Raw genomic sequence first — 43245 nt, 5'->3', positions numbered from 1 at the left:
GATGACAAGGCTGGAGCAAATGCTTCCTTGGAATTGGACGTCGCCGACCGTCGACGCTCAAGCAGCCTGACCTGCGGCCCTCACCGTATGCTTACACTGAAGCAGGGATTTTCCGTTTGTAATGCCCACTGGGAAAAAGTGAATTCGATAAGGGCCTCGAAGTCTTCAGAGGCGTAGGTCGCATTTACCTTTGAACGGGTACTCATACGGTGAGTGCGGTGGGGAAAAGCAGCCTATCATCATGATAGGCCGGAATAGTCCAGCTTCCAGTTTTCCGGCGCTCAACCGCAAAAACTCAGGGAAATTCCAGCTTCCTCAAGCTCAGCCCCGCGGTCCTCAGCGCCGCAGGGCAGGCGTGCTTATGGATGAATAAGCGATCAGTTTTCTATTCAGTCTCTATCTTAAAACTATGGAGCCCAAGTCCGAGCGCCCGCGTGTCCTTGTTGGATGCATCCAAAACATTTGGAGGTGTAAATGACTCAGGCCTGAATTCCAGAAAAAGCGCCGATGGAGAATCAGCATTTCGGTATCCTTGAAGGGTATGGAGAGGAATAATTAATTCCCGTTTCCCGCGCTGATGTTCAGCGGTAAAAGCCCACTCGGCAATCTCCTCCCCTTCCAACAAAACCGTGACTTTCTGCTCTACTTGTTTGCCAAGCAAGACGGCATCGACATCAAAAATTAATCTGATGTCCGTTTGAGGCCGAAAGGGAATTATAACAGATATCGTGTGGCTCTCCCCAACCCCCCATACACCCCAGTCCTCAACATCACCCCAGCCATCTCTTAAATAAGTTTTTAAAAGCTGCGTAGGAACCCAGGAGTCGACTGATGAATCGCGGAGCCTCTTAATTCGCCAATTTTCGAATTTATCGGATGTCCGCGCCTTTCGTACAATTACGCTACCGCAACTATCCGCTAACGGTATCAAGCACTCTGGTTTATCGGAAAAAAATTCGTCAGCTGCATTCTCGGCTCCATCCCAATGTAAGCTCGAATAATCATGCAAGACTATAAATCCACCCTCAGCCATTCTTGGGTAGAAATAGCTCAACGCGCTCATTATTGGACTGTAAAGGTCGCAATCAAGATGAACTAGGCTAAATTCTAGGTTATCTGGAATTTGCGCCGCCGAATCGGGGAAATATCCTTTTACATAAACCGTATTGTTGTCACCGACGAAGTCGCGAACCGTTTCGAGACTAGTATCGGAAAACTGCATCGGAATAGATGAGTCAATGCCTTTGATATCTCTCGAATCAAATCCCTCGAACGTATCAAACAGATAAGCCGTTCGTCCAAGGTCCTTCGCAAAATTGGCCAATATGTAAGACGTGTTTCCTTTGTACACCCCGAGTTCGGCAATATCTCCAGTAATACCCTCTTTTTTTATTTGATCACGCGCAAGGCAAAACGTAAAAAATCGGTTCATATCGCCTTTATTTACTTGTTCGTTATGAATAAAGCCGCTCACCAGATTTTTTAATGGGAGTGCATCTCCCCTATTCTTATACCTTTGATAATTCATGGAGTATCGCTGCGGTACGGCTGAACGAAGATCGCGGGGCCAAGCATCACCAAACTCCGACTTACGAGAGTAACCAGCAAACTTCTTCAACCAATTCGAAACAAACTTCATTCTTACTCCACCAAGCGCTTATATTGGTTATGCAGTCTTTGGCTCGCAATCTCGGCTAACCTACACTACAACCTATATTTCCCGTAAAAGCTGTCGACCAAGGAGTACGTATCACGCATTGCGTCTTTGTGTAACCTATGCGCATCCGCATAGCCTTACAACCACACTGCCGTAGAAAATCACCAGCGAATGCAGCACCCGCCACCAATTTGCGCGCCACTGTCTCCAACCCTCGTAGGGTTTATCAACGGCTAGTTGGTTTAAGTTATCCAGACGACGAGCCCGGTCAAATCGGGGAGCACATCAAAACGCCAATGGAGCAAACTCAAAACCGAGTATAACGCGAGGCAAAGTCAAAATGTTCTACAATCCCAAGGGCAAACCCGTTGTGAACGCGAAGCCGCCACGCGTCGAGTTCAAGGAGTAGCAGATATCCAACACGGGCGTATTATGAAACTCTGGACTATTCACACTCGACTTTAATTTAGTCGCCGTGTTTGGGCGAAATGTCCAATGTTCGCGCGCGTTTGATTATTCCTGTCGTGGACTTGCCAGGTAGGAGCTCAAAACGCAACACTTCCCCCCCTCTCGCAAGCACAGCTTCCGCTCCGACAATTTCATCAATTTTGTAGTCGGCGCCTTTGACAAGCAATGACGGCTCGAGAAAGTCGATAAGCTCTTTCGGCGTATCGTGATCAAAGATCACAACCGCGTCAACCACGGCCAAGGCAGACAGCAGGTTCGCACGGTCATCTTGGGAGTTTATTGGCCGCTCAGGCCCCTTCAACCTGCTTATCGATGCGTCCGCGTTTACGCCAACAATCAGCCGGTCGCAGTGGGATCTTGCGAAATCCAAGATTGAAGTGTGACCCACATGAAGAATGTCGAAACACCCATTTGTGAAGCCGACCTTAAGCCCATCATTTTGCCAGGAGCGCGACACGACTTGTGCTTCCTCCCAGGAAAGCACTTTTACAGACGAAGGCGTGTGCCCCGTATCGCTTTCCTTGGCCAACTCCTCCATAAGTTCCGATCGCGTAGTTGTTGCGGTTCCGCGCTTACCAACAACAATTCCCGCAGCCGTATTAGCGACATGGGCTGCCAACTCGACACTTCCTCCGCAGGCCATGACCAGCGACAAAGTGGCGATAACAGTGTCTCCTGCACCAACGACATCAGACACTTCACGTGCGGCGGCAGAAATATGCACCACTGGGTCCGTTTGGCCCACCAATGTCATACCCTTTTCCGCACGCGTTATTAGGACATGTTGAAGATCGAGCGACTTCAATATCTCCTGGCCGGCAATAGTCGCTGATTCATTATCGAGCGGATCAATACCGGTCGCGACCCGCGTCTCTGTAGAGTTCGGCGTCAATAGGGTCGATCCACTGTAGCGAGAAAAATCTTTGGACTTGGGGTCTACAATAACCGGTACGCTCCTGGCCCGCGCCAAAGAGATTATACGCGTGAGCACGCCTTTGGTCAGCACTCCTTTCGCGTAGTCGGAGAGAATGAGCACGTCGTGATCACTCATGGATTCATCAATGACGTTGAAAATCTCGTTTTCCGTGCCTTCATCTATGTCGGAAGAGACCTCGCTATCAACACGCAACAAATGCTGACCGTTGGTTACAAAGCGGGTCTTTTCACTGGTTGGCCTTTCTTTAGCAACCACCAGCTTGGGCAAAATTCGGTCGTCGGTTTCCAAAAGCTCCCGAATAGTGTCGGCTGCTTTATCGCTACCGACAACTCCTACGATGGTACAACGCCCTCCCAAGGAAGAGATGTTGCGAGCAACATTGGCGGCTCCGCCCGCAAAAACGTCTATCTTCTCTTCGGATAAAATCGGGATCGGACTTTCAGGAGATATACGCTTGACAACACCGGACACGAACCGGTCTAGCATGATGTCTCCTAGGCAGAGAATCTTGGCGGAATCAAACTTTTCTATTACAGACATAGAACCTTCACCTATCAACCGCCGATACGATCTTTGAGATTGGTGCATTGTTATTCCGCTCGAATCTTCGCCTCGAATAACTTTCACGGCCGAGCGTTTATCGCGGAACAATGGAAGTTTCAAGAAAGAACGTCACTAGCTTTCACGAAGCTTGATCTGATGATCAACTCACTGTTCGAGGTGTTGGCTCAATAACCCCGGTAGCATGGACACGAGGAAAAAGTAGCACTGATTGGTTCCTCGACACCTCGGCGACACGCGCTCCCCCGGCAGTGGCATATAGCTGTCACAAACGCCGCATCCTTCTGACTCCTTCCTGTCATACTCGTTGCCTTATATGAGAAACATCAGGAGACTGTCACTTATGGGAACGGCTAGGCCATAATATTCTGTTAATATTTTGGGTTTGCTTTTTTTCACCATACTCATCTATCGTCTCACGCAAAATAAGGCATCGTCCGTCGTTTAAGCAGCACTATCGCGCATAGTGATATGTGAATTTGGATGTGCGAGAGAAAAGAGACTAGGTATTCGAAATTCCACGTCGGGCTTTAGAAGCAGTTTCGCAAACCGAAGACGCTCAGGCCCTCACAGATCGGGAGACCTTGACAATAGAAGGCGACTACCCCGGCGCTGACGGAAATACCGTATTCAGGGAAACTGGAAAACGCGTCTAAGCAAAAAATGAAAAAGAATCGACATCGACAAATGGTTGCAGGGCAAAAAGCAACCATCTCCCGATGGATGCTGCATCTATATCAAGTATGGCCACAGAAAATGGCTCATGGCTCGGGCGCCTGACAATAGAACACTGGAGAGGTGCGCTTACCGCTCAATCGACTGTGTTTCGGCGTGGAATATTGACCCCTCTGACGGGGTGATCGGCGTCCAATTTTGGGTCTGACGCAATCTCGATGACATCAAGGTGCTCCCAAAATACGTGCTTCGAGCAGATCCAGCTTTCCGCGGCCGTACATCTGCCGCTTGATGAGTTTGAGCTTGGTGATCTGGCCCTCAGTCTGGCCGTTCGACCACACCGAAGTTATTGCATTCTGAATCGCTGCTCTGTCGCGGATAACGCCGTTGGCGAATGACGCGACCAAGCTTCTTGCCGCGCGGTCGAGCCAAGCTTCCAGATTATCTTTAGACTTGCTGCGCAGCATTTTGTGGAAGCTTTCGACGACGTCCCTGGCCTCGACAAGATCCGGTAGCCTCTCTTCGATGGCGGCGACTGTCATCGTTTGAGCCTTGGTCAGGTTGTTGCGTTCAAGCGTCATCAGGCGGACGATAGTGCGTGCGGCCGGCGCATGGCCGAGTCCGTTCTCGGCCTTTTCGGCACGCCTTCGCCGCGTTGCCCATTCGGTGACAACACGGAGACCACCGCCGAACCCAACCAATCGAAGCTGTCGCCAAAGTTCAGCGCCGTTCCGCAATCCGGCATCCCATTGCGCTTCAAGCCAAGGGAGATGCGGTTCCAGGCAAGTTTGCCGGACCCGAAAGATGTCGGTCCGCTGACCACGGACGACACTGCGCACCAGCTTTCGGCTGTGCCCGGTTCTGCGCACGATCTCCTTGATGGATACGCCTTCGTCGAAGAGTCCACGAATGACAGAGTTTGCCTCTTCACGCCGCAAATATCCCTCATATTGCAGTCGCTCGGCGGCTGTCAGAAGCTTTGGATTTACAGTTGCTGTGCCGATTGCAATGCGGACCTGGCGCATCGACTTGCGAACGGCATCAAGAAAGGCGTGGCTGGCGTTTTCCATCAGATGCCAGCGGTCAGCGACCTGTTCGGCGTGTGGCAGGGCTTGTGCAGCGGCCCGCGCATATCCGCCGCCGCGATCTCTTGCCACGATTTCGATTTGCGGCTGCTCGACCAGCCAAGCCCTGGCGGTCGAGGGTTCTCGGTCGGGCAACAACGCGATAGTCTTTCGCCGTTCCAGATCGCAGATGATTGTGCCGTATCGATGATTGCGACGCCACGCCCAGTCATCAATGCCGATAACGCTTGGTGGCGGTGGCGGTGGGCGATCATGTCGGCGAACGGTTCGCAGCAGCGTGTCATTGCTCACCGGCAATCCAAGACGATCAGCAAAACGCGCCGCCGGGCGACCACCTAATGCAAGAGCGAGATGCCGGACCAAGCAGTCCAGACGGGCCGTCCGGCGAGCCATGGGGCGGATCACACCATCACCGAAGCGCTCGGCGAAAATCTTTCGTCGGCAATGGGCGACACTACAGACGAAGCGTCGGACGGTCAGGTGCAATTCGATCCTTCGGCCTGCACACGGCAGATCGGCAATCATCCGAGGATAGCGACTGTGAACACGACGGGAGACGGTTCCACAGTGGGGGCATTTGCAATCTTGGGATCGACCGGAGGCGGCGACGATAATCGCGTTACCGGCATCACGCACCTTTTCAACGTCGAGTTCGCTAGGGATAAGATCAGAGAGACGGAACTGGGCTCGCATGGCGCTGATTCTCCTCGGGAAATAACGCCAATTGAATCCCGAACATCAGCGAGATTGAGTCAGACCCAATATTGGACGCCGATAAGGGGTCAACATTCCGCGCCGATTGACAAATCGACTTGCAATATGCGCAATTGCGGTTGATCGGCACCGCCAACCTTGCTTTGGATGACCCGCTACGATAACGAGAGTCACGCTCTATAAAATCAAGCCTTGCGGAAACGATGCGACTGCTCATTCAAAAACTTTGCCGATGGTTTGAAATTTTTGCTCATCAACGCCCTGTAACATGGGCTATTGCTTGCGCTCTAATTGGGATATGGGGAACGCTGGCTGCGGCGGGTTTTTGGAGAGTAGCTTTCGACAGCCCTCCTGACGTTCAGGGCGACGCCCTGTTTTTGCTGCTTTTTTCCAAGTCTGCGATCCTCGGCGAAGGATTCGTCAATATACCGTTTCTGGCATTTCCAGACGGTCTGAATTTTTCTTATTTTCCAACATTCGATTTCACGCAATTGTTCCTCATCAAGGCACTTGCACAATTTTACCATTCGCCGTTCGAAATCTGGACTGCCTTTCATATAGCCGCCGCAACTCTAGGTTTTTGTACCAGTTATCTGCTTTTTCTTTCCCTGACGGGAAGCCCGTTGCAATCCGCCCTACTGGCCTTCTGCACCGCGTTCTTCGCTTACATACAACGGTTGACCGGGCATAATTTTCTTTATGCAGATTACGCCGTCGCTCTCGCCGTTTTGCTTATCTTCACCCTGCTGGCGAAAGACTCAATAGTACGTTCGAAAAATACATTCATATACGTCATCCAATTCTATGTATTTCCGCCATTCTGCCTTTTCATCGTGTTGTTTTCAGGAGTTTATTATACCTTTTTCTTTCTCGCGATATTTTCATTCTTGCTTTTCTATAAAATACTCACAGGAACGATTGAACTGCCATATCGCGCGGTGGCGGTTATTATCGTTTCAATTATAATTTTCTCTGTCGGCATGTTTATCGCCTATCCTCAGATATTACTGGACCCGGCCGTTTTTTCACCCACTAGGACAGCTTTCGACCAACCAGCGGCGGCGTTACGCATCGCAGATGCCGCGCTTGAGTATTCAAACAACCGCTACAATCCATTAATGCCCTTTCAATCCGGTACTATTTCCGCCTATGCCGAGTGGAGGCAAGTTATCGAGGGCTTTGACGCGTTCTCAGGGCCGTTCGTCACTCTATTCGCGCTTGCTGCGCCTTTTCTCGTACCGCTCTCGTCTGGCGGATTCGTAAAACGCTGGTTTGAAAACGACAGAAAAGCTAGGGCGGTTTTGGATCTGAGCGCCGTCGCTATACTCTTTATTATACTGTTCGCCGTCCCGTTTGGTTACGGGTTCCTGTTCAGTGAGTTCATTACACCAGCTCTTCGATCTCAGAACAGAATCAGTCCATTCATGAACCTGTTTGCGATGATTTTGCTTTATGGCTTCATCAAATATGCTTTCAAGAGCACATCTGCGGTCGTTGTTGCATTGATCGTGATCGTCGGCTTCAACGGGATTGGCAGATACGACTACTGGGCCCAATATTATCGATCCATAACGACTGAATCTGCACTCAACCTCCAATCGGCGCAAACCCTGGTAAGCAAGATGGCCGCCACGCCGGAGACCGTTGTACTGCAGTTGCCATATGCAAATTTTCCTGAAGTTCCTGATATCAAGAACTTCGCACCATACCAGCATCTTCTGCTACCAATTGTCTTTCCGACAACCAATGCCGACGAGATGCCGCGCTGGAGTTATGGGTCCGTGACTGCGCAAGTGGCATCAAAGCTCGGTAGTATAAATATCGGAGAGCCGCTAAAGACGGGATGGGATCGGAATGCGGCATGCATGGGCTTCACCGACATCGTTGTCGAAAAGCGCGCCTATGACCAACTTCCAGTACCAGACGTATCGCTTTGGGTACTACGTCATGAAGATACCCTTAGGCAACTATGGAAGCGCACCAGTGCGTCGCGTCCATTCGATTGTGCAAACACTTTGGCACTAGATTTCAGAAAAACCGATGATCGTATGATGCTTTACGGCGAGGACAGAGTCTGGCATGTGGACGAAGTGGGTGGGTATTTGAAAAGAAGCGAAGGCAAGATTGCACTGCCACTATTCGATTTGCGCCAGAGCGAGATTTGCGTGAGCGTGGAAGCGCAATTGATTAATAGGACAGATCGCCCGAACCGAAATACGAAACTCTTTCTTAAAGTAGGCTCCACGCAAACTGTATGGCCAATTGAGAGCGATACGGCGAGCGCTAGCTTTATCGCGCGTATAGGCAAAGACGATTGGCAAGGCAACGTGATGTATATGACGGTCAGCCAGACTACAGCGGATATGCCTTGGTTCGAGCGAGTGAAGGCAAGCTACCGCGCGCGCAAGACGATGATAGGCATTCAATCTTTGCAGATCAAACCGTCACCCTGCGGGTAGGGTTATGGTCAAGGAACGATTTGAACAAGAAAATTGTTCCTAGATGATAGGGCTTGGAGTGTGTTCTCAGGCGCAGATCGAGTTTTTCGCCTTTAGAAGGTCATGTGGAGATAAAATGTCTGGTTTTTCAAATGCAAAAACAGAATATGACGATCTAAAGACTTGGTTGTTCGAACACGCCCTTCCTCTATGGGGAAGCGAAGGCTGCGATCGTCAACGTGGCGGTTTTCACGAGAAGATTGATCTTACCGGAAAAGCAATCGACGCTGGCCGACGCACTCGTGTCACCGGCCGGCAAATCTACAGCTTTTCCGCGGCCGTGCGAATGGGTTGGCCTAGCGACGGCCGTTGGTTCGTCGATCACGGTTGGACATTCATGACCCAGAAATGCTTCAAGCTTGATGGAAGCATGAAGTCAGTCATAGATTTGGCGGGACAGCAAAATATTGAGGAGTTCGATCTCTACGATCACGCATTCGCGTTGTTCGGGCTTTGGGCGGCCTGCGATACGAATTCGGATAATCGCGCGACTATCGAGCGTCAGGCGCTGACCTGTCTTCAGGCTATGATTGCGGGCTGGAAACATCCCACCGCTGGCTTCGAAGAAGCCATACCGCCTAAATTGCCATTACGCTCAAACCCCCACATGCACCTCCTTGAGGCTTGTCTGGCGTGGCTCGACTATATGCCGTCGAGCGGCAGCGAATTGTGGGGACAAGTTGCGGACGAAATTGCCGAACTGGCTCTAACCCGCTTTATAGGTCCGAATGGTGCATTAAGAGAGTTCTTCGATGCAGAATGGAACCCGATGCCTGGATTGGACGGAAGACTCGTTGAGCCCGGACATCAGTTTGAATGGGCTTGGCTTTTGATGCGATGGGCACGCCTGAGGGGGAGAAAAGACGCGATCACTGCCGCCAAAAGACTAGTGGAAATTGGTGAAGCACGCGGGATCAATGAAAATGGGTTCCCATTCAACTCTATACTTGACGACTTAACACCTCACGATCGAGGGTCTAGACTTTGGCAGCAGACGGAGCGAATTAAGGCGTGGCTGGCAATGACTGACATCGCGGCGGATCCTGAGAGCAGAGATCATGCTTTCCAGAAAGTCGCGGACGCAGCCAGCGGCCTGAAAAGCTTCCTCGATGTTCCCGTTAAAGGGCTTTGGAAAGACAGGATTAATGAGGATGGAACGTTTATAGACGAGGCTGCTCCGGCCTCCAGCCTATATCATATCGTTTGTAGCATCGAGGAGATGCATCACTATTTCAGACGGTCGAATGGTGCAAAGCCTGCGATCTTCTTGGACCGTGATGGAGTTGTAAATTATGACACGGGCTATGTGAAATCCTCAGACGAGATACAGCTCATTCCTGGTGCTGCCGAAGCAATAAAATATCTAAATGAAAAACAGTATCTTGTGTTCATTGTTACAAATCAATCGGGTATCGGCCGCGGCTTTTACGATGTCGATGACTATATCCTGGTTCATGCCCACATTGAGAATTTACTGAAAGCACGAGGAGCAAGAATCGACGACGTCCGGTTCTGCCCTTTTCATCCCGACGCAAAACACGAAGCTTTCAGGGGTGAGCATTCGTGGCGAAAGCCGTCGCCGGGTATGCTACTCAGTATCATGGACGAATGGCCTATCCTGCAGCAGGACAGCATTCTAATCGGAGACAAGGATACTGATATTATGGCAGCGGAAAAAGCCGGTGTAAAAGGCCATCTCTTCTCTGGTGACAATCTCTTAGATTTCGTCAAATCACTACGACTATGAGCAGAATAGCTCTTTCTTTTGTGGCAGTGAATTCGACATCTAAAGCGTGAGGGCGGATACAAGGCATGTACTCTCAAGAGACCATCGGCGGCCTGAAATATCATAGGACCTGGACACCGTTGCGGAAGCAAACCACGGCCCGGATTCTGATCATGAATCTAGGCCATATAGGCGATTTCTGGATGTCACTACCGGCACTTAGACAAGCGCGGTTGTTGTTCGGATCAGCACACATTACCCTTGCAGTCAGTTCGTGGAATCTTTCTGTAGCGGAGGCTGTTAATGTCGCCGATGAGATCGTGTCACTGGATTATTTTCCGGAACAGGCGAAAGTGGATGCGGCTGCGCGTATTTTTGCGCAAAACGTGGTTCGAGATGCAATTAGCCTAGGCGAATTTGATCTAGCGATCGACATTCGAGTCCCAGACGATACGCGCTTTATAATTGAGGGCCTTAAGGCAAAGCAGAAATTTGCCTTTTATAAGGATAGGAAAGGCGAGTTTAGATACTCTCTTCCCCAAACACCTTTAAGCGTCCGAATAAAAAGAAAATATCGAATACTGTCAAAACTTGGCTTTAAAAAGAAAGAGCGAAAAACCCGAGAGAGTTTCACTGAAAAAATGGAGCATTGCGCAATTAATGCTTCACGCATAATCAATTATGCATATGCTAATTCTGAGCTTAGCAAAAACACGACGTCAATCGAAGACGTGTCTGAAAATATTTTTCCTCTGAAAAAGGAGGGAAGATCAGTTGTCGCCGTTGTTCCGTTTTCCAATTCGGCTCTACGAGATTGGCCATTTGAACGTTATCGGGAATTGATTTTTGCACTACTGGACAAAACAAACGCAGATATCCATTTGATTTGTAACGGTAAAAATCTACGGGTACACGAAATCGTTGCTGTGAGTGGTCTTCAGCAGGATCTGGTGTCAAATGAGCGATTTGTTCTGAAAGATGCATTGAGCCGCGACGAATTCTATTCGGCCCTCGCCGCAGCGAACTTAGTCATATCTAACAACTCAGGTGCAGGGCATGTAGCGGCTCAATTGAGCGTTCCAACGATCGGAATTTATACTGCATCTCACCTTCCAGACATTTGGGGTTTCGTCGGACCAAAAGTAAGTATGATTTCTGCCAACGTCGAGTGTGCAGGTTGCGGTCTGGATTTCGATGAATCCCGTTGTCCGAACGGGTTGAAATGCCGTTCTATGATCGGAGTCAACTCGGTCTTGGAAGAATCGCGTTTCCTCTTGACACAATTCGCCTGAGACAGAATTGAAAATCTGGTACTCGGAGCAACACGATCCCGCAAAGCCTCCTTTTTAACCCGCCGCGCGGAAAAGGCTATTTCTTGTTACTCGCAGTATTTTTCTTTTTCTTTCCTGGACTAAATAATGCGCAGTGCTGACCTACAACGCGGACCATTACGGCAACTCTGGAAATTTGCACGTCGATGGTTGCGGGCAAAGACAAGGCGTATGTCAATTGTTCTACGCGGAAGAGGCGGTCTGTTCGGTCCTCGTACTCTCAATGCCGGGCCTTCTGTTCCACGACAGCCTCGGAAGATTCTTGTTATTAAGCCAGACAAAATCGGGGATTTTGTTTTAGCGCTTTCAGCCATGACCCATTTGCGCGAGACTTTTCACGACGCTGAACTCCATCTATTGGCTGGGCCTTGGAACCAAACATTTGCCGAACAGACACGGCTCTTTGACGTAATCCACTTTATACCGGCCAACATCGGATCGAGCCAACCCGGCAGCAGAGAATTCGAATCGGTCGCGGAACTGTTACCTCATTTCGACCTAGCAGTTGACCTAAGAGTCGAGGACGACCAGCGAGGCTACATTTTCGCGATAGATGCCCATACAAAAGCGGCCTATGCTGGAAAAAAAGGACATACCACCTTCGACATCGAGCCACCCTTCCCGAGAAAGCAATCTTGGGCAAACCAAATGCAAGACATTCATGCGTCGACTTTGATGAACAGGCTAGCTAGGGAAGTGTCGGGGTACTATAAAGATAGCATTTTGGCCCAATCCACCCTCCTAAATCTAACTCAATCAATAGACCCAGACACCCAAACCTTGTTGAACGAGTTTGGTCGCGGCAGCAAAGATTATCTTGTCGGCATTAATTGCGGTAGCGGAGCTGAGACGAGAGATTGGCCGGAAGAGTATTTCCTGACTTTGATCAATCAACTGATTGTCGAAAATGACGCACTTTGCCTTCTGGTCGGAGGCCCTGACGAGATCGAGAAGCACAGCGCGATTGAAAGTGCATTGCCCCGAGATCGAGTTCTAAACCTCACAGCCAAGATCGACCTGGCGGACCTGCCGAGCGTGCTCTTAAAGCTGTCCCTCTATGTCGGCAACGATACAGGTACGACACATATGGCAGCGTGTCTTGGGGTCCCCACTGTCTGCATTTATGCCGGAGTGACTTCGATTGGTAGGTTTGCAGCAAAAGGCGAGAAAACGATCACAGTCACCAATATCGTGCCGTGCTCACCGTGTGGGGTTTCACTATTAAAAGAATGTGTTGGTGGCCACGCCTGTATGCGAGGTATTTCTGTCGACCGCGTAATAGATGCGGCATTACGCATAACAAATACTCAAAATGATCCGAAATCGAATCAATCTTAAAAGTTACTGTCGTCTCCCTCGTCTTTTAATAAACAGAGGCAGACAAGCGGTTGAACCTAGCGCTTCAAAATTTATCAGCGAAAAAAACTTTCAGCTAGTAGTAAGACGTTTACAACCCTAGAAGCGCCTTAAACTTCCTTACATTCCGTCTGAATATTTCTTTCGGTAGATTTCTTCTAACATTCACGAGTTCATCCTGCAATGTTGCCAGTGCTGAACGGGTCTCCTCAATATTGTTCTCCAAGGCATGCATGCGGTCGATAAGACGGTCGAGCGGAAGATATGTATAAGGAGAATTATCGTTAAACTCTCTCTCCACAACATCTGACAACCTCGCAATTGAAGAGTCATCGCATTCTTTTTGCGCCACTACCGAGTAATCCGGAAAAAGTTCGGTCAACTCCAAGAGTGCTCCGGCAATGCCAGACTTAAAGCGAAGCGAGGGTTGATTTATCCCTATTGCGTGGACATCAGAAAATCCAGAAAACTCTGCAATGAACTTCAAGTAGTTTGGTGGCAGCGGGTTTATATGTGTCGGATCCATGTAAAAACGATTGGATCCCACTAAGAGGTTTTCCGGGTTGGGTGTCTCCAATATTATCATCCCTCCTGGCGCAAGAACACGAAAGCTCTCTGCTACGAGTTCGTGTAGAACCTCCGTCGGAAGATGTTCGACGATATGAAACCCAGTCACTAGAGAAAGGGATGCGTCGGGTACAGACTTAATATGAGCAACTGCATCGCTGACAACGATTTTAAGACCGTCTAACTCTGCCGGTCGAAGCATTTCAATATTTGAATCCACGCCTGTGGCATTCCATCCTCGACTCGAGAGAATCTCCAACCACTCTCCACGGCCACAACCATAATCGACACTTACCTTGGAAAGGCCCGAAGCTTCCAATGCATCCAGTAGAGCAGAGTATCCAAGCAACCGCTTACCAACTTCTGCGCGCGTGCCGCGATACTTTTGCTCGAATTCAAAATAGAATCTCTGATCAATCATTATGTAACCGTTTTCTCGCTTTAGTTGGCGGAAAAGAACTCCGCCACATTTCTTAAGCTATGAACTCAATTTCCCAAACTTCACAACAAGCCTCGACAATCATAGGTACGAGCACATACTTGCATCACCTATCGAATTATCGAACCAAGTTGTTGCCTCGCTGCTCTGTGTTTCCAGCAGCACGATACACTTTCAAATCTCACCTGACGGCATACCCTGCGTCTGAGTTGGCGCACCTACACCATGAACAGCCTTCATCACGTCGGCAGCGACGTCACGCCAAGTTCGCATGCGTGGATGAGCGTCTGCAATCTTCAGTTTGAGTTGAGCATAGTATTCCGACGTCGATAATAGGTGTCCAAGAATTATCGCCAATTGCTCGGGATGCTCTGGATCAAAGTAAAGCGCCAAATCACCACCAGCTTCCCGCAAAGCAGGGACATCAGCCGCTACAGAAGGCGTGCCGCACCACAAAGCTTCACTTATCGGTAGGCCCCAACCTTCCATTCGACTGGGCAGGACCAGCGCAAAAGCTTTCTCATAGAGTAAGCGAAGCTCGGCTTGGTTAGGATTGAGAACAAACCGAAACTTATTTGCAATGGCTCGGTATCGATCTTTCTTCAAAAATTTCTCTACTCGCTTTCGTCTCGCGCCAGCGAGAACGAGGAGCGGAACTTCGACACCATTTTCGCTAAGATTTAGCATCGCCTCCACGACACATTCGAGATTTTTTCGGCCATTATAGATTCCCACGCAGAGCAAATATGGCTCTCCGGGAGCGACTTTATCAACTCGTTCGTTTGTTGGTCGCAGTTCGTGGCATAATGGAACGGCGACAACATCCGGAACCGCTGGCAGTATCCCAGCTTGGGAAAAATGTCGCACCTCGCTTGCAGTGAACTCTGAGTTCGTCAAGATTAATGAGGCAGCTTTTATCGTTACCTGATTGTCGTAGAGGAAATTTCGCGGGAAAGCGAATTGGTTGCGGTGAGTAAAGTCATGCAACGGAATCATATCGTGAAGAAGAGGTACAAAAACAGGCCTTTCCCCACGCTTACCCAATGCCATAATGTAGTCCGAGATGATTTTTGGACGTCCAAGTGACACCAAAATTTGTCCGTCGAGATTCACCTCTTTAATCGCACCGTCTGGCACAGACTTCCAGCGTATTCTATTCCGACGGTCAACGACCTTGCGAGCTATATTGTAGAATACTTTTTTAAATATGTTTGTATCGTAGACATTCTGCCTAAGACGCAATGGGGTCGCGGTCGTTGGAATATTGGGGTCAAGGACACCTGTCGGGGACTCATCACCAATCCGTGGAAAGACTTCAAAGAAGCGACCGTGCAACGGCGAATAGATGACGTATCTAACCGACTTATCTAATGATGAAAGTTCATATGCGACCTCCATAACGGTTCTGGAGATCCCATAATATTTGAACTTCACACCGGAATTCAAAAACAACTCCGACAAATCGAAGAATATCTCAGGCATTTACTGTCCCGTCTGCTACCACGAACCGACAAGCATCGGACGCATTTTTTAAGATACAAGGCGCAACACATGCGCGTCGCCCCATCGCCGGCACACCTTTTACAATGGCGTAAAGCCTCCGAAAAGTGCTATTTCTGACTTGATACTGGCTGCAAGAGTATCCTCATCCATAAACAGATTCAGTCTTGACGCAAGTTGTTGCGGCATCTAGGAGGAGCCCCCTGTATGCACGCCTCGCCTCGAGAGCGATTGACACAACGTCGCAGCCTCTTTATTTGCACTTCAAACTACGAAAACATCGACGGCACCTCGGCATTAAGAAGAGGTGTAAAGTTCTTTGTATGAATGCATGGGACTTGCAAAGCCCGTTTCAAGCGGAAAGCGAACCGAGGCCAAAGGCCGGATTTGCAGTTCTTTTCTTGCGTGGTACAAACGACCTAAATCAAACAGGAACAAAATTGTGATCGGATCATTTTTGTCGCCAAACGACAAGAAGTTGCTGACGCGGCTTTTCAAAGAAAACTTCAAAAAACATGTTGGTTGGTACTCTGCCGCAATCGCGGCGATGGTTGTGGTCGCGGCCACAACGTCGCTCAGCGCTTGGATCATGCGTGATATTGTCAACAGCGTTTATCTTAAGCAGGGTTTCGACGTCGTTCTCGAGATCGCTTTCGCAGTTGCCATAATCTTTATCGTAAAGGGCCTCGCGACCTTTGTGCAGAGCTATTATCTGAGTAAAGCTGGAAACAGCATCGTCGCAGAGCAACAGCGTAAAATCTATGACCGGCTTTTGAAACAGGGGGTTTCCTTTTTTCAAAATCTACCGTCTTCGGAGCTTCTGGTTCGTGTGACCTATAACGCGCAAGCCGCTCGCAGCGTCATAGACACGATAGTAACATCGTTCGTTAGAGACCTCTTTTCGCTTGTCGGCCTTATTATCGTAATGTTTGCACAGAATTTCCTTCTGAGCGCGATTTCCATGATCATTGGGCCTCTCGCGATTTTCAGTGTCCGTCTTGTTCTCCGTCGGGTTCGCAAAATTATGGAGGCGGAGCTCGCTTCTCTCGGCGAAATCGTCAACGTCGTACAAGAAACAAGTATCGGTGTTCGCGTCATCAAGGCTTTCTCTTTGGAGAAATTGATGCGTCAGCGCATGAACAAGGCAGTGTCCGATGTGGAGGAACGCGCCAATGGCATCGCCAAGCTTGAGGCCGCGACCAGTCCGATCATGGAAACACTATCCGGACTTGCGATTGCGGTCGTCATTGCCGTCTCCGGTTACACGGTTCTCGAAAAAGGTGGTTCACCCGGCGACTTGATGGCATTTATCACCGCCTTGCTCCTTGCTTACGAACCGGCCAAGCGTCTCGCGCGCATGCGAGTTCAGATCGAAGGCGGTATGATCGGTGTCCGCATGATGTTTGAGGTCCTGGATGCTCCCTTGACCCTCACTGAGAAGAAGGACGCCTTGCCTCTCCCCAAGAAAAGCGGTGATGTTGCTCTCAAGAACGTCAGCTTCGAGTATGTTGCGGGTCAGCCGGTACTCAGGGACGTCAGCGTCCTCTTCGAAGGTGGGAAGATGACCGCTCTGGTCGGGCCGTCTGGCAGTGGTAAATCGACAATCATCAATCTGATGATGCGTCTCTACGATCCACAAAGCGGATCCGTTGAGATCAACGGCATGGATCTGCGCGACGCATCGTTCGCAAGCCTTCGAGAGCAGGTTTCCTATGTCGGTCAGGAAACGTTCCTGTTCTCCGGAACCGTCAGACACAACATTTCTGTCGGCCGCGACAATGCGACCGAAGAGGAAATCATCGAAGCAGCGAAGGCGGCCAACGCGCATGACTTCATCATGAAGATGCCGCAGGGCTATGACACCAGGCTCGGTGAAAACGGTTCGGGTCTTTCGGGTGGTCAGCGTCAGCGTGTCGCCATTGCCCGCGCCATGCTCCGCAATGCAGACATTCTTATCCTTGATGAAGCGACGAGCGCGCTGGACTCCGAATCTGAAGCTCTCGTTCGTGATGCTCTCGAGCGCCTGACACTGAACAAGACCTCGATCGTGATTGCTCACCGTCTTTCGACGATCAATCGCGCTGACAAGATCGTCGTAATGGACAACGGTCAAGTTGTTGAAGAAGGCAGCCGCCGCGAGTTGCTTGCTACCGATGGTCTCTACAAGCGCCTACACAGCATCCAGTTCGACGCAGACGTCGCTTGACTCTCTATTTCGGGCGGCATGTCTGCCGCCCGGTTTCCTCGTCTCTCCTTATGGAGACTTTGATCGAGTGCATCTGTATTAAAGAGCGTCTCTCGATTAGCTTTCAATTTCCATCGTCGAGGCTTCGACCGGGCCCTTTCAGGGCCTTGGCAAACATAGGCAAATCGTGACAGCTTCCGCTCCGCAATCAGGAGAGAGGATGATGACGGGAATGGCAATGATTGATGAGCTTGCTCGGAATTTTGCAGCAGCAGATATCGAAGGCAAGAAAATCCCCCTCGCGACGCTCGAGACCAAAGGGCTTATCCCCGACAGTTTCGAGCAGTCCATGGACGCTCAGCGCGCCTTCGTGGCCGCTATCGGTAAAAGCGTGGACGGCTGGAAACTGGCGATCCGTCCCGATGGCACTGCGATTGCGGCACCGATGGTCGATTGCTACAGCGTGACTGACGACAAACTCGCAACATTTCCTGCTAAAGGGATCGAAGGGCTTGAGGTGGAGATCTGTGTCACGCTCGCATCCGATATTCCCGCATCAGGCGACACCCCACTGACCAGAGACGACATTCTTGGCTTCATCGACAAGGTCTACCTTGGTGCGGAACTCCTGGGCTATCGTTTGGTCGAGAAAAACCAGGTCCCCTTCCCGCTTTTTCTCGCGGATCGTCTCGCCAACCAAGGATTTGTAATCGGGCCTCAAATCGACGCGACTGTGATCGACAATTTTGCGCGGGAGAGCGCGCCTTTCTCACAGCTCACAATCACCGAAGGCACAACCACTCTGTTTGACGCAAAGGTAAAGCATCCCAATATCGATCCGCTGGCGCCGCTCGTCGCCTTTGCCAATGCGCCCCTGAACAAAGGTGGCATGCTCAATCGCGGACAGGTGATCACTACCGGCAGTCTTTGTGGAGCTATCCCGACCGCTCTCACCGCTTTGACGGCAATCGACCTCGCATCGGTCGGCAGCTTCGTCCTTAAGACGAAACACTGAAACTTACCCGCAAAGGTTTGATGCAATCGCGCAACATTCATCACTGAAACGTGAGCTCCGTTTGCTGACCGTGTTTTCCGCGGTTGGCATGCAATGCTCACACGCTGTAAATATGACTAGAGTTGTCATATTTCGCATATGAAGGGGTGTCGGCCAAGTCGGTACTCGCCATGTGAAACGCGACCGCACCGATCAGGGTGATTGATGAGCAAAACGCTGTTGCAGGTTTTTGATGCCAAGGAGGAAAACCGTCTTATGCGGTTTTTCCGCCGGCGTCTGGGCAACCGGGATGATGCCGCCGATGCGTTGCAGGAAACCCTGGTGCGGGCGCTCGAAGTATCGCACGCGACGCTGATCGAAAATCCTCAGGCATACCTCTTCCAGATCGCCAAATCCGTCGCCCACGTAACGGTTAAACGCCAGTCACGTGAACGGCCGTTATTTGCGCCTCCAGAGGCAGGTCTTGCCGTTCCATGCGACCAGCCCGATCCGGAGCGGATTGTCGCCGGTCGTCAACATCTAATCCTGATGGCCCGCTCAATCGAGGCTTTGCCCAAGCGCTGCCAGCAAGTCTTTGTGCTCAGTCGCCTGCACGGCCACTCCAATGGCGAGATAGCTGCTAGGCTCGATATTTCCCGTAATATGGTCGAAAAGCACATCATCAAGGCATTACTTCACTGCCGACAGGTCCGTGCACAAATAAAAATGTAAACGGACATCAGGTGCTGGCATCCTTTTCCACTCTAGAAGTAGAAAAGGATGTAATGCGGCATCAATAACTCCATCAGGAACGGCAGTGCAGGATATGAACGAGCGCCCGGAGGGTCTCATTGATGACCGTTTGGCTGAAGAGGCAGCTCTCTGGCTCGCACGCATGCAATCCAGCGATGCGACAGAGGACGATCGTCAGCGCTTCCAGAACTGGCTGAAAGCGGATCCTGCCCATGTGACCGCTTTTGTGGAGATGCGCGCGCTCTGGAGCGACCTTGGTAACATAGAGCTTCTGCCAGCCACGGACAAAAAACGCGGCGGCTCGGGTCGAGCGATCCTGGCAGGTCTGGCGTGCATCGGCGTTATCGGGCTTGCGGCACTCTATGCGCATCAAAGCGGCTTCATCGACCAGTGGCAAGCCGACTACTATACCGAAGTCGGCGAAACGAGACTGTTGAAACTGGAAGACGGCACGAACATCAGCATGAACACCGACACAGCTATCACCGTTCACTACTCGGACAGGGAACGCCGGATAACCCTGCTGCGCGGTGAGGCCTATTTCGATGTGGCCAAAAACCCTTCCCGGCCGTTCGTCGTTGACGATGGATCGCTCACTGCCAAAGCGCTCGGCACCCATTATTCGGTCCGCACCGCCGGTGGAGCTTTACCGCAGGAAGTTCAGGTCGAGGAAGGCCGGGTTGAAGTCGCAACCGGCGGCGATGTCACTGTTCTCACACCCGGCGAGGCAGCAACCCTCGGCAAAGACGGGAAACTGCTCCGCAGTCGCAAAGATGTGGCAAACAGCATGGCATGGCGTGAGGGCAAGCTGGTTTTTTCCGGTCAGCCCCTGCGCGAGGTTCTCGAGGTGCTTGCACAATATCGTCGCGGCCGAATTCTCGTTCTTGATGACAGGGCAGCAGAGCAACGCGTTTCAGGTATCTTCGATCTCAAGAATACGGATCAGGCTTTAAACATTCTGGAAGACAGCCTGCCAGTAACGGTATCACGGCTTTCCGGCATGCTGATTATCGTCAGGTCGCGATAATTTTTTCAAGAAGCACGTCAGGAGGCGCGCTCCCTATTCACTCTATCCCATCAGAAACCGCTGCGGCCTTGCTCGGCGGCCTGACATCATGAGTGAGAGGGAATGATATGAGATTTGGCAAGCACGGTCGGGGCCGGTTCTGGCTGACGACGACGGCGGTCGCAGGTGGCATGGTCGCATTCGGTCTTGGTGGTGCAGGGATGACAACTGCATGGGCGCAAACGGCAGCACCTCAGCCGGCGGCCGCATCGAAGACGGTCACGGTCTCCGTTCCCGCTGGCCCCCTCGAAAATGCCATCCTTTCATTTGGCCGACAGGCGAACCTGCGCATGGTCTATCCCTCGGCCATTACCCGGGGGCGCAATACCTCCGGCGTCAATGGCACATTGAGCATCGCTTCCGCGGTGAACAGCCTCCTGGCAGGGACCGGCTTGAATTACACTCTTGCAGACGGCAATACGGTTCGTATTTTTGATCCTGCCAATCAATCCCTTCAGATGGGGTCTGCTGCCCCCGGTTCGATCGTTCTCTCGCCGATCACCGTTCAGGGAACGGGGGTTGAAGGCGCCAAGGAGGTACTTGAAACCAATGGCTACGTCGGAAAATCCGGCCGTACCGCGACCAAAACCGATACACCGATCGCGGAGACGGCCCAGTCGATCTCCACTGTCAGCCGTAAACAGCTTGACGATATCAAACCGCAAAACCTCTCCGAAGCGCTGAACTACACCCCGGGCGCGCGCATCGGCCAATATGGCGCCGAGCCACGTTTCGATGCCTTCAAGGTGCGCGGCACCGATCTCAGCACAACAGGCATTTTTCGTGATGGCCTGCGCCAGGTCAGCAGCCAGAACGGCAGTGCACGCCTCGAGCCCTATGGCGTAGAAGCCGTCTCAATCCTGCGCGGTCCGGCCGCTTCCGTTTACGGCGCAAGCAGTTCCGGAGGCATCGTCGACATCGTTTCGAAGCGTCCGACCGAGGAGACCTTACGCGAGGTTGAATTCCAATATGGCTCCTTCGGCCGTGTACAGGGAGCGTTCGATTTTTCAGGCGCCGTCAACGATGAAAAGACTATGCTTTATCGTCTGACCGGTGTCGCACGCGACGGCAGGAACGAAATCAGTGCCATCAAGGATGACCGGCTCTTCATTGCGCCAGCGTTCACCTTCCAGCCGGATGCGGGAACGAAGCTTACACTCCTCGGCGAATACATGGATGGTACGTCTGGCGGCACATGGGGTTTCATCAACAACTATGGCGCCAGCGGCACATCGATCGGTGCGACACCGGTTTATGGCGGTGACGCGCGGTTTAATGATTTCGAGCAAAAACAATGGCGTATCGGCTATGAGTTCGAGCATCAACTGAACGACAATGTGACTTTCTACAGCAAGGCGAGGTACTCAGGGCTCTCGGCAGACCAGCAATGGGTCTTTGCAGATTATCCGGGCATCACAATCGAGGACAATGAAGGCGTTTCTGCCGACAATTACCTGAAGACCGAATTCGACACGGGCCCTGCCAAACACACGCTCTTAACGGGTGTCGACTTCAGCCACATGACCTACTCCTCAAAACAGGGCAGTGGCGCAGTACCATTCACCGATACCTTTACCTATGTTCCCGATGTCTCGCTGGTTCTGAACCAGCGCATGAACACGTTCGGTATCTACGCCCAGGACCAGATCGAAATCGACCGTTGGCGGTTGACGGCGGGTATTCGGCATGACTGGCTGGATACCGCCTATCAGGCCCAAACCGTGGGTGCGGCCGCCACCCCAACCTATGATGGCGACGACACAAGAACCACCGGACGCGCAAGCCTCGGTTATGTGTTCGACAATGGCCTGATGCCCTATGTGAGCTACGGCACATCCTTCGTCGCCAATCCGGGTGTCATCATCACCACGGGAACCGTCACGGGTCAGGCGCAGCCGACCGTGGGCAAGCAGTATGAAGTCGGCGTCAAATATGCCCTTCCGGAATACAATGCTCTTCTCAGCGCGGCCTTCTTCAATCTCGACCAGGACAACGCCACGGTCTATGAGACCTCTTCCGGTATCAATCTCTTGCGCCAGCTCGACCTCAGATCGCGCGGTATCGAGCTCGAAGCCACGGCATCGCTTGATAATGGCTGGAGCTTGATCGCCTCCTATTCCTACAATGATGTCGAGATCACGCGCCTCACCCCCGAAACTCAAGGCAACCAGTTGAACTCGTCGCCTTACCACACCTTCTCGCTCTGGGCGGATTACGAATTCCAGACCGGAGCACTCGAAGGCCTCGGCCTGGGAGCAGGCGTACGCTACGTGGGATCGAGCTTCGGCGACAACCAGCATACGCCGATCCTCGATAATGAGGCACGCACGTTCCTCGACGCGTCGCTGCGCTATGATCTCGGCAAGGCTGTGCCATCGCTTGAGGGCGTTCGCCTGCAGATCAATGCGACGAACCTGCTCGATGACGTCAAACAGGTCTGCACCACAGGCTTCTGCTACTTTGACGAGGGACGTAAGATCGTCGGCAGCATCCGGTACCGGTTCTGATGTTGCAGCAGAACCCAACCGCCACCAATCCGTCCCCAACCGCCGTCTTTGTGGCGGTTGGCGGACTTTATATCGGGCAAAGCGTCATCGGTGGCCTCACCTTCCTCGGCCTGCCGGCAGTTCTGCGAAGCGCTGGACTGCCGCTCGATCAAATTGGTCTTCTCTATCTGACTGTATTGCCCTGGACGCTTAAGTTCCTCTGGTCGCCTCACGTTGAACGTTATCGCCTTCCGCCGGTTGGGAAAAACCGATCCCGTCTCATCGTAGGCTCGGGTATCTCTGTCTGCGCTATCGGTCTTGCCGTGCTCGCTTTTACGGGTCCCTCTCCCGTAAGCATAGCAATCGCGATCCTTTCGGTGATCGCGCTCGTGACGGCTACGGTTGATATCGCCTGTGATGGTTATGCGGTCGAGACATTGGCCGAGGAGCATCACGGCTGGGGAAATGCCGCCCAGGTTGGAGGTTCCTACCTCGGCTCGGCCATTGGCGCCGGTCTCTTTCTGGTGCTGGTGGAACGTTCAGGCTGGACGTGCGCCACCCTTGTTATGAGTGGTCTTGTCATTCTGCTCGCGCTGCCCTTTCTGTTCGGGCCTGCTTCAAAGACAACCGTACAGACCCGTGACCATCTGCCATCGATCAGAAATGCGCTCAAAAGACCACAGGTCCGCACCGGTCTCATCGTCGCCGCCGTCTATGTCGCTGCGCAGAAATGGGGGCTCTCGATGCTCGGGCCGTTTCTGGTCGATTACGGCTTTGATCTTGCAACCATCGGCGCGCTGAACGGAGTTGGCAGTATGGTCGTCGGTTTCGCTGGCGCCTTGCTCGGCGGGACACTGGTGAGGCTTTATGGTGCCTCACGCGTCCTGCTGATCGCGATTTTCGTGCAAACGGCGCTTCTCTGCATCTTTGCCTATCTCAGCGTCCACCGCGACATCTCGCAATGGATTGTCATGACGGTTGCAGTCGCAAGTTCATCCGGCATCATGTCCATCGGCTTTGTTGCGCTTTATGCCTGCTTCATGGGCTGGTCAGATCCACGTCAGGCGGGTGTCGACTTTACACTCTTCCAGTGCATGGACGGTATTGTCAGCATGGCGGGAGGCCTTGGTGCGGGAGCAATCGCAGAGCGCTTCGGTTATCAGGCATCGTTCGGCCTGGCCGCTATCGTTTCAGTGCTCGCAGCACCGGTCATCTTTCTGCTGATGCGACGGCAGAAAGGCTGAGGATTATAGGATTGCTGGGCCCGTCTTATTGAGGACGCGCCCTGCACGTTCATGGTTATTCGACAACGACAGACAGTGTCGAACCGGTGTAAACCGGGCGTAGCTTCACATCACCACTGTCGATCGATGCAAAGGTTCCGGCAAGACCGTCCGTTCTCAAAACCTCGAACCGGGTTCCGGCAGATGGCGCTGCACCATCAAACTTAAGGTGGAGGCTTCCACCGTCGATTTGCGCGTGGCCCTTGATCTCAACAGGGCCGTTAGAGAGATCAACAGCAAGCGTTCCGCTCGTGATGACAAGGGTGCCGGTACCAAGGGCATTGGCTGATGCTGCGACCAGCGTTCCCTCGTTCAGCACAGTTCCACCGCTATAGCTGTTGTTGCCGCTCAGTGTGAGGGCGCCGCTTCCCGATTTGACGAGGCGCCCTGCCCCCGAAATGTCATTTGTCCAGCGATCTGCCGCGTTGAAGCCACCGGCAGCAGCATCCATGGTGACGTGGACGTCGCCGTCAAACGAACCGTAACCGGCAGCGGCAGCAACGAGATTGATGCGACCCCAGCCATTGCTGTCATCGAGCAATGGATAACCCGCCTCGATCCCCGTCGAGAAGAGTACTGCCCGGCGCTGGGCAACGTCGAGATAGGGCAACCGCGTTTCCAGAAGAACCTCTGCACCCTTCGGAACAATCATCGTCGCATGACCAACCCCTGCCTTGCGGCTGAAGGAGAATGTCATCCGTTCGCGGTAATCGGCCTTGTTGGCCGTTTCATCCACGAAACGGTCGAGGCTTGCGTCCTGGCTGTGGGCGAAGGCCAGCAAAGATTGTCCCTCCGGCAGGCGCTTCTTGAAATAGGCCTGCAACTCGTCATAAGCCGCCTTTTTGGCATCTGCATTTTTGGGGTCCTGCAGCATTGCGGCAGCCATGGCGGTTGCCGAGATCCGGCCACCGATGACATCGAGAGGCGAATGCATGCCAGCGACAACCCGGCTCTCACCCAGTTCTGAAGCCATCGTCAGCAACTCGGAAAAGCGCTCTGGCACTGCGTAGGCATAGGCGATGGCAGCGAGATAAGCGGCATTGGTGTGACCGCTCGGGAACCCACCGTCTTTCGGGCGTCCGCGATTTTCGCGGGCATATTTCAATGCCGGGACAATCACGCCTGGATCATTCTCGTAAGCCTCGAACTTCCGGTCACCGATCGTCTCGGTCCCGGTCTCGTTGACCTCACCCTTGTCGTTCATGCGCCAGGGACGTGGTGAGGAATAGAAATATTTGGCCGGCGAAGTGGTCCCTTCAGGGCCTCTCATCACCTTCATGAATGCAACGAAATCATTGAGTTCGGAATCAGGCGCACCGGCTTCCGTACCCTTGTCGTCTTCCTTGCGTTCGATAATCTCGTTCGGATTGAAATCCGCAAGCGTGTGATTGATCGTTGTCGTCGCACCGGCACCCTCGCGATACCATTGAGCAAGTGGGCCCATGCCCTCGATCACGCTGTAACCCTGCGAACGGCGGTCATTCATATACGCCGCGAAAGCTCTCTCGGGTGTTCTGTTCTTGCCGGTTACGGAGAGAACGTAACGCATATTCTCTTCCCAGACTGCGGGATCGACGATCCTGACGTGACTGAAGTCGGTCGGGCCGTCGCCATTCGCGCCACCATCAGCCCATTTTTCATCGCCCAGTGTCCAGATCCGGTTAAAGCCTGAGAGGATGTCGATGACCGGGTTATCCTTGTCATCATAGGCCCTAACATCCTTGCCCTCGGCGTTTTTGCCGGTCTGGTTGCGGTAGTTGTCCGCGAAGGGCAACGGGTACGGGGTGGCCGGCTCCGGCACCAAAATCGAATAGCCCTGGCCTTGTGGTGCGCTATTATCGAATGCACCGGCACCTGCAACAGTGGTCAGGAGAGAGACGGTAGCAAGCAAGGTTAGCCGCAGGGGCGGAAAATACGAGTTCAGTCTGGCCATGATGTTGAATCCCATGATTTTTTAAGCGTTACGCAATCTACTAAGACAGCCGGAATCAATCTCCGGCTTGTAGCCGGGAGCTCTAGTTCGTCGAGATTGCAGTTTTGAGACAAAGGACAACAAGCGCTGCTGCGCCTTAGATTTGTCCGGAGAGCAGCTCCAAACGGGGTTGCCCGGCGAGACTGACAACAGTCCCGTCGCATGCGATCTAGGATAAGACGGCGCCGTAGCGCCGCCTTAAGCTTCGAAGTGATTATTTTTTGACGGCAACGGCTTCGTTGATCTTTGCCACGTCGTCTTCCAGAACCTTGTAGGTCTGGTCGAGCGTCAGCTCACCGACGATAAGCTGGCTCATGCGCTGCACGATCTGCTGGTAGACGGCAGTGCTACCCTTCGAATGTTCGAATTCGCGTGCGGCCTGGGGTACGTTCTTCTGATTGTCGAGGAAGACCTTCATCGCTGCCTTGGCGTCTTCGCTCTTCAGCTTGTATTGCGGATCGGTGATTTCGGCGCCCGTCAGGACCACGTAGTTTTCAGCAATTTCACGCTGCACCTTTTCGGAGCCGAGGAACTCGATGAAGTGCGCCACGTCCTCAGGATATTTGGTGCGCTTGAAACCGACAACCGCCGTGCCACCCGACATGGTGTAGCAACCGGCCTCGCCGCAAGGCGCGCTAAGGGCAGCCCACTCGAAGGCATCACCGATCTTGTTCTGGAAAGGGTTCACCATCCAGTTGCCGGCAAGATAGGTCACGACATTTCCGTTGACGAATTCATCGCCCATGTTCTTGTACTGCGAACCGCCGGCTGCGCCCCACATCTCCTTGGGGAAGCTACCGTTCTGCGTCCAGGAATAGACGTCGGCGATATATTTTTTCGTCGCATCGTCAGGGAAGCTGAACTTGCCATCCTTCACGTAGGATGCGCCATAGGAAAAGGCACCGCCAGAAAACCGGTGGCCGGAACGGTCCATGGTGAAGGGGATCTGTACGCCGGTTGCTTTTGCAACACGAGCTGAGGCCTCGACGATCTCACTGAATTTGGCCGTTGGTCCAGGTACCGGCTCGCCGGCCTGCTCGAACAATGTCTTGTTGACGAATGGAAGATTGAAGGTCTGCGAGGCGATATAGCCATTAAGCGACTGCGGATCGTTGATGCCTTTCAGGCGAAGACGGTCGAGGCTCGTTCCATGCAGCTTTGCAAAACCTTCCGGGTCTTTCATGTAAGGCCGCATGTCGAGATAAAAGGGTGCGAGCTGCCAATCGGTGATCTTGGCAACGTCAGGTCCCTCGCCGACGGCCAATTGTACGGGCAACTGCTTGGAGACAGCGTCATAACCCGACGACACAAAATTCACTTTAACGTCCGGATTGGCCGCCTCGAACTCCTTGCTGAGTGCGGCCATCCGTTGCACATAGCCCTGATCGTCATCGGTGAATAGAAACGTGATCGTTCTGGTTTCCGCCTGCGCTGCAGACAAGCTCGCGAGCGTAACAAAAGCAAGGGCGCTGACGCCCGAAAACAACTTCAGCATGCACAACCTCCCAATGAAAACTTTTTCACAAATCGAACCGAAGCTCCTCTGATCAATTCGATTTCGGATGTTTTGCGACTTGACAGAACAAACGTCAAGCTGTTTCTTCCCAATAAATTCGACAGTTCGGACCGCATTCGCAAATTCCGCTCTGTGAAATTATTTTCATAATGATCGACGGGAGGCGATCCACTATGACTGATGAGCCCTTTGTGGCGACACGTTCGGCACCCACATATACAGTTGAAAAAGGTGACACCGTCACGGCCTGGGTCGTCTCGCATCTGATCGAGACCGCATTTCCGGGGATTGCTGCGCCGGCCGAAGACCGCGTCAACTATCGTTTCATCAACGGCTTCGTCGATGTCGGTGACCTGCCCTGCCGCAAAGCCTTTCAAAGCACAATGATCGGCCGCAACATCGCGCCCGACGCAGACTGGGCCCATTCTCATCTCAACCTGCCGGGTTCGAACCGCCGCGTCGAGTTTACAGGCTTCTGGCATGTCCCGACCCATGTCCGCCGCTGGCTGAAGGGAACGTTTCGCACTGAAACGGCCCGTACCGTTGATCTGCGGCTTGCGACCTGCGGGGGCGTTCGGATCTGGGTCAACGGGGTCGAACAGGTTCGGTTTGAACCCTTCATCCGTAACGTCGAAAACAAATGCGATATCAGCCTTCGCCTTGAGGCCGGAGACAACGAGATCCTCCTCCATTGCGAGGATCTGGCCGAGCGCGACATCATCTGGTTCTTTGAACTGGAGGTCATCGACAACCATGCCTTGACGGTTGTTCTTCCTGTTGCCCTCGACAGGGACGAGACGAGCCGGCTTGCCGCTCTTGTGCGCGACATCAGGCCGGCGCTCGATGTCTTTGTCGACACGCCGCTCGAACTTGTCTTCGACGCCGCGACCGACAAGCCATTACCAATCCAAGTCGCAGTCACAAGTCATGGCCATGATCGCGCCGTTCTCGCCAGCATCGAAACCGTACTGACGCCCGGGCAAACCTCGCTCAAAATACCCCAGACTGTCGGCATTGCGGATGGCTATCATGGCGTGAAGGTCACAATCGGCTCGGGTACAGGGACTGTCACCCGGTCGATCGACGCTGCATTCATGAGCAATCTCGACCCGGTCGACGCAGGCGACGAGATCGAGGCGAGAAAGGCAGCAGCCCTCTCATTCAGCGCACGGTACGGCGCCTGGCGCATCGGACGGGCGCTTGCGATGGTCGCGACCGGTAGCGATGACAACGAGACGATCGACGGGATCATCACATCGACGCTTCATTCGATCGACGCGCGAGAAGATTGCTCGGACTTTGTTCTTGTGCCGCTTCTATGGCTTGTGCGCGCCTATGGCGACCGGCTGCCAGTCGAGACCGTGGCCAGGATCAACCAGTCAATCGTCAATTACCGCTACTGGGTGGATGAACCCGGCAATGATGTCATGTGGTTCTGGAGTGAGAACCATGTGTTGTGCTTTCACACCAGCCAGTTGCTGGCAGGTGATTATTTGCCTGATGCCATATTTACCGCCTCCGGCCGCACCGGACGCCAGCAGTCCGCGCTTGCTTCCGAGCGCCTTGCCCGCTGGTTCGAAAGTGTGGAGGAGCATGGTCTCGCCGAATGGAATTCGGCCGCCTACTACCCGGTGGACTTCATCGGGCTGCTTGCCATCGAACATTGGGCTCATCCGGAGCTTGCCGCCCGTGCGCGCCATCAGCTTGATCTCATATTCGAGATGATCGCGCTCCACACCTTGAATGGCGTTCCCTCGGGGTCTCAGGGGCGCGCCTACGACAAAGAGTTACGCGCCGGTCCTCTCACCGAGCTTGCTCCTTTTGCCCAGGTCGCATTTGGCAAGGGCTGGCTGAATGGTGGCGTTGCATCGCTTCCGATGTTCTGCTGCGGCGGCTATCTGCCTCCTACCCGGCTGACCTCTCTCGCTGCACTTGATGAAAACCGAGTGATTGAGGCGAGGTACGCGCAGGGTCTCGAGGCTGGTAAACTTGTGCTCTTCAAGAACGAGGCAGCGCAGCTCTCAACCGTGGTGGACCACAAAACCGGGCGTAAGGGCCACCAGCAGCACGTCATGGACATCAAGCTTGCCGGCCACCCGATGGCGCGGCTCTGGGTCAACCATCCCGGCGAAGACGATCCCTGGGGAACACAGCGCCCATCCTACTGGGCCGGAAGCGGCATTCTGCCCCGCGTTGCCCAGCACCGTGATCTGGCAATGCTGATTTTCGATACGGCCGATCATCGTAACGACTGGACACACGCCTATCTCGGGCGCGACGGACTGGATGAGACAATCCAGGACGGCAACTGGCTGATTACCCGTGCTGGCCGCGGCTTTGCCGCTCTTTATGCAAGCAATGGCCTTGAAGCGATCATGACTGGCGCGACCGCCGGACGCGAAGTGCGCTCCCATGGGAAACGGTGCGGCTGGATCGGTATCATAGGATGCGGCGATCAAGAGGATTTCTCGCGCTTCCGCACCAGTGTGCTTGCAACGGAGGTCGTATTTGATGCCGACCGCCGCGTGCTGACGGCGACCCCGCCCGGCAGCCCTCAAATCAGTCTTTCATGGGACGGCGTATTCACCATTGGCGAGAAGGCAATGGCCTTTGATCACGAGCAACCCCAGCCCGAACTGACGCTCGACAGCAATAAGAGCGCTGCGAGCAATGCCCACCAGCTTTTCTATTCATGAGCGGACACATCAGATGAACCAGACACAGACGAATAACGACGCCCTGAAGACCACGATCGACAAGGTCGCGGTCGCCTTCAGCCGCCTCAAGGGCATTCAGGAGGGCTTGGTCAACGGCAGTGCCGACGGCAAGATCCAGTTCGATGAGTGGGACTGGGAGGTCGGCGTCGGCCTTTACGGCTTCCTGCGCCGGGCATTGGCAGCGAACGACCGCAAGGCGATTGATGACCTCGTCACATGGTATAGCTGGCAGATCGAGCGCGGTATTCCGCCACGCCAGATCAACAGCTCCGCACCGATGCTGCCCTTGGTCATCCTGACCGAACATGTCGACCGGCCGGATTTCCGCGCTCTCGTCGAAGACTGGGCAGACTGGCTGGTCCACAAATTGCCGAAGACCGAAGACGGTGGATTTCAGCATGTCGTCAAAGAGCGCCTGAATGACGGCGAACTGTGGGATGACACGCTCTTTATGGCATGCCTGTTCCTCGCTCGCGCCGGCGTTGTCTGCAAGCGGCAGGACTGGATCGACGAGGCCGTCTACCAGTTCGTCATTCACGCCCGTTATCTGTCCGATCCTGTCACGGGCCTCTGGTACCACGGCTGGACCTTCAATGGCCGTCACAACTTTGCAAACGCCTTCTGGGCACGTGGCAATTCCTGGATCACGGTCGCCATCCCGGAACTTTTCGAACTCGTGCCTTCACTCGCAGAGAAGGACAAGCGGTTCCTGGCAAATGTTCTGGCCAGCCAGGTGAAATCCTTGCGCCGGTTTCAGCGCGAGGACGGCATGTTCCACACGCTCCTCGATGACCCGACGTCACCGGTCGAAACCTCGGCAACCGCCGGCATCGCCTATGGCATCCTGCGCGGTATCGAGGCGGGCATCCTCAGCAATGACAATCGTCCCCTCGCAGACGATGCTTTGAAGGCAGTGCTTGGCAATATCGATGCCGATGGCGTCGTCCACGGCGTCTCTGATGGAACACCGATGGGACATGACCTCGATTTTTACCGCCGCATTCCAAATCTGCCGACACCCTACGGACAGGCTTTGACGATGCTTCTTCTGATCGACGTCTCCCTTGAAGAGGACAAGGCAGCATGACCAGACCGGCCTTCGACATCTTATCGACCGGCAGCGAGGCTACCGAAGACATCCAGACGGCGATCGATCACACCAGCAACGCTGGTGGCGGACGCGTCACGCTCAAAGCTGGACGCCACATCACCTCTGGCCTGACATTGAAGAGTGGCGTCGAGTTGCATCTTGAAGAAGGAGCGGTACTCGCCCCCCTTCCCGATTATGAGGCTTATCGATCGACCTCCGTATCCGTGATTGCCGAAAGCTCTGACCGCGGCATGATTGTTGCGAAGAACGCGCACGATATCGCCATCACTGGCCCAGGCGCCATTGAGGCCGGCAGCGAGCATTTCATTATCGGTGATGATCAGGCCATGGGAACCTGGATCCCGGCGGCCCTTCGCCCGCGTGTCGTGGTTTTCGAGGGATGCAGCAATGTGCGCCTTGAAAACCTCGATGTGACGGGATCGCCTATGTGGTCGCTCCACATGATCGATTGTGAAGACATTCTCTTCAGGAATGTCACTGTTACCAACGATCGCCGCCTGCCCAACACCGATGGCATCGTACTTGATGCTTGCCGTCGGGCGCTGATTGAGGATTGCAGGATATTCACTGCAGACGACGGTGTGGTGCTGAAGACCAGCGCCGGGCCGGATGGAGAGGCCGTCGGGCGCTGCGAAGACATCATCGTTCGCCGATGCGATGTTTCCAGCATGAGCTGCGCGTTGAAGCTCGGCACCGAATCCTTCGGTGATTTCGCCAATATCACCTTTGAAGATTGCAGGGTTACGCAATCCAACCGGGCGCTTGGCCTGTTCTCGCGCGACGGCGGCGCACTCAGCAATATCCGGTTTGCGCGCATTGATGTGGACTGCCAGGAAACGCCGGGCGGTTTCTGGGGATCAGGAGAAGCCTTGACGGTCACTGTTGTCGATCGCAGGCCGGAGCGACCGGCAGGACGGGTCGAAAATCTGACCGTCGAGGATCTGACCGGCCGCATGGAAGGTGCGATCAATATGGTCTCCATCTCTGAGGCGGGTATCCACAACGTCAAGCTTGAGCGGGTTCGTCTCTCCCAGGAAAAGGGCAAGCTTGGAACGGGTATGCAATACGACATTCGCCCCACCAATGCCGATCTAGACCCAAGCCCAGAGGCGGCAGGACGGGCCAATGCCTGGACATGCGATGAGGACGGCAAGATTGTCGGGCTCGAAGACTACCCTGGCGGAATGCCAGGCATTTATCTCGAAGGCGTGCACGGCTTTGCCGCTGAAAGCGTCGACATCACAAGAACAATGCCCTTGCCAGAGGGCTGGAATGCAAAAGAGCTCGTCGAAGCGGCGAACTCGCCTGAAGGGAGCAGGTAATGGGAAGTCTTAAACTTGCAAACCTCAACAAGGCATTTGGTGCCGTACATGTTCTGCATGACATCGATCTCGACATCAACGACGGGGAGTTCGTTGTGTTCGTCGGCCCGTCGGGCTGCGGAAAATCGACGCTTCTGCGCATCATTGCCGGCCTTGAGGACATTTCATCGGGCAATATTTCGATCAGCGACCGTGATGTGAGCGCGCTTTCACCAGCCGAGCGCAAGATCGCCATGGTTTTCCAATCCTATGCGCTTTATCCGCATATGAGCGTCCGCAAAAACCTTGCCTTCGGCCTCGAAAATCTTCGTTTCAAACGCGCCGAAATCGAAAGCCGGATCAACGAAGCAGCCCGCATGCTGGCAATCGAGCCCTATCTCGACCGCAAGCCGCGTCAGCTCTCCGGGGGCCAGCGCCAGCGCGTTGCGATCGGTCGCGCCATTGTGCGCGAACCGGATATCTTCCTGTTCGATGAACCGCTTTCCAACCTCGATGCGGCGTTGCGCGTCCAGACACGTGCTGAAATCACCAGGCTGCACCGCGACATCAAAACGACGATGATCTACGTCACCCATGATCAGGTTGAAGCCATGACAATGGCCGACAAGATCGTGGTGCTGCGTGCCGGACGCGTCGAACAGGTCGGCAGCCCGCTCGAACTTTTCGACAATCCACGCAATCTTTTTGTGGCCGGCTTCCTCGGATCGCCGCGTATGAACATCATCAAGGGACGTGTGGTGACATCAAGCGATGGCACGATAGCAATCGATGCGGGTTATGGCGCACCCTTGCCTTGCCTTGTCGACCCTTCCGCCGTGACGGTTGGTCAGGAGGTTATGGCCGGTATCAGGCCATCGCATTTTGCCATTTCACAGGATGGCGGCCTGCCGTTCGAGGTCCAGTACTACGAGAGCCTCGGGACAGAAACCTATATCTACGGTAACCTTCAAGGCCAGAAGGACCCGATCATCATCCATCAGGCAGGCCATTTCGCCCCCGTATCCGGTTCAGTCCTGAAGATCGCCCCGGCGCGTGAACGCGTCCATGTCTTCGATCCGGCCACGGAACTGGCCTTGCCGCGCCTTGCCGACCAGGGGAGAGGTTAGGATGGTTGCTCCCAATATATCAGGAATTGCCGATCGGGCCCTCGAAGCGGCAATGGCGCTGATCGAGCGCCCGCTCAACGTTCTGGAACGAGTGATCGGCAGAAAGCGCATGCCGTACCTCTTCCTGATGCCAAATCTCGTCCTTTTTGGCATCTTCACATTCCTGCCAATCGCAATCGCCGTCGGTTATGCCTTTACGGGTGGCACCGAGCTTCTGATCTCGGATCGTCCCTTCGTCGGTCTCGACAATTTCAGCAAATTGCTGGATTGCACGAGCTACATGGACCCGGGAAGCTGCCGTGAATCGCTCTTCTGGACGGCGATCTGGAACACGCTGTGGTTTGTTGCCTTCAATGTCATCGCGACCCTTTTCGTTGCCCTGGTCACAGCGCTGATCCTCAACCGGGCGATTGCCGCGCGCGGTTTCTTCCGGGCAATGTTCTTCTACCCAGTTTTGCTTTCGCCTGTAGTCATCGGCCTGATCTGGAAGTGGTTCCTCGATCGTAACGGGCTGCTCAATGCGTTCTTCCAGATGCTCGGTGTTCCCCCTGAGATTTTCCTTCTGGACGTCGGCTGGTCGCGCTTCTTTGTCGTCGTTGTATCTGTCTGGTTCCATATGGGCTTTTACACACTGATCCTGCTGGCTGGCCTTCAGGCCATTCCAAAGGATCTTTATGAAGCGGCCGCGATTGACGCTGCCTCGCCGCGACGCACTCTGTTTCGGATCACGTTGCCGCTGCTCGGGCCCAATCTTCTTGTCGTGCTGATCCTTCTCATGATCCGCTCGGTACAGATCTTCGATGAGGCCTGGGTGCTGACCAATGGCGGCGGGCCCGGCACCGCCAACACCTTTGTCGTTCAATATATCTACCAGATGGCATTCGGCAGCGATCTGAGGCTGTTTGGCCTTGCCTCCGCCGCGTCCGTGCTGATGGGCCTTGTGCTCCTCGTCCTGACACTCGTGCAGCTACGCCTCGGTAAGAAGATGGAGTCCTGATCATGTCCGGCAATCTCAATGCAATCGGGTTCCTCACAAGAACCCGCCGCCCGGGACGGGTCGGCCTGACCGACATCCTCTCCTGGGTCTGGCTGATCGGCGGGACGCTGGCCGTCCTCGTCCCCGTGGTGTGGGCGGCCATGTCCTCGATGAAACCGGAAGCGGAAATCACCCGTTTTCCGCCAAGCCTCCTGCCACGCACCGCAGTTCAGGTGGAGGTTCAGGGTTATGAAAAACCGTTGAGCCTCTGGAACGTCACCATCAATGGTGAAGCGCGTGAAATGGCGATGGTCCGCCGCATCGGCATCAAGGCTCAGATGGTCGATCCGAAGACGCCCGGTGAGCCTGTCAGCGTCGACACCCGCGAAATTTCGCCTGTTCAGCGCCTGACCATTGCGACGGAAAATTTCACCGACCCCCTCACGCAGTTCAGCTTTCTGACCTTTCTCAAGAACTCCGTCTTCGTCACGACAGTGGCAACGATCCTCACCCTGATCGTCAACGCCATGGCAGCCTTCGCATTGTCGAAATACAAGTTCCGTGGCGACAAGGCGATTTTCGTGCTGATCATCTCGACCCTGATGATCCCGCTCACCGTCGTCATGGTCCCGGCTTATCTGGTGGTTGTCGGTGTTGGTCTCGTGGATAACCTCTGGGGCGTCATCATCCCGACCGTCGCCACGCCGACAGGCGTCTTCCTGTTGCGACAATATATGCTGACTATTCCAGATGAGTTGATCGAGGCGGCTCGCGTCGATGCTGCCAGTGAGTTCAGGATTTTCTGGCGTATCATCTTGCCTTTGACCGCACCGGCACTTGCAGTGCTTGCGATCTTCTCGGTTCTATGGCGCTGGAACGACTTTCTCTGGCCGTTGATCGTGCTTTCCAGCCGCGAGAACTTCACGCTGCAGGTAGGCCTCAATTCGTTCCAGGGCGAATTCTCGGTTCAATGGCACTATATTCTCGCCATGACCTTCCTCAGCCTTGCGCCTGTTACGCTCGTGTTCCTGTTCCTGCAGCGTTACATCACCACCGGCATTGCCGGCACGGGAATGAAATAAGAGCGTAAGGCTATTTCGGGGGCGGCGCGATGCTGCCCCTGAGAATGAGACGACAGCCCAGTTCCAGCCTGTGTGCCGGTCGTGACGGATCGGCAGCCACAAGTCGTTGCTCGAGCAGGGAAAGGGCAGCACCTCCCAACCTGTCGGCCGGCAGCTGTATAGTGCTCAAAGGCGGCGCGCTGAAGGTCGCCGGCATGATGTCATCAAAACCCAGGACGGAAACGTCCTCGGGGACCCGAAGCCCCGCTTCCGTCAGGGCCTTGAGACAGCCGAGTGCCAGATTGTCTGCCGCGCAGAAGATCGCCGTCGCATTGCGCAGCGGCGGATTTTCCTGAAGGAGGGCTTGAATTGTCCGTTCACCGCATTCGGGCTCGTAGCTTTCTGCCTCGACAATCATATCCGCGGGGACGGGTAGACCTGCAGCAAAGAACGCGTCGCTATAACCATCGTAGCGGCGGCGGATTGTTGTGCGGCCTTTCCAGGTGATGTGCAGAACCTTGCGATGTCCGAGAGACAGAAGGTGCTCGATACCGAGCCTGGCGCCAAAACGGTTTTCGGCCGTCACCGTATCGACGACCATGGCCGGGTCCTCGCCATTGATGAGGACGACGGGCTTGTGCAATGCAGCCAGTGCCTGGACGAGTTCCTGACGGTCGTCGTTCAAGACGACGATACCATCGACATTTGAGGCCGCAGCAACCTCTCCCACCTCGGCGGGATCGAGCCGGTTGCTCGCACTGACGAAGGGTACGATGCGAATTCCGCGCCTTTCGCATTCCCGCCGAAAACCATTCAGCATGGTCCAGCTTACCATGTTGAGATCGCTTTGGGGCGCTGCGTCATTGGTCATTGCCAAGAGCACGACACGCAAAGTCGCAATGGTTGCTTTCTGTCGCCGATTTTCGAGATAACCGAGAGAGCGGGCCGCCTCAAGGACGCGCTCGCGAACCTCGACTGTCAGCGGTGCTGTTCCGTTGATGGCATGGGACGCTGTGCTCAGCGAAACATTCGCCTCACGCGCCACATCCTTGAGTGTCGGTTTCCTGTCGACCCTCATGCGGCAGAGCCGGTCAACCACTGGTCTGCGGATGGCGCGGGCGGCATGCAACTCAACTCCCTGCAGAAGGCTTCTGAAACATCCGACGTCTGTATCGGAATATTTCCAAGACTATAACATCGCCTGCAAAAGCGGAATCGATTTCTGTGCTTTGCGCGCCTTTGTGTTAACTCGCTGCGAGGTGATTACATTGACCGGCTTGTTGGCCCTTTCAGGAATCGAAGTCCTGAAGATTGGCTGCGCAGAACAGCCGCAATTCAGGCCTCTTGACTGTCGTGAACTTCGAGCCGGCAACGCCGAGTTGGGAGAGGATGTGTCGCATTGCCCATCTTGCCTGCCGGTCCGGGTCCTGGTCGAGCACAAAATCCAGCAAGCCCTCGCGCATCAACTGGTCATGGGCAGCGTTCCTTTCGTGCCCGATCCAGATCGGCCTGTTTTCCATCCCGCGTAAAAGAGTAGCGATCTCATCGCCCGAGTCTCCGGTTTCATAAATCGCGTCGGGCACGCGGTCTTGCGCCAGCATCTCGTTGACGATCCTCCAAGACGCGCCTGGCATTTCATGGGTCATTACGATGTCGATGGAAAAGCGCTGTCCGATTGTCGTGGTAAAGCCTTCTATCCTGTCGCGATGCGATTGCAGCGTTGAGTTGGCCTGAAGGACGAGCACCTTGCTTTCCCGTCCGCTCCTCGCAAAATTGATGAGTGACGCCGCTGTTCGCCCGGCGGCCACGTTATCGACACCACTGAACGTTTGCACTGGAAGTTCAGGCAACTTCGATGACACAAGGACGACGATTTCGCCCTGTCCGGCGACCGAAGCGAGTGTGTCGGCAATCTCATCGTTCACCTCAGCGGCAACGATCAAGGCACTTCGCCTCATCTTGGAGGCCGCGATCGCCCGTATCATTGCCGGCGGATCATTTTCGGGAACGAAGGTCCTGTAAAGAGCGATACCGCGCGGCAGAAGCTTTGCTGCATTTTTCAAGCCGGCTGAAAGCTTTGCCCAATAAGGCGTTGGATTTTTGGGCAAAATTGCCTCAATCCGCAAGTTCCCATAGTCGGGGCTAGGCAAGACGCGCCTGAGCTGCAAACGCTCGGCTGCCTCAAGGACCTTCATGCGGGTCTGTGGTGAAACACTTCCGCGCTCGTTGAGAACACGCTCCACGGTCGTAACACTGACGCCGGCCTGATCTGCGACATCACGAAAACCGGGTGTTTTGAGTGGGCTCATAGAAAATCTTCCCCAAGATCATCCTCCCTCCCAACTGCAATTTAATTCCACCCCACCGTGACTGACAAAGGAAGTATCGCTTGATGTCAACGCTTCCTTTGACGTGAATCCGTCCAGGTCACCCGTGGTGACGACTTGTCGCATCCGACACGCCGATATTATAGAAAGGCCTTCCTCCCAAGGAAACCTTTACCACGTTGAAAACGCGACAATTATTCCGTCTCACCCACGGAGTTTTTGGCGTGCGCGTGGCCATTGGCAAACAGGCTGGCCGCTCTTTCATTATGACACGCGGCCATCAATCCGGAGTGGGTTTCGATGCGCAAGTGGGTTTTGACGATTGCCTGGCACTGGGTTGCTGTCACCCACCAGGAGCCCGCCTCGACACCCTGCCTCCACTGTCGGAACGCTTTCTGACGTTCCTGTCGATCAACTGGAATTTGAACATGACCAATGTTTTAACCTGGATACTTCGTATCCTTGGAGCAGTCGTTGCGCTGCTCGGTCTCGGCCTTGCCGCAGGCGGCCTCAAGCTCATCTCGCTGAGTGGCTCGTGGTTTTATCTTTTTGCCGGCGTCGTGATGATTGCCATCGGCTATTTTGCTGTACGGCGTCATTCCGCCACGGTCTGGACGGCGCTTGGCCTCTTCGCAGTCAGTCTCATTTGGGCAATCTGGGAAGTTGGATTTGACTTCTGGCAGCTCGTCCCGCGCACCGTTACCTTTCTGGTGATTGCACTTGGAACTGCGCTGATATCGCCTTTCCTGCTTCGGAAATCCGGAGCACCCGCCCTATCTGGCAAAGTCGCAGCCGGCATTTTGGTCGTGCTTGCTGCTGCATTCGTGGCAACGATTGCCGGCATGTTCCGGCCGCACCCAACCGTGGTTGCCGCAAACCGCAACCCTGCCCCTGTCGTTGATGCCGATGCCGGCAAGGATAGCGGCGACGATTGGCCAGCCTGGGGGCGCAACACCGGTGGCAATCGTTTTGCCCAGTTCGATCAGATCAACAAGTCGAACGTCAAAAACCTCGAGGTGGCATGGACCTACCGGACCGGCGACCTCGCGGTCGATGGCAAGGAGTATCAGGTTACGCCGCTAAAAGTCGATGACACGGTCTACCTTTGCACACCCTCGAATATCGTGATCGCACTTGAGGCCACCTCCGGCAAGGAGCGCTGGAGGTTCGATCCTCAGGCGAAGATTTCCGAGAGCACCAAGGGCTGGCGTCGTTGCCGCGGTGTTGGTTATGCCGATCTCACCAAGTTGACCGCACCGGCGACCGATAACGGTGGTTCGAACGATACCGTAACAGAGGCTGCTCTTCCTGACGTTTGCCGCAAACGCATCCTGACCTCGACAACCGACGCGCGCCTGCTCGCAATCGATGCCGAAACCGGCAAACTTTGCGATGGCTTCGGCGTCAATGGCGCGGTCGATCTCAGCATTGGCCTTACACCCGATCCAGTCGGCGGCCAGCAGGGCTCCTATAACGTCACCTCCGCCCCACTAGTGGCTGATGGTGTCGTCATGGTTGGCGGCCGCCTCAACGATAACCTCACGGTTGGCGAACCCTCGGGTGTTGTTCGTGGCTTCGATGTCCGAACCGGCGAGATCCTTTGGGCTTGGGATGCGGCACGCGGTGCAACAGACAGCACGCCCTTGCCGGCCGGACAGACCTACGCGCCCGAAACCCCGAATTTCTGGGGTACGGCGGCATATGACCCGCAACTTGGCCTCGCCTTCTTCCCGACAGGCAACCAGACACCGGACTTCTGGACCGGAAACCGCCACCCCTATTCCGATGAATACAACGATGCGATCGTTGCGGTCGATATGAAGACCGGCAAGGAACGCTGGCATTTCCGCACCGCCAATATCGATCAGTTCGATTATGACGTATCCGCGCAACCGATCCTGTTCGATCTTCCGAAGGCCGATGGGACAAAAACGCCTGTCATCATCCAGTTGACGAAACGAGGGCAGATCTTCGTTCTTGATCGTCGGACAGGTGAGCCCGTTGTGCCAGTCGAACAACGGCCGGTATCCACCGATTCCATGGCTGGCATGAATGTCGCGCCGACGCAGCCTGTTTCGGCGATCTCCGTGGGTGCCGACAAGCTTGGCGAACGCGACATGTGGGGCGCGACGATCTTCGATCAGCTCTATTGCCGCATTGAGTTCATGGACATGCGTTGGGAGGGTGAGTTCACGCCACTTTCCGATAAAAAGCGCACCCTGATCTACCCTGGCTATTATGGTGGTTTCAACTGGGGTGGGGGCGCGATCGATGCCTCGACGGGCACGCTTATCGTCAATGATATCCGCATGGCGCAGTGGGGCCGGTTTATCAAGCAGGACGAAGCCAAACGGATCGGTCTAAAGCCCTCCACCGAAGGTGAATACTCCGAACAGCTCGGGACACCCTGGGGTGTAGAGCGTTCGATGTTCGTCTCCCCACTCGGTATTCCGTGCTTCAAACCACCGTTCGGCTCGATGACAGCCATCGATCTTGCCACCGGCAAAACGAAATGGCAGGTGCCGATGGGTTCGATCCAGGACGCACCGGTTCGAGGCATCGTTCCAGGCGTCGTCATCCCACTGGGAATGCCCACCATGGGTGGGCCGCTGGTGACAAAGGGCGGGCTGACGTTCTTCCACGGCACGCTCGACTACTACACCCGCGCACTCGACAGCGACACGGGTGAGGAACTGTGGCGTGGACGCCTGCCTGTTGGTGGCCAGGGCGCTCCGATGAGCTACGTCGGCAAGGATGGCAAGCAGTACATCGTGGTCGTAGCCGGTGGTGCAACCCGCACCGGTACGAACGACAATCGCGGTGACTACGTGATCGCCTATTCACTGCCGAACTAAACTCACACAAGGACTGTGCCGGCCTGTCACACGCAGGCCGGCATATACCGAGGTTCCAATTATGCCGCACCGAGCCTTGCACCAGCGTCCCTGACGAGACGAATGGCAAGAGGTAACGGCTGAGAAGAAGCTTTAAAACGCGGCCGCTCACATCCTGCGCGGCGATTTCGGGCAATCATCTCATATTGAAGGTTGCGTCACCGTCGAATACACGTTTTCATCTGCCCATGATCGAAGACCTAGAGCAAATTGTGAAAACGGTCCTGCCGGTTGATCCCAGCTTCCGATCGATCGGACGCGAGGAACTGGATCGTCACATCAACGAGGCCCGTGAGAGCGCGCTCGCGAACTCGAAGGATGATTTCCTGCTCTCGCTGATGCGCCTTCTCGCACTTCCGGCGAACGGACATACACGGGTGATCCCAAACGATGCCATTTCGGTTCTCCCCCTGAGGTTCGTGGCGATCGGCACCGCTACACGCCTGCTCGATGCCACGTCAGAGTTTTCAGAGGCGATAGGGGGCGAATTGATATCCATCAATGGTGTTCCCGCAGGCGAGATCGAACTATCTGCAGAGACATATCTGGCGGGGACACCGCAACGAAAACGCGTTATCGGCGCCATCCTTTTCGCCTGGCCAGGTGCATTGCAGCGCCTCGGCGTTCCTTCGGGTAGCGACAAGATCACGTACAAGATACGCGACAATGCGGGACGGATGAGCGAACTGTCTCTCGACGCCGCAAATCTGGTTCGTACATCCACATTCTACCCGCGAAATGAGCATGGAAAAGCCGACGCATCCTGGCTGCCCAAGCCCTATTGCAGGGTCAGAGACTTTGGCCAGCCCGGGATGCTCATGATCCTCCCGAGTTTTTTCGATCCCGGAGAAATAGAACTTTCGGGCGCGATTGCCGAGGCGGCAGAACGCGTCAAATCACGCCCCGGCAGTCCCCTCGTCATTGACATTCGCGGAAACACCGGCGGCGACTTTCTTCGCACCATGCCTTTGATCGACGCGATCTCGCGCGGGTCTGAAGATCGCCGGGTCGGTTTGCTGACCGACAAATTCTCCTTTTCCGCCGCGGTCGTCTTTGCCGCTATCTTGAAGGACCGTCTGGGAGAACGGCTCATGCTTATCGGGGAAGAGATGGGCGACGGGCTGACATTCTTTGCAGAAGGTGGAACAATCGACCTGCCTTCAAGTGGAGCGGTCGTTCGATATTCTACAGCCTTTCATGATTGGGCGGGTGGTCGCATTGACGAGACGACTCCGGCCGACATCGCTCAACGAATTGTCTCTATCGGAGACCTAAAACTGGACCATCCCTGGGTCGCGAATTCGGATGATACTGAAACGCTCGATCGGTTCTGCCTGAAGTTTTTTGACGGGCTGAACACCTGAACCGCCGCTTGATCCAGCATTGCTTCCGCCCGTCCCCCGGGCATTATTTGCGTCATTCCGACATCGGCATAACGCACATAGTCGGTACACGGTCTGGATGCGCGAAGAGTGACAGAGAGGTGACACCAAAGGGCTTTTCAGACGCTTTGCCTCGCTCGCAATCCGCAGTGTAAAACTGCTAACTTCGACAAACAGAAAGATATCATAACCCACTGATCTCTGATAGGTTTTGGCCGAAACCGGTTCGGTCGGACTTTGTCTGTCTGAGCCAGTCTAGGACACCAGATCGGACGAAGATTACCGCGATGATGCAAGACATGGGCGAATGGCAACCGGTTCAGCTTCCGGCTGCACGAACCTTCGAAATCCGCTCGCGGCGCACCGGTGAAACCTATCGCGTGCTTGTGCGGCTTCCATCCGAGCCACCTCCCCCATCCGGCTATCCCACTTTGTGGATGCTTGACGGCGACGCAAGCTTCCCGCTCATCTTCAGCCAACCGGCGCACGGCCTGTTTCCCAAAACGTCAGCCGGCGACAGGCGCGGTCTAACTGTTGCAATCGGCTTTCCCGGAGGCGCGCCCTTCGACGCCCCGGCAAG

29 protein-coding genes (1 of these 29 only partly in view) are annotated in these 43245 nt (G+C 54.3%); 19 read left to right on the top strand and 10 right to left on the bottom strand.

The genetic code is table 11. The features are described 5' to 3' along the window. Positions 1-385: 385 nt before the first annotated feature. The 3 genes from ACIQT8_RS20990 to ACIQT8_RS20980 all read right to left on the bottom strand — a co-directional run bounded on the left by ACIQT8_RS20990 (position 386) and on the right by ACIQT8_RS20980 (position 6076). Positions 386-1639, bottom strand: a complete 1254-nt coding sequence (locus tag ACIQT8_RS20990; protein ID WP_400969221.1) for a TylF/MycF/NovP-related O-methyltransferase — start codon at positions 1637-1639, stop codon at positions 386-388. Between the two features lie 484 nt (positions 1640-2123). Then, on the bottom strand, positions 2124-3602 hold the full coding sequence (gene rfaE1 / locus ACIQT8_RS20985) for a D-glycero-beta-D-manno-heptose-7-phosphate kinase (RefSeq protein ID WP_400969218.1): 1479 nt from the start codon (positions 3600-3602) through the stop codon (positions 2124-2126). 920 nt (positions 3603-4522) lie between these two features. Next, entirely contained in the window at positions 4523-6076 is a 1554-nt protein-coding gene (locus ACIQT8_RS20980) for an ISL3 family transposase (RefSeq protein WP_400969215.1), read from the bottom strand. Positions 6077-6300: 224 nt separating this feature from the next. On the opposite strand from ACIQT8_RS20980, the gene ACIQT8_RS20975 reads away from it, so the two are divergent. The 4 genes from ACIQT8_RS20975 to ACIQT8_RS20960 all read left to right on the top strand — a co-directional run bounded on the left by ACIQT8_RS20975 (position 6301) and on the right by ACIQT8_RS20960 (position 12990). Then, positions 6301-8556 carry a hypothetical protein gene (locus ACIQT8_RS20975; RefSeq protein WP_400969212.1) on the top strand — a complete coding sequence of 752 codons (2256 nt, stop codon included), beginning with the start codon at positions 6301-6303 and terminating at the stop codon, positions 8554-8556. Positions 8557-8671: 115 nt separating this feature from the next. Next, complete coding sequence (locus ACIQT8_RS20970; RefSeq protein WP_400969209.1) at positions 8672-10342, top strand: HAD-IIIA family hydrolase; 1671 nt, start codon at positions 8672-8674, stop codon at positions 10340-10342. Positions 10343-10407: 65 nt separating this feature from the next. Beyond that, positions 10408-11613, top strand: a complete 1206-nt coding sequence (locus tag ACIQT8_RS20965) for a glycosyltransferase family 9 protein (RefSeq protein ID WP_400969206.1) — start codon at positions 10408-10410, stop codon at positions 11611-11613. Between the two features lie 210 nt (positions 11614-11823). Beyond that, positions 11824-12990, top strand: coding sequence for a glycosyltransferase family 9 protein (locus tag ACIQT8_RS20960; RefSeq protein ID WP_400969203.1), 1167 nt, complete (start codon positions 11824-11826; stop codon positions 12988-12990). A 109-nt stretch (positions 12991-13099) separates the two neighbouring features. Here the strand turns inward: ACIQT8_RS20960 and ACIQT8_RS20955 are convergent, their stop codons facing one another. From ACIQT8_RS20955 to ACIQT8_RS20945, 3 genes are all read right to left on the bottom strand, one after another. Beyond that, positions 13100-13996, bottom strand: coding sequence for a class I SAM-dependent methyltransferase (locus ACIQT8_RS20955; RefSeq protein ID WP_400969200.1), 897 nt, complete (start codon positions 13994-13996; stop codon positions 13100-13102). Positions 13997-14188: 192 nt separating this feature from the next. Next, on the bottom strand, positions 14189-15496 hold the full coding sequence (locus tag ACIQT8_RS20950) for a glycosyltransferase (RefSeq protein ID WP_400969197.1): 1308 nt from the start codon (positions 15494-15496) through the stop codon (positions 14189-14191). A 315-nt stretch (positions 15497-15811) separates the two neighbouring features. After that, complete coding sequence (locus ACIQT8_RS20945) at positions 15812-16105, bottom strand: hypothetical protein (RefSeq protein ID WP_400969194.1); 294 nt, start codon at positions 16103-16105, stop codon at positions 15812-15814. Here ACIQT8_RS20945 and ACIQT8_RS20940 point away from each other — a divergent pair. From ACIQT8_RS20940 to ACIQT8_RS20915, 6 genes are all read left to right on the top strand, one after another. After that, the gene (locus ACIQT8_RS20940) at positions 16104-17720 is read left to right on the top strand and encodes an ABC transporter ATP-binding protein (RefSeq protein WP_400969190.1); all 1617 of its coding nucleotides are present in this window, start codon (positions 16104-16106) and stop codon (positions 17718-17720) included. The two genes, ACIQT8_RS20945 and ACIQT8_RS20940, sit on opposite strands and share 2 nt — an antisense overlap. 211 nt (positions 17721-17931) lie before the next feature. Then, on the top strand, positions 17932-18714 hold the full coding sequence (locus ACIQT8_RS20935; RefSeq protein ID WP_400969187.1) for a 2-keto-4-pentenoate hydratase: 783 nt from the start codon (positions 17932-17934) through the stop codon (positions 18712-18714). 204 nt (positions 18715-18918) lie between these two features. Beyond that, a complete protein-coding gene (locus ACIQT8_RS20930; RefSeq protein ID WP_400969184.1) occupies positions 18919-19425 on the top strand; it encodes an RNA polymerase sigma factor in 507 nt (168 codons plus the stop codon). Positions 19426-19519: 94 nt separating this feature from the next. Beyond that, positions 19520-20473 (top strand): FecR family protein, encoded by a 954-nt coding sequence (locus ACIQT8_RS20925; protein WP_400969233.1) that lies wholly within the window; start codon positions 19520-19522, stop codon positions 20471-20473. Positions 20474-20580: 107 nt separating this feature from the next. Beyond that, positions 20581-23019: a TonB-dependent siderophore receptor gene (locus tag ACIQT8_RS20920; protein WP_400969181.1), complete on the top strand. Its 2439-nt coding sequence runs from the start codon at positions 20581-20583 to the stop codon at positions 23017-23019. Then, a complete protein-coding gene (locus tag ACIQT8_RS20915; protein ID WP_400969179.1) occupies positions 23019-24242 on the top strand; it encodes an MFS transporter in 1224 nt (407 codons plus the stop codon). The genes ACIQT8_RS20920 and ACIQT8_RS20915 overlap by 1 nt, the downstream gene beginning before the upstream one ends. Before the next feature lie 55 nt (positions 24243-24297). Here the strand turns inward: ACIQT8_RS20915 and ACIQT8_RS20910 are convergent, their stop codons facing one another. Both ACIQT8_RS20910 and ACIQT8_RS20905 read right to left on the bottom strand, forming a co-directional pair. Further along, entirely contained in the window at positions 24298-26214 is a 1917-nt protein-coding gene (locus ACIQT8_RS20910; RefSeq protein ID WP_400969176.1) for a phosphatase PAP2 family protein, read from the bottom strand. A gap of 253 nt (positions 26215-26467) precedes the next feature. Continuing rightward, positions 26468-27748: an ABC transporter substrate-binding protein gene (locus ACIQT8_RS20905; protein ID WP_138792758.1), complete on the bottom strand. Its 1281-nt coding sequence runs from the start codon at positions 27746-27748 to the stop codon at positions 26468-26470. Between the two features lie 194 nt (positions 27749-27942). Here ACIQT8_RS20905 and ACIQT8_RS20900 point away from each other — a divergent pair, with 194 nt between their 5' ends. Genes ACIQT8_RS20900 through ACIQT8_RS20875 form a run of 6 tightly spaced genes read left to right on the top strand, consistent with a single transcriptional unit; the run spans position 27943 to position 36083 of the window. Next, positions 27943-30465, top strand: a complete 2523-nt coding sequence (locus ACIQT8_RS20900) for a hypothetical protein (protein ID WP_400969172.1) — start codon at positions 27943-27945, stop codon at positions 30463-30465. Positions 30466-30478: 13 nt separating this feature from the next. Continuing rightward, positions 30479-31573 carry a glycoside hydrolase family 88 protein gene (locus tag ACIQT8_RS20895; RefSeq protein WP_138792760.1) on the top strand — a complete coding sequence of 365 codons (1095 nt, stop codon included), beginning with the start codon at positions 30479-30481 and terminating at the stop codon, positions 31571-31573. Further along, positions 31570-32919: a glycoside hydrolase family 28 protein gene (locus ACIQT8_RS20890; RefSeq protein WP_400969169.1), complete on the top strand. Its 1350-nt coding sequence runs from the start codon at positions 31570-31572 to the stop codon at positions 32917-32919. The genes ACIQT8_RS20895 and ACIQT8_RS20890 overlap by 4 nt, the downstream gene beginning before the upstream one ends. Next, on the top strand, positions 32919-34025 hold the full coding sequence (locus tag ACIQT8_RS20885) for an ABC transporter ATP-binding protein (RefSeq protein WP_400969166.1): 1107 nt from the start codon (positions 32919-32921) through the stop codon (positions 34023-34025). Before ACIQT8_RS20890 ends, ACIQT8_RS20885 begins: the two co-directional genes overlap by 1 nt. A 1-nt stretch (position 34026) precedes the next feature. Then, positions 34027-35022, top strand: coding sequence for a carbohydrate ABC transporter permease (locus tag ACIQT8_RS20880; RefSeq protein ID WP_400969163.1), 996 nt, complete (start codon positions 34027-34029; stop codon positions 35020-35022). A gap of 2 nt (positions 35023-35024) precedes the next feature. Continuing rightward, positions 35025-36083: a carbohydrate ABC transporter permease gene (locus ACIQT8_RS20875; protein WP_400969160.1), complete on the top strand. Its 1059-nt coding sequence runs from the start codon at positions 35025-35027 to the stop codon at positions 36081-36083. A gap of 10 nt (positions 36084-36093) precedes the next feature. Here ACIQT8_RS20875 and ACIQT8_RS20870 read toward each other — a convergent pair whose 3' ends face one another. Beyond that, positions 36094-37140, bottom strand: a complete 1047-nt coding sequence (locus ACIQT8_RS20870) for a LacI family DNA-binding transcriptional regulator (RefSeq protein ID WP_138792765.1) — start codon at positions 37138-37140, stop codon at positions 36094-36096. Between the two features lie 211 nt (positions 37141-37351). Next, complete coding sequence (locus ACIQT8_RS20865; protein ID WP_400969156.1) at positions 37352-38371, bottom strand: LacI family DNA-binding transcriptional regulator; 1020 nt, start codon at positions 38369-38371, stop codon at positions 37352-37354. A gap of 242 nt (positions 38372-38613) precedes the next feature. On the opposite strand from ACIQT8_RS20865, the gene ACIQT8_RS20860 reads away from it, so the two are divergent. The 3 genes from ACIQT8_RS20860 to ACIQT8_RS20850 form a co-directional block, all read left to right on the top strand. After that, entirely contained in the window at positions 38614-41244 is a 2631-nt protein-coding gene (locus ACIQT8_RS20860) for a membrane-bound PQQ-dependent dehydrogenase, glucose/quinate/shikimate family (RefSeq protein WP_400969153.1), read from the top strand. Between the two features lie 251 nt (positions 41245-41495). Then, complete coding sequence (locus ACIQT8_RS20855; RefSeq protein ID WP_400969150.1) at positions 41496-42647, top strand: peptidase S41; 1152 nt, start codon at positions 41496-41498, stop codon at positions 42645-42647. A 305-nt stretch (positions 42648-42952) separates the two neighbouring features. After that, positions 42953-43245, top strand: partial view of an alpha/beta hydrolase gene (locus ACIQT8_RS20850; RefSeq protein ID WP_400969148.1) — the beginning only. 562 nt of this gene lie beyond the right edge of the window; only the first 293 of its 855 coding nucleotides appear in the window; it begins with the start codon at positions 42953-42955; its stop codon lies beyond the right edge, outside the window.

It is taken from the genome of Agrobacterium sp. NPDC090273, from assembly GCF_044772305.1.
GTDB lineage: Bacteria > Pseudomonadota > Alphaproteobacteria > Rhizobiales > Rhizobiaceae > Agrobacterium.
Note: the sequence above shows the minus strand (reverse complement) of the source record. Positions and strands in the feature narration are given on the sequence as shown.

What these genes read in the sequence shown, in the direction of transcription:
- ACIQT8_RS20990 (WP_400969221.1), bottom strand. Translation starts at nt 1,639, where the DNA reads ATGAAGTTTGTTTCGAATTGGTTGAAGAAGTTTGCTGGTTACTCTCGT.
- rfaE1 (WP_400969218.1), bottom strand. Translation starts at nt 3,602, where the DNA reads ATGTCTGTAATAGAAAAGTTTGATTCCGCCAAGATTCTCTGCCTAGGA.
- ACIQT8_RS20980 (WP_400969215.1), bottom strand. Translation starts at nt 6,076, where the DNA reads ATGCGAGCCCAGTTCCGTCTCTCTGATCTTATCCCTAGCGAACTCGAC.
- ACIQT8_RS20975 (WP_400969212.1), top strand. Translation starts at nt 6,301, where the DNA reads ATGCGACTGCTCATTCAAAAACTTTGCCGATGGTTTGAAATTTTTGCT.
- ACIQT8_RS20970 (WP_400969209.1), top strand. Translation starts at nt 8,672, where the DNA reads ATGTCTGGTTTTTCAAATGCAAAAACAGAATATGACGATCTAAAGACT.
- ACIQT8_RS20965 (WP_400969206.1), top strand. Translation starts at nt 10,408, where the DNA reads ATGTACTCTCAAGAGACCATCGGCGGCCTGAAATATCATAGGACCTGG.
- ACIQT8_RS20960 (WP_400969203.1), top strand. Translation starts at nt 11,824, where the DNA reads ATGTCAATTGTTCTACGCGGAAGAGGCGGTCTGTTCGGTCCTCGTACT.
- ACIQT8_RS20955 (WP_400969200.1), bottom strand. Translation starts at nt 13,996, where the DNA reads ATGATTGATCAGAGATTCTATTTTGAATTCGAGCAAAAGTATCGCGGC.
- ACIQT8_RS20950 (WP_400969197.1), bottom strand. Translation starts at nt 15,496, where the DNA reads ATGCCTGAGATATTCTTCGATTTGTCGGAGTTGTTTTTGAATTCCGGT.
- ACIQT8_RS20940 (WP_400969190.1), top strand. Translation starts at nt 16,104, where the DNA reads ATGCGTGATATTGTCAACAGCGTTTATCTTAAGCAGGGTTTCGACGTC.
- ACIQT8_RS20945 (WP_400969194.1), bottom strand. Translation starts at nt 16,105, where the DNA reads ATGATCCAAGCGCTGAGCGACGTTGTGGCCGCGACCACAACCATCGCC.
- ACIQT8_RS20935 (WP_400969187.1), top strand. Translation starts at nt 17,932, where the DNA reads ATGGCAATGATTGATGAGCTTGCTCGGAATTTTGCAGCAGCAGATATC.
- ACIQT8_RS20930 (WP_400969184.1), top strand. Translation starts at nt 18,919, where the DNA reads ATGAGCAAAACGCTGTTGCAGGTTTTTGATGCCAAGGAGGAAAACCGT.
- ACIQT8_RS20925 (WP_400969233.1), top strand. Translation starts at nt 19,520, where the DNA reads ATGAACGAGCGCCCGGAGGGTCTCATTGATGACCGTTTGGCTGAAGAG.
- ACIQT8_RS20920 (WP_400969181.1), top strand. Translation starts at nt 20,581, where the DNA reads ATGAGATTTGGCAAGCACGGTCGGGGCCGGTTCTGGCTGACGACGACG.
- ACIQT8_RS20915 (WP_400969179.1), top strand. Translation starts at nt 23,019, where the DNA reads ATGTTGCAGCAGAACCCAACCGCCACCAATCCGTCCCCAACCGCCGTC.
- ACIQT8_RS20910 (WP_400969176.1), bottom strand. Translation starts at nt 26,214, where the DNA reads ATGGCCAGACTGAACTCGTATTTTCCGCCCCTGCGGCTAACCTTGCTT.
- ACIQT8_RS20905 (WP_138792758.1), bottom strand. Translation starts at nt 27,748, where the DNA reads ATGCTGAAGTTGTTTTCGGGCGTCAGCGCCCTTGCTTTTGTTACGCTC.
- ACIQT8_RS20900 (WP_400969172.1), top strand. Translation starts at nt 27,943, where the DNA reads ATGACTGATGAGCCCTTTGTGGCGACACGTTCGGCACCCACATATACA.
- ACIQT8_RS20895 (WP_138792760.1), top strand. Translation starts at nt 30,479, where the DNA reads ATGAACCAGACACAGACGAATAACGACGCCCTGAAGACCACGATCGAC.
- ACIQT8_RS20890 (WP_400969169.1), top strand. Translation starts at nt 31,570, where the DNA reads ATGACCAGACCGGCCTTCGACATCTTATCGACCGGCAGCGAGGCTACC.
- ACIQT8_RS20885 (WP_400969166.1), top strand. Translation starts at nt 32,919, where the DNA reads ATGGGAAGTCTTAAACTTGCAAACCTCAACAAGGCATTTGGTGCCGTA.
- ACIQT8_RS20880 (WP_400969163.1), top strand. Translation starts at nt 34,027, where the DNA reads ATGGTTGCTCCCAATATATCAGGAATTGCCGATCGGGCCCTCGAAGCG.
- ACIQT8_RS20875 (WP_400969160.1), top strand. Translation starts at nt 35,025, where the DNA reads ATGTCCGGCAATCTCAATGCAATCGGGTTCCTCACAAGAACCCGCCGC.
- ACIQT8_RS20870 (WP_138792765.1), bottom strand. Translation starts at nt 37,140, where the DNA reads ATGAGGGTCGACAGGAAACCGACACTCAAGGATGTGGCGCGTGAGGCG.
- ACIQT8_RS20865 (WP_400969156.1), bottom strand. Translation starts at nt 38,371, where the DNA reads ATGAGCCCACTCAAAACACCCGGTTTTCGTGATGTCGCAGATCAGGCC.